The organism is Planococcus sp. MB-3u-03, from assembly GCF_002833405.1.
Classification (GTDB): domain Bacteria; phylum Bacillota; class Bacilli; order Bacillales_A; family Planococcaceae; genus Planococcus.
On record NZ_CP025123.1, the window covers coordinates 57,672 to 115,342 of the forward strand.

Below are 57,671 nucleotides of genomic sequence, written 5' to 3' on the forward strand. Positions count from 1 at the left end.
CGTGCCATATACCGTAACGCAAGTGATAAAAAGCGAATACATTCCGTAGAATTTGAAAGGAGGATATCTTAAGTGGAAGTAGTCTTGCGAATGGTCTTCATTGTTTTTATTGCTGTAAGCGGCATGGTGATGAATCATGATTTACAAACGAAGGCCCAAACACTTCATTATTTAAAAGAAGATTTAGAGATAGCGGCACATGATGCTGCTTTGGAAATCGTGGAGGAAGAATTGGCCAGTGGGAAGATCATTTTTGATCAGTCAAAAGCAATGACGACTTTTCGTAATAGCTTCGAGAAAAACTCCCGTTTATCCTCAACTGATTATGAAATAGTAGAAATGCATTTCTTCGATGAAGACACAGTAGAAGAGTTTCCTCAAGAGTTCTCAGCATCAAATGCCGATTTTTCAGAGGATATTGATTCTCCCACATTATTGGCATTTATTAAGACAAAACAGAATTCATATTATGCGAATAATGCCGATAAATCATTTGTACAGGTTGCAAGTTATTCTTATAAGCCAAATGGCGAAGTGATACAGCAACCAAGTATCGGTGATGTTGCGATGGGCGTACCAAACGCTCAAGGCTTTTCATGGCCCGTTCCATATACAAATCGAGTTACATCTGAATTTGGAATGAGAACAAACCCCTATACAGGCGTTTATAAGCTCCATGCCGGCATCGATATTGCAGATGGTGGAGTGCTAGACACGCCAGTAACGCCAGCGATGGAAGGCGAAGTCAAGTTTGCTGGATTTATTAACGGTTACGGCAATGTCGTTGTCATCAAGCACAGCGATGGAATCGAAACTCGATATGCTCATTTACATAGAATTCAGTCCGCAGCTGGTGATCAGGTAAGCCCCGGCAATGTCATTGGGACAGTCGGAAATACCGGAAATTCCACAGGCCCGCATTTGCATTTTGAGATTAGAATTGACGGAGTACCTTACGACCCGCTCCTTTTCTATGCAAATAGTCAGTATTATATGTGAAAAAACGTAAAAAATGTATACTTAGGCACATTTTTAATGTTATAATATAAGTAGATAACGTTATATTATCTATATTCAAAAGGGGGAAGTTATCATGAAAAAATCGATTAAATCAGGTGTGCTCACTTTAACGCTAGCTGCAAGTGGAGTTATGGCTCCAATTCAATCCAATGCAAATGAATTAGCGTGGGATTACAAATGTGAAGATGGCCAAGAGGTATATGAAGATGGCACGACACGCTATGTGTGTGAAGCTGAGCCAAATGACGATTGGAGACAAGCGAAAGAAATCCTAATGCCGGCATCCTATGCAGATAGCGAAAAAACGAAACGTGTTATTTCGCTGGTCGGAGTCGAAGAAAGTTTGAGCACAGTGGATTGGTGGAAAATCACGCTCCCTGATGAAAGAGGGAATATGTCATGGAAGACTCTTCAAGACACTGGAAGGGGCATGATTTATGTTTACGATGAACAGAAAGACGACGTTGTAGAGATCTTCGAGTACGAGCAAGAGCATGGAAAATATACAGGCAAGGAATTTTACTATGCGTCCTACTCTAAAACGAAAAATCCGAATTACATCGTAAATCTAGAATACAAAGCCAATCCTGCAGGAGATAACCCTCACGAACCCAATGATGTATTTGAACCACTGAACGATAACGTAGAATATGCGCTTGTCGAAACAAACAAATTAATTAAAACTACTTGGTCAAATGAATATGACCGCAGAGACATCTTTGGTATCAAAGCTACTTCTCAGGGACAGCTTAAAGCTGAAATTCATTACTCCGATTACGAGTTTGAGAAATGGACACATAGAGATGCTTATATCACCTATAGTATTGAGGCCGAAAAGCAGGATGGTACGTGGACAACTCTTTATTCAAAAGCGGTAGCGGGAATACCCGACCAAACTTTCACAATTGATTTAGAGGTGGACAATGAAGAGTTGACTGGCGTATATCTACTTAACTTACAAAACTCCGATTTCTATGACGAAAATTATGAATTCAAAATTTCATTCACTTCTAATGGAACAGATCCGGTAGAACCACCAACCGAGCCAGAACCACCAACTGACCCAGTAGACCCTCCAACTGACCCAGTCGAACCACCGGCTGAACCGGAAGAACCTGCTGACCCGCCTGCCGAGCCGGAAGAGCCTGTCGAGCAAACTATTGAGCGGTTTGGTGGAGATGACCGCTACCACACAAACAAATTGATGAATCAAGATGTTTCTGATGGATCGCTTGACCATGTAATTGTAGCGAGCGGAAGAAACTTCCCTGATGCTTTGGCTGGTGGGGCTTTAACTAACTCTAAAAACGGCACGATTGTACTTGTAAATGAACGTAAATCAGTAATGGATGCAGCAACAAAAGACATTGCTCGTATGCTGAAACCGGATGGAAAAGTCCTAATTCTAGGTTCAGATTCTGTTGTTTCCGAAAAAATGGTGGATAGCTTAAAAGGACATAAAATTTCAACACAACGAATTTACGGAGATACAAGAATCGAGACAGCAATCGAAGTGGCAAAAGAAGTGAATGCTGATCCATCTGAAATCTTTTTGGTCGATGGCTTTAACTTTGCTGATGCACTTTCCATTGCGCCAGTTTCCGCTAAACTTAACCAGCCGATTCTGATGACCAAGAAACAAGAGAAACTTCCAGATACTGTTCTTGCTTATCTCGAAGAGTCTAATATCGAAACGATTACTATCATCGGCGGAACATATGCAGTAGGTAGCCCAATTGAGGATTATCTAAAAGCAGAGGGCTACACTGTTAATCGGGTTAGTGGAAGTAAAAGAACAGAAACGAGCTTAGCTGTTGCGAAAGAATACTATCCTAATGTTTCAGCTGTCGGAATCGCTAATGGGTGGCAATTCCCTGACGCTTTATCCGGAAGCGCGTTCGCATATAGAAATGATATGCCGGTAATTCTTACGAGCGACAAAGAAATCTCCCCAGCTAACTTGAAGTGGATAAAAGAAAATAACAAATCCATTTATCTCATGGGCGGGACTCTTCCTTTGCCTAAATCGCTCGAAAGCGAGTTTTAAGAAGGTGGGAGGTACATGAAGAAATATTTCATCGGCTTTCTATCTGTAGTTATGGTGGTTATGCTGCTATTTGAGCCTTCAAAGGCTTCGGCAGAACGTGTCTATGGTAATGGAGCTAATTCTCCTTACGCAGACAACGCTGGTTCCAACAATTTTAAAGATCAGACAGTGTTGCCGCCTTTAAGTGATTCTTGGACGCTTGACCCTCGGCAAACATTTTATTCTAGGGTGCCGGTTGAGCAAGGTTTAGTAATCACTTCTTACCGGCTTCTAATGGGCTCTGGAAACGCTATTTATGGCGTTTCTAACCAAACTGGTGAAGTTTCTGACACGGAATATGAAGTAGGGAATCCTTTTTATCAGGCATTCCCTTCATCATATGGAAGTGTAACTTCGAACGCCAGAATCGCTGATGTGTATGGCGGCGAAGGTATCTTTTTTGGTACTAGTAGCGGTTTCATGGGCAGAATGAAAGGAATCGGATTAGATTCAACCGAGGCTCAACGAAGCTTTGTGTTTTCTCCAGCCAACGCAAACGGAACGAGTAAATATTACGGTGGTGCAATTCGTCATCATACTGCAACTGGTCAATATTCCGGTACACTGGTTCGGTTTGGAGAGGCATTTGCTTCCGATACAAAATTACACCATATGAATTCAGTTGATATGAAGCGGGATTGGTACTACGATTTGGACGAAGTTCCAAATTACGCTGCTGGTGATAAATACTCTGGGCTTATCTCATTGCCCTCACGATCCGATGGATTTATGGCATTCTCCGACAGTCCGGAAGGTAGAGGACACGGGTTAATTTGGAGCGACAGCAGTAAGTACGATAGAACGTTAGGCGAGTTTACTGTAAATGCCCCTGATACAAGAATTGAATATCGTTCAGGTATTCCTAAAGCGGGTGCATACGATGAAACGACTGGAACAATTGTTGCTGTCGATAGATCGGGACGAGTGTACTTCCATAGCAAAAATGGTGTAAATAAAGTTACGGATTTCACGAATCCTTGGCTATATGCCGGGGATAGTCAAACGAGAGGTTATGACTCAGTTGGTGGAGTTTTACTCCATGATGGCTCTGCTTTCATGTCAACCAAAGACAGTTCGAAAGGAGCGGGGTTGGGGACAATATCAAAAATAAATATTGCTAACCCTTCCATTTCTACAAAAACGACATATGTGCATGATGCAGCCATTACCACTCAACCAATTTTCCTTAGTGGAACACTCTATTTTGGCGATGAAAGAGGAAGAGTTTATGCCTTAGACCCAAAAACAATGAAGAAAATAAATTGGTATCGTCCCGATGAGAGTGCAACTTCAACTGAATACACTCAAGTGGGTTCAGGAGAAGAAGTGCTCACTTTGGTCGGGGCTGATAATCATCTGTTCGCGGGTACTGAAACTGCTTTAGAAGGATGGAAGGGCCGCCCTGACTATGTAATAGACGCGATTAGAGAAGTTGGTTACGGCGGAACATCATCTACCTTAAACAACAAACGATACAATTATTACAGTTCTAGTATTCCAGCAATTGATATCCGAGGTGACTTTATGAATATTGGTTCTTTTGATTACTCCGTCTATACAGACTTTGGCGGACAAAACGATCAAAAGGCAGGTATTCAAATGAAAAACCTCGATACAGGCCAGGATATATCCATTCCTTCTTCGCTGATTCGCACACCATTTTCTGTAGAAGACCACAAATATAGCACCGAACGAAAGAATGTTACAGAGTCTGAAAGACCTTATCTTTTCCAACTTCCTTCAACTGGAGTTGAAGGCCAGATGAATTTCCCTTTCACTCCGCAAGAGGAAGGGAAATATCAAGTTACATTCAGTGCTAACGTTGATGGTCTGCAGACAGAGTTTCTTCACTCGAACAACACGATGTCTTCAGAATTTGATGTTGTTGATATGAGAGTTCCAAGTATGCAAGCTGACAAAACTGAATACAAACCTGGTGAAACAATTACTTTCACAAACAGCAAATATCAAAAGGCATCCTATGAAAGTTATAGAGCAGAAATAATCGATTCGAGCGGAAATGTGGTGTATGAAGCAACCGATGCAATGTTTGCACCGACATTAACCACGCAGCTTAGTAGCAGCGGAGATTATCGATACAGAATTAGTATCCTTAACCGATACGGAGATACTCTTTCAAGTTCTTACAAACCGTTATCGATTCTTAACTCGCCGCCAGCCGCTGAAATCACTTATGATCCTGCGACAATCTATAACGATACGACAGTTGAGTTGTTTAGCAATGCGAGCGATTCAGATGGCGACGAATTGACTTATCAATGGTCATATCAGGAGCCGAGATCTAGAATTTGGGTTGATTTTTCGACAGAAGAAAATCCTGTGCGAGATTTCCCAATTAAAGGTTTGTGGCATCTTCGACTTATTGTTTCAGACCCTTATGCTTCGACAACAGTCACCAATGAATTTTGGGTTGTAAACAGAGCTCCTGTACCGGACTTTGAGTGGAATCCATCCACTATCTTCAAGGGGACGACAGTTGCTTTCGAAAATAAATCGAGCGATCTCGATAAAGATACACTTACTTATCAATGGGCTTATCAAGAGCCAGGAGCAACAACGTGGATAGACCTTTCAACAGCGGAAAATCCTTCTATGGCTTTAGATAAAAAGGGCAGCTGGAATGTGAGGCTCACAGCAAGCGATGGAGAAGAATCTAAATCAGTGACTAAGGTTTTGTCAGTTGATAATCGACCGCCAGTCGCAAACTTTGATTGGAATCCATCGACTATCTATAATGACACTTCAGTAACGTTCACGGATGCTTCAAGTGATGTAGATGGAGATACATTAACGCATCAATGGGCTTATCAAGAACCAGGCACATCTGATTGGGTTGAGTTTTCTTCTGAGAAATCCCCATCACAAGTCTTTAATAAAAAAGGGGACTGGAACATTCGGTTAACGGTATCTGACGGGGCGTTAGAACATTCAGTTACGAAATCGCTGACGGTTCAAAATAGACCGCCACTTGCGAGTTTCAATTGGAATCCAACGACAATCTTCAATAATACAAAAGTAGATTTTATCAACAACTCTTCGGATGTAGATGAAGACTCGCTTACTTATCAATGGGCTTACCAGGAACCTGAAAGCAGTTCATGGATCGACTTCTCAACAGCTGAACAGCCTTCTAGAGTTTTCGATAAGAAGGGACGTTGGAATATTCGATTGACCGTTTCTGATGGATCTTCGACTCATTCTGAAACGAAAGCATTGGATGTTGAAAACCGTGGTCCAAAAGCAGATTTCAATTGGAACCCTTCCACCATTTACAATGATACGAGCGTAACTTTTGAAGATGCTTCCACAGATCCGGACAACGATGATCTCAGCTACTCATGGGCTTATCAAGAGCCTGGAACATCTACCTGGACAGACTTCTCACAAATCGAGAATCCGAAGCAACTTTTCAAAAAGAAAGGCGATTTGAACATCCGGCTTATCGTTTCTGATGGAGCGGGAACTGATTCCATTATTAAATCGCTGACGGTCCAAAATAGACCGCCTGCAGCAGCCTTCTCTTGGAATCCAGAAACCATTCATATCGACACCTCTGTAACGTTTGAAAACACTTCGAATGATATTGATGGAGATGATCTAACATATGAGTGGGCTTATCAAGAACCTGGAACTACAACGTGGGTAGATTTCTCGAAAGAGATTGAGCCGGCACAAGTATTCGACAAAAAAGGACAGTGGAAGGTTCGGTTAACAGCAAATGACGGAGCGGCTTCTCATTCTACCGAAAAAGAAATCTCGGTAGGGAATAGACCACCCGTAACAGCTTTCACGTGGAATCCAACCACTGTTTACACAAACACCGAAGTAACATTCGGCAACACTTCTTCCGATCCGGATGAAGATGAACTCACGTACCAATGGGCTTATCAAAAGCCTGGAACAAATACATGGACCGACTTTTCCAAAGAGAAAACGCCGTCCCATGAATTTGATCAGATTGGAAAGTGGAATATTCGTCTCATTACTTCAGATGGAAGTGCCTCAACACCGTTGATCAAAGCTTTGACGGTTCTCAATACGCCGCCGGAGGTCACGTTAGCTTATGCGCCAGAAACGATTTATGAAGGCGATACGGTAACTCTTACAGCCAAGCCTACTGATTTGGATGGCGATGCTATGACAGTCGTTTTTGAAGAAAATAGAAACGGTGTTTGGCAAGAAATTCACAAAGTAGAGGATGTAGCTTCTGGTGATACGCTCAGACATGCTTTCGTAGCTGCTCCGCAGACGTATGATGTTCGTGTAAGAGCAATCGACAGCAACGATGGTGAAGGAACGGCCACTGTTAACTTCGAAGCCAGCCCCCTAGAAATAGAAGGGTTCGTGAATCATACAGCAGAATGGCAAGCTATCCATGATGAGGCAGGGCATACGCCAGAGCAGTTTTATGCAGGAGAGCGTTTCTTAACGGAAGCGGTCGTAACGGACCATCCGATAGAAAAAGTAACGGTAAGCTTCGCTGGAGAACAAATTACCGGCAATCTCTTGACGCTTTCTTCTCCAATGGAAGTACGGACACACCCTGTGTATGAAAAAGAAATATATGAGAAATTGACGGGGGATCCGGACGAACATTTGGCCCCTGGCATGGCATACTTTGTATTTGAAGCAGAATGGGAAAACGGAGTGGTTAAACAAACTAGGGTATCTATAAACATCGTGAGTGATGTATACGGAGCGTTTGACTTCTACCGATCGAATTAATAAAAGGCATTGCTAATAATTCATTAGCAATGCCTTTTTTCACTTTATTATCAGGTCATAGTGTGAGATGATGAAACAAGGAATATATTCCCTGTATAGATAGAAAAAGTAAATCTATAGGACTACTTATATTTCTTGATTTTATAGACTATAATAACTTATAAAACACCATCCGTCTTCTTGTTTCCCAAAATATTACATTGCTTGAAAGTAGGTTATCCTATGCAGACATATCAAATAGAAAAATACTTTTACACGCGGACAAAGAATATTGTGCCGACTGACAGTGGTGGGAAAGAGCTTTTCTTATTTGCTAGTCTGGTTATTGAAAAGAATCAGCCAATTGGAGATTCACGCCGCCAAAACGTTAAAACGGTCGTTTCTAAACTCTACGAAAACCCCGTCGAAGCCAGCCCCTCAATCTACTTGGAATTACCCAACGATACGATTCTCAAAGAAGTCACGCATAAACGCTTTACAATACTCGTAGATTTGGCCGAAACTGACGAGTATAGTTTTTTCCTGTTTCCTGAAAGCTAAAGAAGGAAACGAACGTTATTGCAGAACATCTCCAATATTGATAGAATTTGGTTATACCTATTTTTGATTCTATTATAATGTCGAGCGCCACCGCTCCGACGGAGATGAACTAACAAGCCTTTGGGCTGATTTGAACCATAGCATTTTTGCTGTGCGACCAATCAACCCAAAGGCTTTTTTTCGTTCAAAAATAGCGTAAAAAAAGCTTTAGGAAAGGGTGTAGAATATGAGTGCCAATTTGATTTCGGTACCAACTTACGTTTGTAGAGTAAAAGAGGCTGTTTTGTTTAAGGGGAGGTATTCTGATGCGATTTAAAGTAACTTGTTTCTTTAATGAAGCCACAGAACGACTATTTCAGATTTTAGAGAAAAAGCACTTTATGAGAACGCGCAGCAATACTCTTACATGGAGTCACAAGAAAAACTCTTTAGAAATTGTGCCCTTTTCAAGTCCAGGAAGAGAAACCAACGGCTATCGTTTTTATTATGAAGGATGCAGCGAAGTTTTCGAATTTGTTTTTAATAACCTCGCTGGAAAACTTGATCCCATGATCACCGGAGTTGAATGTACTATCTCTTCCAGTCTGAAACAGCAACAATTAATTCAGTTGGCCAAAGAGACACGCTACAGAGATTGTAGTATGCCCGGTCTTTACGAAATGGAAGGCGTGGGCATTGTCCTGTTAAAAAACGGAGAAGTAAATTTCCAAATGAGAAATCGTCGATTTACAATCGGCTCGCTACACGATTCGATTACCAAAATCAATCGAATTGCAGACCCATTGCTCGCCTTGTTGCCGGCAGCAGAGAAGAGAAACCGTAAAGAGAGAGCATTGGCTTAATTGCTTATCTATGAATAGATAAAGGGAGGAATTTTAGTGGGAAAATCAGTGAATATACAATTGAGCAAGTTCGAGACGCTTCAACTCTTTAATGACGGAGAACGAATCCATGTGATTCGTATAAACGAAAGCGGGGAATCAGCTTGCGGTAATTTATCTCAAGAGCAGATTAATGGTCTGATAGAGCTTCTGCAGCACTGTAATCACGAGAAGAAAGAGTATATGAATACACTTTGGGATAATGAAGAAATTGCAACATGTGAAGATTGTGGAGAGGAAGTAACTTGACTAGAAGTGGTAATAATAGAGTATCGACCAAAAGTCGATGCTCTTTTATTTTTGAGTACAATAAGGAGATAGAAATCTCTTGAATTTTCTTCAAATTGTTTTGATTCTTAACAATAGGTAGGCTATAATTTAACTATACTTATTTTTCTTTTTAATTTTGTCGAACGTTACACGTTCTGACGGTGATGACTCTAACAAGCCTCTGGGCTGATTTTGACACATAGCTTTTTGCTATGATGACTAATCATTCCAGGGGCTTTTTTGCGTTTTCTTTTAAAAGAAAAATAAGTGAAAAACCATTAGGAAAGGGTGTATTTTATGAACAACATTCAAAAAAGGGTGAAGCCGAATCCATTTACACTTGTCCAAAATTCGGTCGATTCCAAAGAGAAAAAAGGAGCATTTTCTTCATCAAAACTGAAAGATTGTAGCTTGCGGACTTTTCGAATGGAAATCAATACTTCTGACGGAAAAATCCGCCATTACGGACTTCGTTGTGACAATCAAGAGGATGCTCGTGAACAAGCAATTCAGATGGTAAATGATATGGCTTTCTCTTATGGAGATAATCGTATTATGTGGCGCTTAGCTGGAGATCGACACTGGAGCTTTCAGGGAGCGGTACACAAGAAAAAGAGCTTGCTTCAAAAAATCATGGAATATTTCTTTGTTCTTGATGATGAAGAGGAAGAAGCTCAATTTAACCACGGAAAGTAAATTTATTTAAAAGTGCATAAGTCCACATCTACGGAGTGGCTCACTGAGAGGGGAACATACCATGATAAATCGCGTAGTTTTAGTAGGAAGACTTACAAAAGATCCGGATCTTCGCTATACACCATCAGGCGTAGCCGTTGCACGTTTCACTTTGGCAGTCAATCGCAATTTCACAAAATCTGCTGGAGATAAAGAAGCAGATTTTATTAATGTGACCGTTTGGCGCAAACAAGCTGAGAATGCTGCAAACTTTCTTAAAAAAGGTCACCTTGCAGGTGTTGAAGGAAGAATTCAAACCGGCAGTTATGAAGGACAAGATGGGAAGCGAGTCTTCACTACAGAAGTTGTCGCGGACAGCGTTCAATTCCTGGAACCTCGCGGTAAATCGAGTCAGAGAGAATCGAATACAAATGGTGGGCAGTCAAATCAATCAAATCGTTCGCAAGAGCATTCCTATAGTGGAGCTAACAATGGTTCCTATAGCAATGGCAGCGGAAAATTTGAAGTCTCAGACGACGATCTGCCGTTTTGAGATTCTGACAACCATAAGAGTAAAAGGAGCAACTGCAGAAATGCGGTTTCTCCTTTTTTTATTTTCAAAAATCACCGTTCCAATAGGAACGAAGGGAGCTATTAACATGACAACTTTTTTAATGAGAAAAGAAATGGAACTAGGATGGACAGAAGTGGAGATTAAAAACGAAAAAGAATTGACGCGAGTGGTAGGAGAACGCCTGCAAGAGTATGAACTCCCAATGGGTCTTCAATTGATCTATTCTGAACAAGCCCAATTTGATGGAACTCCCGAGACATTTAGTGCAGCCATTGTCGAAGATGATGGAGATTCACAACCATTTTTCAAAACTGTTCTTTTGGCAGCTGTCGGCAAAAATAAGAGCTTAAAGCCTTTGAGTGCTGAACAAGTGAAGTGGCTTAATAGCCATTCTGAACTTGTGCAAACGCCGGCCGGCCAATTGGTTATGAAGATCAATCCGTTTTTGGTGGAAGAAATTGCACCTGTAAAAACAGAAGCTCAGTTTCTTGCTAGACAACCACAAGATCCAGGATTCGAGTTGGTGTCGTTGCCTTCACTCAAAGAAAAGCAGATTTATGTAGATGGGAATATAGAGTACATCGAATTGCCGAATGGCATTGATTTGGGTGTAAACGACGAGTTTCTGTTTATCTCTTCACCTGATACGTTGAATCTTTGTTTGATACAAAAGAGTGGAAGAACACAAAAGATATTCGGATCCGTTTATTTCGCAGCAACGAATGAGAAAGGCGAAACGACTTCCTTATCCGCTGAAAAAATGAAATGGATTCAAGACAGAACGGAACTAGTAGTCAGCGGCGAAGGTAAACTCTTTATGGTTTTTGACCCTTATGAAATTGTGATTAAGCCAGAAAAGGGGGCCTTCGAATGAGCTATCTACAAGGGTTTCTAACCATCCGACCAGGAGCGATGACATTCAATGACTGGCCACTTCCGACTCTTGAAAGACGAGAGTTTTTTGTGGATGGCCATTTGGAGCGATTGGAGTTGGCCGAGGGTATCGATATCTGGATTAACGAAAAACAGTATGAAAAAGCCAGCGTGGACAATCTTAGCCTGGTTATTCAAAACGGAGAGAAAAAGCGTCTGATTTTTGGTAATGCGTTTTTTGCAACGACCGACAAACTTGGGAATTGTATCAGCATGAGCAATGAACAAGTGGATTGGTTACGTGCGCATTTACTGACCAGCGTAAAAAATGAAGCGGAATTCTACAAGATTATAGACGTGAATGCCGCTCCAAGATCAAATGTGGGGGTGAGGTCATGAGTCGCTTTCTTGCTAAAGTAACTAACGACAATCAGTGGACTGAAGTTACCCTGCAAAACGAGCATGAGATGAACGTCTTTGTCGGCGGTCGAGCAGATGTCATTCCGTTGTCGATGGGAATCGATTTGCACTTGAATGATGGTTTGATCACTGAACTGGAGAATCTTCCACTCAACTTGTTTTTGAGCTTTGACGATGATGTACATCCTGTTTATGGGAATGTGTTTGTTGCGGGCCGAGATGAATGTGGAGATCCGATTCCTCTAACCCGAGAGCAGAAAAAACATTTGGATGCTACTTTTCATGTCATGACGATGCCGAGTGGGTTAAAAATCATGCACCTACATCCTGGAGGATTTCATTGCAAAATGATTGAACCGCTCCGGATACTTGGCGAAGCTTTGGGAGAATCTATATAAAAAATAAATGAGCTTCACATGGCTACCGAGCGCTAATGTGAACAAGAGAGGACTAATGACTATGAGCCAAATTGGAAATAAACTAAAAGCGGGATTTTTTGCTACACCGACACGACAAGGGGAATACCTGCGGCAGCTGTTGAGCTTTACGACTGATACAGCCGTTTTAGATCCTACTTGTGGGGAAGGAAAGATTCTTCAACAACTAGCAGAAGATCGTACTGAAAGAGATTTCACAGTGAAAACGTATGGCGTGGAGTTGGATAAGCGGAGAGCCCAAATTGCTGCAGAGCACTTAGATGTAGCGGTAGAGGCACCAATCGAATCAATGGTCATTTCCAATGATGCTTTTGGCTTCGTTTTTCTGAACCCTCCATATGATCACACAATGGTCGGCTATGGCGATGAACAGTCCGAGCGGAAAGAATATACGGAATTGGTTCGAGGAACGCGTTATTTGGCCCCAGGCGGCGTTGTAATGTACATCATTCCATCGTATCGTTTCAGTGATAAAAAAATAGCTAGGTTTCTATCTTCGAACTTTGAAGAATCCCATTTGACGCGATTTACGGACCAAGATTATCCGGATTTTCGCCAATGTATCTTCATTGGCCGCAAAAAGAAAGAAACACGAAAGGCCATCAACAAAGAAATGTTCGAGCATCTTACCGCTTGCTCGAGCGAAGACTTTGTAATGGACCAGGTAACGACAGTTGAGCAACTTGCCGCAAAGATTGAACCGCTGCAAGTTCCAGCTGCTAAGCCGGTAGTGGCAACCTTTTATTCGAGAATTGAAAAGAAAAGTGAATTCATTTCAATGATCAAAGGCAATAAAGGGTTTGCTGCTTTCCAGGAAAGAACCAAGCCAAAAAAACTAACCATTGGCGGTGAACCGATTATCAATATCGCTCAAGGACAGATGGCCCTGTTGCTTGCGTCTGGAGCGGTTAATGGTCTAATTGGCACTGGCGATGATCTTCACGCTGTACAGGGCATGGAGAAGGTTTCTAAAGTGATTACCGAGGAATCGACTGAACATACGAATATTACCAAGTCGAGGACTAAACGGGAGGTATCAGTTAAAATCATAACGCCACAAGGCGTAGTGAAAAAACTGGTCTAATGAGTCAACTATCAATAATTATAGAAGAGCGGCGTCTACGTTGCTCTTTTATTTTAGCTTTGTTGGACAACCCAAATAATTTATGGCTCAATTAGTGATGAGAAGAAAGTCGAGGTGGCCTTAAAAATGGAAATAAGAGAAAAAACAAAAAAAATCCTCCAGAGAACGCAATGGTATCATGGAACAACAAAAGATGGATTCAAAAAAATAATGAGCCAAGGTGTTAAATTTGATGTTGGATTGGGAAGTGAATTAGACTTTGGTCCAGGCTTTTACTTAGCGCCCGAACATCAAATGGCCGAAAACTTCATTACCAACCAGATCAATGTCTTGAAAAAAGAGGGGACGGAAGAGTTCTTATCTTCTGATCAGTTAGAACCGGTGATAATCGAATTCGGCTTTACACCCTATCACTATTGGGAAAATGGAGAGTTAAAGGTTCTCGATAAATTCGATCGTGAATTCGCTTCTTTTGTTACAGAAAACCGAATACGCGCCTTGGAGGGATTAGTTCACGATTATCCTTTAGTGTACGGCGTTATGAGCGACACCATACCGACTTTACTAGTTTCACAATTTAGGGATGGGGAATTAAGTAAAGAAGAGGTTATAACTGAAATCCAAAAAACTCGTAATAGCAAAAGACAAGTATCTATTCATAGGCAAGAAATTTGTGATATACTTACAATGACAAACGCCTATGAAGTAGACGGAGGAAAGGAGTTAGATATTAATGATTACCGCAACGATAAATGACCGCGAGCGCTTAGCGAAAGATTTGGAAGATTCCCTGGTGTATTTTGCACATCGACAAAAGAAGTCTCTTACAAGAGAAGAAGCAGCTAAAATTTCTCAGCGGGTAATGGCTAATGTTGATATCGAAAACTCTGCCTTTGCACACAAAGGGCCTTCATGGCTTGCAAGAGAAATTGTAAGTAACCTTAAATAATCAATAAAAAAGCGGGCAGATTTATGCCTGCTTTTTTTTGTGGATTAAAGTATTTCAATGAAATAATGGAGGGACAGGTATGTTATCTGAAGAAAATGCAATGCTTTTAGAAAAGATGGAGAAATACCAAGAGAATAATAGATACCGTGATAAGTTTTATAAAGGTTTCAATTTCAATAAAATACCTGAGACATTGGAAAGTATCTATATTTTATATGATAAAGAAGACATAGTTTTATATGTGGGTGAGTCTGCTAGGACGAATGGTCGTTTGAAGGCTCATTTGAATCAACATAATAACTGGGATAATGTTGTAATAACCAAGATAAAGGTAATTCCTTTCACTAAAAAGACCTTGAAAAAAGAAAGATGTATGGTAGAAAAAATGTTTATAAATCTGTTGAACCCTGTAGGAAATGAAATTAATCGAAATAGAAACACAAGGGATGATGAAGTTATTGAGCTGAAAAGGCTAAACAATCCTTACGAAGTTAACAACCTTGAAAAAGATGAACTCGAATTATATTAGTTCATGAAGAAGCGTCACAGAGAGTGTGTAATTTTGTAAGATTGTTTTCTTCAACAGCTTTGATATAATAAACTCATACATTTTCTTTTGATTTATTTTTGCAAACCTTTTAGGTTTCGCAGGTGACGACTTTATTTAAGCCTCTGGGCTGATTTGATTCATAGCTTTTTAGCTGTGTTGACCAATCACCCCAGGGGCTTTTTTGCGTTTCTGCAGACTTTTTAGGTGCCGCATTCGTAGATCGGAGGAAAGTATATTGAATAATTCTATTAGAAGGAGAGATGAAGTTATGAATGAAGGAAACTACTCAGTGTATTATCGTGCGAGAACCAATGATTATATTATTGTCGCCTTTGATGATGAAAAGGACGGAAAAAGAAACTAGACCTACTTGTTAAAGGTTATTCGACTTTGACGAAAACTTCTTCTTATGAAGATGCCGAAAATTTCATCATGGAATATCTCTATCAAAAGATGACGACTTTCAGCATTCAAAGAGGCTATTAAGTAGTTACAGAGAGACAGGAGAGAAAAATATGGTTGAGAAAACAAGCGAATGGTATTGGGTTTTCTATAAAGAATCCACAAATCACTATATCGTATTAGCCGATCAAGACATTGACCACGATAATCGTTGGATTTTACACCGTGACGATTATGAAGTCCTTACAGATTGTTGCCGCTCCCGAGAACAAGCGGAGAGGTATGGTAAAGAATACGGTTATCAGAGACTAAAGTACAAAACCCCGCCTATTTCATTGAGAGAGGCATGCGAATTTGTAAATACTCATCATCGGCACCACATTTCCCCGCAAGGTCATAAATTTTCTATCGCTTTATACGATGGAGATATTGTGATTGGCGTAATCATTGCGGGTAGGCCGGTTTCGCGTATGCAAGATAATGGTCTGACTCTTGAAGTCACTCGTTGCTGTGTCAAAGAAGTCTACAAAAACGGAATCACTAAGCTCTATGCAGCCGTTTACCGAGTAGCACAGGCAATGGGTTATGAAAGAATCATTACCTACACCTTAGAAAACGAATCGGGAACGTCGATGAAGGCAGCGAACTTTAAACGCAAACATATCAGTAAAGGCGGTTCCTGGAATTCTCCAAGCCGTCAGAGAGAAAATAAGCATCCGCTTGAAGCGAAGTATCTGTGGGAATTACAGATCAGCTAAAAGTGAGGTGCTTTTTTTATTAAATCTAAAGGAGAGATTAGCTATGTATTCACTATTTGAATTTCTAGATGCAATTGAGGGAGAAAAAGTTAAAAAAGAACAACCTAAGAATGTCATTTTCCAAGAACATTCAAAAACGACATTCCACCCGGACCTTGCTGATTGGCAGGCGGTCGAGTATATGCCTGGATTGCAGCAATGCGAAGTGATCGGATTGATACCAGCGGACTTGTTGTCACCAACGGAAGGGAAGTATTCAAGCCTTACTCCGGAGAAGCGACAGGAGCGGGTAGAAATATGGTCAACTTACGTTCGGGCCATTAGCAATGCCATTCCAAAGAGAGACATTAAGACACATTGGATAAATGCATGTGGGCGACTAAGTGAAGCTCGTATAAGCCAAACTCCAATCCGGTTAAAGATTTCCGATTGTATGAACGAACGGTTTGTTGAAATGGAAGTCATCGAATACCTGTCTTCAGAGAAGAGAGGTGATTCCAATGATTAAAATTCTCGAACTGTTCGGTGGCATTGGCGCTCCAAGAAAAGCATTAATCAATATGGGGATCGACCATAAGGCAATTGATTACGTGGAAATAGATGAAAAGGCAGTACGAGCTTACAACGCATTGTATGACCCGCGATATAAGCCGCAGACTGTGGTGAATTACAATCTAATGCCAGATGTACTGATTCACGGATCTCCGTGTCAGGACTTCAGCAGAGCAGGAATACGACTAGGCGGAAATGGGGAAGACAAAACGCGTTCTTCGCTAATGTGGGAGACATTGAAAATTATCGAGAATATGGGGAATTGGAAGCCGCGCTATGTGATTTGGGAAAACGTGAAGGGTGTATTAGATAAAGACATGATTCACTCCTTCAATAAGTACCTCATACGTATGAGAGAGCTCGGCTATACGAATAGCTTTGAAGTCTTAAATGCGATGGACTTTGGGATTCCTCAAAAAAGAGAACGTGTATTTACTATTTCGATACTCGGCAGCGGTTGTTTTGATTTCTCCAAATTGAAAAAGAAACCCGCTCCGGATATTAAGAACTTCCTGGAATCTAAAGTAATAGGCGATCAGTATAAAATTTCTGTCCCGTCTATGATGAACAGAATCCGTGAGTTTGCTACAGAGGATATGAATTATCGATTCCTCGATGTAATTGATACGCATTGTTGGACCATTAGCACAAGACAAGATCGTTGCCCAAACGCCGGCATCATTAAAAACGATGATGGTCCGTACCGCTATTTAACGGAGCGGGAATGCTGGCGTCTGATGGGCTTTGGTGATGATGATTTCGACAATGTGTTGAAAGAGTATCCAATGAAGCCAGGGAAGCGAAATGCAACTTTATATAAACTAGCCGGCAACAGCATCGTCGTGAACGTTTTAGAGGCCATATTTGACGTTCTGTTAAACGAGCAGCATAAGGAACCGTTCTTTGCCTTTGAGCCGCATGAGCAGTTGCAATTGGTGTAATAGGGAGATATTAAAACGATTGGGGAGAAAAGATGATGAAAAATGAAGAGTTAATTCGAGAGTATCGTGAAACCAGTAAATTGATGAAAGAGTTAGCTGCTAGTGGAAACCTGGAAGAGAGAAATCTATATGTCCCTCGAATGACTGAGCTCTCTAACCAAATAGATTGGGGATATAGAAAAGGAGATTTAGTAGAACGAAAAACCGGTCGAGGTTGGGAGGAAGATGTCATTCAGGAAGTAAGAGGATCGGAAATTCATTTCCGGACTATGATTCTTCCACCAGCAATGATTCGAAGACCTATAAAAAATCAGAAAACGATTATCGAGATGACATTCGAACAAATTAGTCTATTTTCATAAACTTTAAAAAAGGGTTTGCTTTTTAGCAAAGCCTTTTTTTAATGCACAAAGGTCGTATTGAGACTAATAGACATTTAACTATAAATAATAAGTAAATGTATAGGGGGATATAGACCCAATAGACCTTTTCTTTGGGACATTTTTTGATATATCTTGTAGACAGAGTAAATAAATAGTATTTAAATTGATAAATGCCCAATTATTTGAAATTTCGTGATATTATCGAAATGGGGGTCTTAGTGTGAAAGATGGAGCATTACTAAAATATCATCGAAAAAGGGGCTAAATCAAGAGCAGGTCCTTTGAGGGCATCGTTTCGACTTCCTATTATTCAAAAATTGAAAATGATCTAGTCGAACCTGCACCAGAAACATATAATCTCTTGTTCGAAAAGTTAGGTTAGAAAGAACCAATGCAGAGATAGAAAATCGAAAGTTTATAAAATTATTAATGGATTGGGAAAAGCCATTACTATTTAATAATCTCGAAGAGGCAACTTTGATAAAAGAAAAGCTCGAAAATTTACTTATTAAAGTCATAGAAGTAGACCTCCTATTAGAATATCAAGTTAAATTAGTACGATTTTGTATTATTGCCAAGCAGTTGTCAGACATAAAAAACTCATTATAGTTTTAGCTGAATTAACTGAAAATTTAATTTGAGAACTTTTTTCTATTACAAGCATTTGGGGAACTTTTCTATGCTACGGGAGACTACACAGAGCAGATGAACACCTAGCAATTTCTGTATCGTTGTATAATTCCAATCATTTTCCAATTAGAGAAGGCCGATACCCATTACTTATATAGCTTAGTGTTGTCTAATCTCAGAAATGATTATAATAACTTAAGCTTTGCAGAATCTTCTTTGGCGGTTTTAGAGATCATTACCGATTGGAAAGCTGTGCTCAAAGCACACATTCAAATTGGTATTGGAAATAGTCGGCTCTTAAATACCGATGTCGCCTTAAAAGCATTACAATCTTGCTAAGAACCTTTCTTAAAGAAAGGCAAGATTATAAGATACTCGGAATTATTGAACACAACATCGCTAGTTTACTCCATCGGCGAGAAATAGGAGCTGCCATTAAACATTGAAAATTAGTCTTGACTATAAGAAAAAGTTCTATGACTCAAGTTACTTTACTACACTGATTCTTCTTATAACCTACAATTATGAACAAAATGAAATATCAGCATGCAAAAGTGGATTGAGGAGGTATCATTTTATTGAACAAAGTTGAAGCATCAAAATACAAGAGTTAGAAATTGAATTTTATAGACAGTTTATATTAGATAACGATTCTGACTGGGAACTTTTTGCACTAAAACATTTTTGTTTTCTAAAGAAAATAAAAATGGAATCACCTAACCACTTACTCTAAAATCATTGGTAATTATTTTAATAAGAAGATGCTGTACAAAAATCTGCTTTATATTTTCAAGAAGCGATAATAGGTCATGAAAATATTCATGTTCGATAAAAAAGTAGCGAAAGAAGGGAATATTATGAAAAATTCTTGTTCTACTATTAATGACTTTTTATATCAGCAGTTCTATGTCTACAGGTGCAGATTCACAAGCACAGCATGGTGCCCCACATGATGTTGGTGTTCCTTTATTAGATGAAGAAAATCCACCAGCAAACTAAGAGGTCCATAAAATGGAAAAATCAGTGAAATAATGAAACTATGGGACTTCTGAAAAGGGGGTCTTTTTAGTATAAAATAAAGCTCCTTAGATGTCAGACTTGCACAAGTCCCCAAAATAAGGCTATTAAGGTGCTAATATTTAACTTTAATTTCACAATACAAGGATTCAGAATATTATGTACAATTGGAGTGTACAAAAATAAGGAGGTTTATTGATGAAAAGTTTTATCTATATTCACGTTTGCTTTGGTTTTCGGGTTCATTTTCCAATTATGACAAGTGCGGCTAGCCAAAGCGAACCCGTAACCAAGAATTCTACAAACGACTTGGTAGTTTTGGATGACAGTTACATTTCAAAGTTGACGAAGAGACAGGTATTTACTTCCCGAAAAATAATCTCTACCAATAAAGATGCTAATGGACGGAAGTACAAAACAAAACCTATTGATGATTTTGAAATGACAGATACAGAAATTATCGTTGATGGAGATGTTATCGCAACATTCCTCAGCACTTCAAAAGGTTCTTCAAAGGAATCGATGTTTACTACTCAAGATGTGTGGAAGCTATAACACAATTACTACGATAAGTAGATCTATTGTGGAATATAATAAATTTATTATGTATCATCCTGACTTTTCAACTTGGAGAAGTTAGCGGATACTACTTCTCAAATGGTTCAGTTTCGGTTTCGGTTTCAGTAGGCGGTACTTACGGTAATATTGGTTTATCGTATTCTCCGGCAGGTAGCGGATACTACGTTAACACTAAAAATTCCTATACTCCATCACGTCCATACATTCAAGCTGATATTCAAAAGCACTATTATAAAGTCACAACGAAGTCATGTACAGGCCGTGTTATCGATACTAACTATAGAACAAAGTATTATGGGTAAATGATGAAATCAAAATCTCATATAGATAAATAAGATAAGAATGCAGGGGTGTAAAACTCCTTGCATTTTGTTTCTTTATAAAGTAAATTTCAGGTAAGTTAACTTTTCTTAATTTTACAATAAAAGAAATTTTAACAAATTGAAGGAGGATTTGTGTTATGCGACCATTACATGTTCTTGCACTTCTTTTAGTCTCTATTATTTTGCAGGATGTAGCAGTCAAAGAAGTAATCCGGGTTGGAGAGCCGACAGTTGAAGATACCGATAACGAACAAGAGGTAGTAATTAAAGGTCACGAGATTACAAATGAAATTACTGATGAAAGTAATATCGAAGAAGTTAAGAAAGTTGTTGACCAAATAGATAGTATAGAGCGTCCAGATCGTACGTTGTCTGAACCGCCAGAAACTTTTTTTGAACTTTATGAATCTGACAATTCAGTATCTGTCTTCCAGTATTATTTGTGGATGCAACCAGATGGTGGGGCTATCTTGATGGATAGTAGCGAAAATTTTTTTGAAGCGGATGAAGAAAATACCGCGACTTTAAAAGAGGCATTAGAATAAGTGAACCTTAAAAGCACATTGCAACTTATATTTTTTTTGCTATAATAAAATCATATTAGCGACACATCGGTGTCCGCTGGATTGAACCACCCAAGCTCTTTGGAGCATTTTTCCCTTTAGGGAGAAGTGTCTTCAAGGAGCTTTTTTTATTTTGAAAGGAGAGGTTAAGAGATGGAAAAGAAACCAGCTGATTATGTATGTGCAGTAAAAGTAGGGGAAAAAGAATTTGGGTATGTTTTAGTTCAAGAGGCGAATGAGCCTAAAATAGAAGTCATTGTGATTGATCACGAATCAGAATGGGTTCGCACGCTCGGAGAAGCCGATTGTCTAAAGGGGGCGGGCAGCATTCTTTCGACTGCTTTGGCAGAAGGTTTTGAGTTGAAGGGCATTGTTCACCAAGCAGCTCAATAACCGCTCCCGCCGGTAAAAACGTATGGTATTGTCAAAACTTTTACGCTATACTTAGCTTATAACTTTTCTCTTCTTTTAATTTTGTCGAACGTATTCACGTTCCGACGGTGACGACATAAACAAAGCCTCTGGGCTGATTTGAACCATAGTATCTTTTACTATGCTGACTAATCAACCTAGGGGCTTTTTTGCGTTCTCACAAAGAGAGAGGTAAAAAATCTTTAGGAAAGGGTGTATTAAATGGCGAAAAAAGGGTTCGTAAAAAAATCTGCCGATGAAAAGAAACAGGAGGTCGACCACCTACTCAGTCTTTTAGACAATGGTGTAAAGAGCTTCGAGGCTAATCCAGAAAAATTTAAAGCTTTATTGAAGATGCAAGCGATGTTTCGCAGCTACACATTCCGAAACACGATGCTGATCCAAGCCCAAATGCCGAATGCTTCTTATGTTGCGAGCTTCAAGCATTGGAAAACACTCGGTCGCAGCGTTCGAAAAGGTGAAAAATCTCTTCGTGTACTAGCGCCGCGTTTTAAAAAGGAGAAAGATGAAATCACTGGTCTTGAGGAACAAAAACTAATCGGCTATATGAGCTGTCCTGTTTTTGATATTTCTCAAACAGAGGGCGAACCACTGCCAATTGACGATGTACGCTTGAAACTTGAAGGCGAATCGGATGAAGCAGAAATTATTTTTGCCTGGGTTAAGCTGTTGGCTGAAGAAGATGATTGTAGTGTGGAGGTTGCGTTTGCGAATGGTGCAAATGGCTATTACAGACCATCCTCCCATCAAATCGTCATCGATCCAAAACTAACAGTGAACCACAAAGCGAAAACGATGGTACACGAATATGTTCACTCTCAATTGCATCGCAATGATAACTCGACACAAGAAGAGCGGGAATGCGTTGCAGAAGGTGTAGCGTTTATCGTTTGTTCCTACTTTGGATTAGACACTTCTGATTATTCATTTGAGTATGTAAATGGATGGTCCGGAGATGGCGGAAAATCCTTAATGAAGTACGGAACCATCATGCAAAAAGCAGCATCTGCTATTATTGCGGATATTGAACGGATCGCCACAAGCCTTCCGACTCCAGCTGCAGAGACAAAAGAACTTCAAAATCAAGCATCTTAATTAGATGAGAGACACAGCCGATTGACTGAAATGTTGCCGACAAAGCAACCAACCAGCCAATCGGTATTTTTTATTTCAGGGAGGAAACTATCAATGAAGAATACCTATCGTTTAGAGAGTGATGAAAACCCAAAGCTATTAGAAATCTATGTGAATCAAGCGTGGCATCAAGTATTTTGCTACGCATTGGCATTTGAGAAAGTAGAGGGTTATGGAAGAGAAGACAAAATACTATTTACGATCGTTAGTGGCAGTGATTCAGCATTACAATCACTTAAAGCAGCAATCGACATTGGCACCAGAAGCGGTATTCGATTCGGATATGGTGAAAAAACATCTATCGGTTTTGAATTTAAAGGCGAAAAATCTTTAGCTTCTGAAAAAGGGAAGTACACCAAGTTTCCAATGACCCTTAGCCAAAATAGAAAAGCACTCGCTATCGTTCACGAATCCGTATTAAACAATTCCGAGTATGTCCTGGCATTCAATAATAATCCGGTTTCTGAGGTTTCACAGTTGCTCGGCGGTTCCACTTTCGGTCTACATATCTTACCTGAATGGGAACAGCCGGTTTTAGATGAACTGATGCTTCAAAAGCATCTGGTCAAGCATGACATTTATTACGACGAGAGACTATTTGAAGATGGTTTATCTCTTCTCTCCATCAACTTAGAAGAAGAAGCAGCCGACCGTTTTATTGAGCGAATGATTAAGGAAAGGCGTTTACAGTTTCCGGAGAGCGGAAGTGGTGAGAAGGTCAAGGATATTGCGGATCTAACCGGTTATCTCATGGAATACAATGAGCCGATGGTCCAGAAACTTTCCGACCGATTTAAACCTACCCACAATCCGATACACGACCCTGTATTACCGAGTACACTGACTTATCCTCGGGAACTGTTTCCAGTCCAGGGGCACAGCGTTACAGCCGTGGCCAAGCGACTACAGAAGCAAAAAGCCGTGGTAATTCAAGGAGAGATGTCTACAGGGAAGTCCTCAATGATGACTGCCATTGCTGATGCTTATCATTCTCTTAAAGGGAAAAAAGGCTACCATGCAGCGTTGATGTGTCCACCTTCTTTAACGAAGAAGTGGCCGCTTGAGATAAAAGAAATCCTGCCCGATGCTGAAGTTCACGTTATTGAAAAGAGTGCTGACTTAATACGCTATCACCGAGACTGGTTGAGAAACGGACAAAAGAAACCTACCAAGCCTACTTTCTTTATCATTTCGTTTACGACTATGCGTGGCGATGCAAGAACGGTACCAGCTGTCACGCACCGGAAGAAGCCGAAATTGATGGAAGAGGGCGCGAATGCCGAGTCGGGTTATTTCTGTAATTCTTGCGGGCTTCCTCACCAAGTCGTTGAAGATGAGCAAACGCACATCAACGAAGACGGCTATGAAGAAGTGACTAAGATTACACATAACATGGAAAGCAGTGATTTTGGCACTTCCAGACGACTTAATAACGGGGCTTCACCAGCAAATGCATTTTGCTACCATTGCGGTGATTCTTTGTGGTCGAAGAAAGTGGTAACTCGATATAACGGATTTAAAGAGTGGACTTCTCATGAGAAAAAAATTCTTCATGCCGTCCAGCAAAATAATCCGAATTATATCAATCACCTTCAAGCGACTCAGCAGAAACCTGGATCCGCTACTGGAATGCCAAGACGAATTGCTGCTATTGAATATATTCGACGGAAAATGAACAATTTCTTTAATATTTCACTAGTCGATGAAGTTCATGAACTGAAGGGTGGAATGACTGCGCAAGGAAATGCTTTAGGATCCCTGTCGCAAGCATCCAAAAAGATTGTCGCCGGTACCGGAACTTTATTCGGTGGAAAAGCAGAAGATGTCTATTTTTTGCTCTGGCGTATGTTCCCGAACGATATGGCTTCGAGTGGATTCTCTTATGAAGAGGTAACAAAATTCAATGAAGAGTATGGAAACATCGAAGAGACAACTTATGCTTCAAAAGGTGAATCGAGTGAGTACAGCAATACTAATTCACGTGGCGGTGATCGGCGCTCAACTAAAAAAGTGGTTCCTGGTATTTCCCCTTTCATTTACGGACAGTTTCTAATTCAAAATGTAATCAATGTCCGTTTAAAAGATGTATGGCCGGATCCGGTTGATTTGGTAGATACGCCGACTATTTTTGTCCCAATGACAGAGGAAATGAAATCTCATTATGATGAAATGATTTGGAGCTTTGAGCACGCTATAGATTCTTGGGATAACGGAAATCAGCTTTACATGCGAATGACGGATTATGGCATTGCCTATCCTGATAATCCATTTAATTTTCCGGATGCAGTGGCTAAGAATATCGAGGGTGAAAGAGAGCTCATATGGGAAGCTCGTCACTTAGATCCGTCCATTACCTTGCCCAAAGAAGCGAAGCTACAAGAAATCATTCAATCAGAAATGGCAGAAGGACGTAAATCGATTGTTTATGTCAAAGACACAGGTTCTTCAGTAGCTGAGCGTGATGTACGTCCTCGACTTCAGCAAAAACTAGAAGAAATCGGTGCGAAGGTGTTTGTGTTAGATACCTCATCGACTAAAACAAATAATCGATCAGACTATCTCAAGAAGAAAATTGAGAAAGAAGGATATGACGTTTGCATTGTTTCTCAGGAGCTTGTGAAAGTCGGGTTAGATTTACTGTGTACACCAACGCTTATTTACTATCAATTCAGCTGGTCGCTCTTCACAATCAACCAGTCAGCGAAGCGGGCATGGCGAATCGGACAAGAACAAGAGTGTCGTTTGTTCTACCTTGCTTATGAAGACTGCTATCAAGAAACAATGGCGGAACTCATTGCCAAAAAAAATCGCGCTACGGCGGCTATCAATGGAGACGTTTCATCCGACGGCCTAAGCGCGATGCTCGGAGACGAAGGAGACCTTCAAACGATGCTCATTCAGTCAGTTAAGAAGGGCGGAACAGCATTAAAAGGTTCTGCAGAGGAATGGATCAACCAAACTTCGGATCGGGCTCGAGAACTTCTTGCGAGTATTGGTAAAAAGAAAAAGGCTGCGCCTATTGAACAATTCAAGCAATGGGTAAATTTCGAGATTGAAGGCGAAACTACTAAAGCTGCTCTCATTCGAGGCGCTGCAGAGTACCTGGGCTTTATTGAGCAAGATTTGATTCCAGGCTTTTCTCTACAAAATGGCCAACTAAATGTTGATCTAGAAGAGGGGACCGGACTGGATAGAGCTTTCTTTGGAGATGGAGCAATTCTTTTCCATTTGTCGAAACCAATGAAAGCGGCTCAGTCAGTGGCTGAAGAAAAAGAGAAGAAAGAAGTCGTTCCTACTGCACCAATCGTGTTAACGACGCATGAAACAAAAACAAAGAGAGCGAAGAAGAAGGTTGCAGAAGGCCAATGGGCATTCGACCTCTTCGGATAAATCAATTTTGGGAGGAATATCAAATGGTTTTACACATAGTTTTATTGACAAGTTGTTGTTTGCTCTTGCTTTTGGAGACTGTTCTTACAGAGCACGCTAAATGGGTGAAAACTTTTGAACAGGCTGAAATTGCTTCAAAACAAGAGCTTACCGAGGAAGATATTAAGAAAGGGTGGGGCTTTAACCAGCCAACGGTTTTAATGCCGGTGGCCGCTCCTGCTATCCCGAAAGCGGAAACTTCACCTATCTACGAAGAATCTCAATTGACTGCTGAGCACGAAAGTTTCTTTGATTCTTTAGCTTCGTTATCCGAGCCAGCGCCTGCTGCTTCTAATGAAGATAATGTGATTCCATTCATAGAAACTGCACCACCAACACATGAAAATGAGATGGAAGCAGAGGAATATGTATCGTGGGATCAAGTAGTTGCTGAATCAGAACATACACAAACTGATTCGAAGAAAGAAGCAATCCAAGAATCTGAGTTTTTGACTATGGAGGATTGGAAAGAAGAACCAATGCCGGTTAGCATGAGCACGCAATTGTCCGCAAAAGCGAGCCATAAAATCGGTGAAGGATATGTTGGAGAGCAGCTATGGGTTGTGGAAGTCGTTGGTTATGAGCAGAGCTATATCCATGTTAGCGACGGAGAATCTAGAGCATGGCTAAACTTACGTAAATTGGGCAAGGCAAATAAAGGGGATATCCTTTCATTGCTAGTGGAGAGAGACGAAAGTGACCAGCTTTATGTAATGAAAGTCGATGTTCTTCAGCAAAAATCAAATGATTTCGCTTTGGAAATCGAGGAAGAGTTGGATTATCAACACACAGAATATTACGAAGCAATTTGATAGATTCATACGGAGAAGATCTGCACTAAGTAGGTCTTTGTTCCGTGTGTTATATAAGAGTTAAGGCTAAAGACCTTTTAAAAATCCTATAATTTATTTTTAATTCAAGATAAATTATCAAATATTTAGAAAATATTTACTTTTTAACAGCTTTGCAATAATAAAAATATCAAAATATTACACCTAAAATTTGAAAGATTTAGGTATTTGCACAGAGCCACAAACAAGATATTTGTGGTTTTGTGGAAAAACTTAAAATTTTCTCATATAAAAGTTTCATTTTTGGATAAAAATGCTTATGCCATTGTAATCCAAATAGACTAACTTTACTATTAATTATAGGAATATCAGGAGGGATTGGATGATGGAAAACAAACTACGAAAAGATGATTGGACCAATGATACACTAACTACCCTTATTCAAGGAATGCGTGAAGAGGGATTAGTTTTTAAGGAGATAACACTCCAATATAGAACAAAAACCAAAAATGTCTTCATAAATGCTACTGGTCGTGAATCAATGAAAGCTTCCGAGAATTACTTCAGCAAAGTGGAAGAACAGTTGATCCGTACATACAATATAATCTTCAAACGTTTTATCAATTTCGCTCAATGCCAGGTGGATATGACGCTGCAAGTAAACGAGCACGGAGAATTTGATTTTGAAAACATGCAGATGGCAATGCATATGGATATCCCAAGTTCTCGAAATGCAGAAGAAGCTTTACGCCGTCCGCTTAGGCACTTTTTGCCCTTCCTAGAAAATGTGACTTATTTAGAAGCGACTGGCCACAAGTTTGAATTAAAAGCCCTTCATTGTGCGCTGGAACTTTCAGAAGAGGACTTTGCGATCGTTTTAGAAGATCCGTCAATCATTCATCCTAAAGCAAGATTGGATTGGCTCTCATTCGGCTCTCTATTATTTATGAAAGCAAAGGAATCATATAGCTTTAATCAAAAAATTCCTTGTTTTTCCGGTGAACTCCTTTGGGATAATAAGGACGTAACAATCAAACACACCATTAAGAGGTTGGAAAAATGAAAAAGGTATACGGATTCTTAGCTTCGTTGCTGTTAATCCTTTTAGTGCAACCGCTCTCCAGCGTAAGCGCAATGTCTAAATTACCTTCTCCGCCAAACGGAAAGTCGATAGAATCATCCGACTCATTTTTGGATAATATCTACTCCGACGTTGGCGGTCTAGGAACACCTTTATATGGATGGGCGATTGATCTATTTACCATTTTGTTTGTTGTCGGTACGCTTGTAATGATCTTATCAATCGCCTTTAAAAATGGACAATGGCAAAAATACGCTCAGGGGACGATGTTAACCTCCTTCGTGATTCTCCTTTTAATGCGTGGGCTTCCGATTATTATGCTTTCCATGAATACTACGGAAGACATTGATTTACTCTTTACTGCAGGCGTTGCTTTCTTGAGTGCTACGACCATCATGATGGCTGTAATGAGCGTTGGCATAAGCGCAGACTTCAAGTTTAACTATCATCTGATCGAGCATCCTAAATATAATAGATGGTCCAAGAACCTATTCTACGTAGCAATATTGATGACGTTCCTGGCCGTACTGGTCCCATGGTTTTTCCCTCAAGTGTAAAAAATCACTCACAATCATACTTTTCTCTGATATAATAGAGAGACAATTTAAACCAAAGGGCGCACCCCTCCAAAAACCGATTACGTTCGGTTTGGAGGGGTGCGCTTTTTTTTAGGAGAGATGAGATGGAAATTCACGTTATCGGAAAAACGGACAATAAAAAGAAACGATTAAAAGTGCTGCTGTCGGAGCACTACCCTCAACATTGCATCGTTAATCAAGAAACTGTTTCAGTATTAAATGACGATGCTCACCGGCAAAACATAGCACTTCTCGTGATTCTTCTAAATGAAGAAAATACCGAGACTGTTGAGCAGCTTCTCCAAATCGAGAAGTTAGATATCCCAATCCTCTTCGTGGAAGAAGAAGAAACCCACGCGCGAGAAAGGTTATTAAATGGATCATTGGTCAAAGGTTACATCCGGCGTAACGCTCCGTTAGAAAAAATTAAAAGCGCAATGAACCTTGTTCTGGATGGCGGTATATACAAAGAACCTACCAGCTTACACAGGAAGAATGAACAAGTATCAAATCACAAAGAGCTTGAGTTGGAGTGGACCATCCTTTCTATGCATTCAAAAGGATTTAGCTTCGAAGAAATGAGCGAAGTGGTAGATCTCTCTATTGATGAAATCGAGACAAAACTCAATCAAATCAAAAACAATTGTCGTTCCTGCCCATCATCAACCACAAGTTAGGAACGTGAAAAGAAATAGATAAATTTAGTTGATTATAAATATAACGTTATATTATTAATTTATAAAAAAAAAGGACGTGTTGATGATGAAAAAGCACTTTGTTTATCGTGGGCGGTAGCCAAGAACAGACATTCATGAAGATTGGAAAAAGCAAAATTGCAACATTTTATTTCATCCAGGAAAAGTACGGAATGGCGGAGTGAAGAACGCTTTTCGCAAATCCGTAAAAAACGCGGATTGTGTTGTCGTTTTATGTGATGCACTCATGCACGAAACTATGTATCAAGTTAAGGATCTGTGTAAAGAATACGATACAAAAGTCGTTTTCCATACAAACGGATTCGGTGCTTCAGGAGCCATTGCTGCAGGATTGGGTAAACTGGGAGCAGCTTAAGTTAGGAGGAGACATTTTGCGTGAAGTATATAAGTCACGATCAGTAATATCGACAATTGTAATATCCATCGCTATAGCCGGAATTGCTATGTACTGGCAAACTTCAACTTCTGTCATGGAACAAGCACCAGCAATTGAAGCAAATATTATAGCGCTTTTCTAGGAGGCTAATTATGAGTAAGACTTTGAGCAAAGAATGCATTGGTTGTGGCAGACAATTCATCGTTTTAAATATTGATGATACCAACGTTAATTTCTGTACAGAACAATGTAGGGAATCACACAGCATTTTAGAAGAAAACAGGAAAAACAGGGAGGGATAAAAATGCACTCTGCTCTTGTATCAGGAAATCAGATTGTTTCGGCTGAAGCTTATGATGAATCAATTCATGGTATTGAAATTCGCTGCATGGATCAGAAATGTAAAGTTCCAGTCTTTTTTGTTCGCGGCACCGCCAGTTTAAATGCTCATTTTAAAACTAGCGGAAAGGGGGCTTCTGTTCATAAGGATTACTGTGGGTTTGCTAAACCATTATCATTTCAAGACACAGTTTCTAAAGTGGGTGAGTACCAGGAAAGTATCCTCGAAAACAATACCCGCCAAATTGTGATTCGCTTAAGCATGAATGATATTGATCCTGACTACGAGAAAAAGACAATTGAGCGCAATCCACTCGACAAAGAGAAGAAAAAGCCCGAACCAGTTGAAGAATCACTGAAGGTTAGCAAAGTGACTCCATCTTCAATAAGTTCATTGAAAGCGGTAAAAAAACTGTTCACAACTGTCAGTCCTGATATCTTAGCCGGCATCATGCTTTCGGTTAAAGGACAAAAAATCCCCATATCGAATTTAATTCAAAGTTATTCTGAAGCGCATGAAGCTTTATGGAGCGGGAAGGCGGAGGAAGTCCCTTATTTCGTTCACGGTTGTATTGAGCGGGTCGTAAGGCGAGATCGAGTATGGTATATCAGTTTAAGCAAGACCGACAAAGGCTATTTCTCCCTTATTGTTTTTGATCGACACTTTAACCATTTCACTTATAAAGACTCGGAGCTCATCGGTAAGGAAGTTTTGGCCTATGGCTACCTTCAAAAGAACGATTACCACAAAGATAAAAAGTCTACTGAAATGGTCATTAAATCGAATCAGTATATCGAATTTCTCTAAAGAGGTGTTTCGATGCAAATAGAATACACCAACGTCAAAGATTACTTATTCTTCCTAATAGAAAAATACGAACCTAATCATTATGAATCGATCTCAGCCCTATGCCTATTGGAACAGGCAATGCCTGGAACCTCTATAAACCGTCTTTTAACTTTGGTAGTTGCGTTTTTTGAACAAAGCTTATCATCTACTTCTCCATTATTAAGGGCGGCATCTGAATTATTAGAACAGTCATACAAACTGGAGGCCGCAGGAATTTTGCAGCACAGAATTTGATTTTGATAAGGAGATCTATTTTAATGAAAACTTTACTCACCAGGTTTTTCAAGCCCCCTAAAACTTCATTGGTCGAAATCGCAGAATCTACTGAAATCTCGCAAAGCAGCTCGTTTATTGAAGAATTTCAAATAGAAATCAACTCGTTTTTCAGAGACCTTCAGAATTAAAGGCTTATTGGAACCGCTAAGCGAAGCATCGATCGAGAGGTTTTAGACGAAATTTTATATAACGCGATGGAACTGCAGATGAAACTTACAAAACAATCGCTTCTTACTGAAGAACAATCTCACAAAGATTTTGTTACAGCCGTGAGTTGGCATATTGCCGACTCTATAGTGGATATCCCTTATAAAAATCCGAAAGATCCAGCGGTTTGGAAGAAAAATACCAAAGAAAACCAGATAGTCTTCATTAAATACTTTTATCTTTCCAAAAGCTTTTGAAGAAATCTTACAAACATACAATGGATTTCCGGAACCATTACAATTCCATTCATACAAGGATTATCTAGAGTATAAACTCATTATCTCTTAAACCTATCGCTTGAAATGTTGAAAAGGAGGGCTTATATGCAGCCGCTGGAAAGAGTCTACGTTAGAACCCGCGATTTTGAAGGCCGAGCAACCGTGCTCCATATTATTCAAAATGAATTTTATCCTGTCCAGGTTGAACTAGACAAACCCGATGAAGATGGCCACCGTATTAAACGAGTCGCTTTTCATGAAATCATCAAAGAGACGACTAGCTATAAACCCAGTCTTTCAACACCTGTCATAGAATCTAAGAGACCTGAAATGCAGCAGCAGATGACCTTTTTCGACTTGCTATAAATAGATTCGTTCATGGAAGGGAGAATATTATGATTGAAATGACGCCTCACGAAATGAATATAATACGCATGCAAATGGCCTTCGCGAAAGATAAAATAGTTAGCGATTATAAAGAGCGAAATAAAGACGATAGGTTCTCTAAAAAAGTCATTAACGACTACCAAAGGATTCTCGACAAATTGGGAAAGATAGAGCCTAAATGAAGGTTTTCGATACTAAAAGGAAAAAGATTCTTATCGTTGCTATATTCGCTTTATTACTCACAGGATGTACCGTACCTACAGCTGAACCGGACAATGCTCCGATAAAATCAGAATCAAGCAAGGAGCAAGTAAACGAAGAGGACATTACGGGTGTTATTAGTAGTTTAGCTGACGGAGATACATATAATGTTGTCATCTCAAAGGATAGAAAAGTGAGGGATGGTGTTCAGCTAACTGCCGGCGAAGAAATTGCAGTTCGATTGCTTCTGGTGGATACTCCAGAGAGTGTCGGTGAGAAAGCGGGTATGCCTTATGCTAATGAAGCAAGTTCTTATGCGAAAGGTTTGCTCATAGGAAAAACGGTTACGCTAGAATTTGATGAGGGTGACCTAAAGGACAAATATGATAGGTACTTAGCATATGTATATCTGGATGGAAAGCGAGTACAGGATTATCTGCTGGAGAACGGCTATGCGATGGTCCACTATGTGTACGAACCAAACACTCGATACTTGTCCGAATTGCAGGCTATTGAAAATACCGCTAGCAAACAATCAATAGGAATCTGGTCGCTGGAAGGTTACGCAGTTCCAGGGGAAGGTTTTAACGAAGTAGGTTTGGGGCCCGACTTAAAAGTTATAGGAGAAGATATAAAAAATAAAGCACAGGAAACTGCCGACGACTTCCTTGGTGAAACGGTTGATTCATTGTTTGATTCTTTCGATAGCCAGTAATAAATTATTAAGTAAATCGAATAAGAGGTGAACCCATATGGACTATATCTTTTGGACTCAGGTTTTCTTGTTTACCATCATTACGCTGGAACTCATGCTTAGATTAGCTGCTCCATTCATCATGCCGGTAGGCACAACTTCATTTAGCGAACAACTTCATATTATCTTTATATTTCGGGCGATGATTACCACTTATATAGCGTTGAATTTGGAATCCATTTCCAATAAAATAGCGGCACTCTTACCTGAACAAATGGCTATTGACGTAACAACTTATCCAATCTGGTTACTCCCATTACTGGCCTATAGCGTATACGCTATAACAGTTCAGTCGAAGGAAAAGAAGAAAACTACTTCGTAGAGTTACTTCAAAAAAAGGAGATTCTAATCGAATTGAGGGGGAGGGGGGAGAAGGAAATGAAAAACAGAATATATAAGCCTGACAAAATAATAGCTAGGGAAGTCCTTAAAGATATAGGCATGGACGAAACTATAGTAGAAAACATGTCTGACGAAGAATGCGAGAAGGAATTAACGGAAATATATAAGGCAGAGTAGCTGAGTCAAACCAAAGGAGAACTTAAAATGTCTATTAGCATGTTTCTTTTCAACATAATAATCTTGGTACTTTTACCTCTCGTGATGGAAAGTGCTCTAAAAAAAGTCAAAGAGAATTCGATTCGTCATATCAAACGAATATATTGGGTTTACATGTTTCCAACTTTTGTAGCTGCAGCGACACTTACTTTATTATTATTGATTCCAGGAGTCATCTCAAACTTTGATCAACTGATTGAAGTTCAAAAAAAAGTAATTTCCTTATTTCTGCTTAGCGTCCTTCTTTTCGTTGGAGCGGTCGAAGGATCACGCATCAATAAAAGCCTATCTGTTGAAAAAAAGGTAAATCGATAAAAAACGCCTTTATACTTGTTATGGTGTTTTCAATAAATCAAATTATATATTTATAAAACCCTGCAGCTTTAAGCTCCAGGGTTTTTACATATATTCATACTTATTTATACCTATTGGACTTCATTGATCTTCGCCCACTCCATTCAGGAATTACATTTCTTCTTCGCCTCTTTCTACTTGCTCTTTTGCCATCAGTTCTTCGTCGTTCTTGATAATAGCTTCAACTTCTCTCACGGATACCTGTTCTTTAATGAAGTATTGTATAACTTCGATATTCGACATTCCCTCCCAGGCATCTGGATTCGAATGGCAATGACGATAAAATTCCCCTATTTCATTTAAATATAATGCAGCAACCTTATCTCCAATTAAGAAGTCTCCTTCTTTTCGGCAAAACTGATTGATTCCAAAGTGCTGGATATTAAATGTTTTGTTGTGTTTACATGAAGATCCAAACCTCCAAAATGGGCCAATTCCTTGTAATCAACACCTTTATATTCAATTTCAAGCATATTTCCTTTGCGATCATGCCCTTCAATATTGCATTCGATTTCTCCAAGTTCAATCCTCCTATTTTTCTAACTTCTGTCAGTTTAATAATAGAGGTATAAAAAGGATTTACAATAATAGTTGGAATGACTTTATTTAATGAAGGTCAAATAGAAAATCTGTATGATGTCATCGGTAATGTTAATAAGCAGAATATTGAGGTACTATATTTGTATATGAGTTTTGAAAAGGAGTGGTTTTATGTATCCGGAATATGATCCACACAATCCTGAATTATTAGAGTCGTTTGTTTGCTTTGCAGACATTCTAGGTTTTTCTGAATATATAAGAAGTACGCCAAAAGAAGAGCAGGCACAAGTCCTTTAGATTTGCATTCCCAGCTTAGTGATTGTTATACAGAAATCAAGAAACTAAATGCATCAGCAAACTTTAAAGCTTTTACCGATAATATTGTGCTAGCTTACCCTCGTTATGAAGACGGGGAAGGGCAGCTCGGAAATATCATAACCAGTATAAGTGAATTTCAACTCAACATGACTCTGAATGGGTATTTTGTGCGAGGAGGAACATCATTAGGTGATTATTACGGTGATGATACTTTCGCCTTTGGCCCAGCGCTTTTAGAGGCTCATGACTTAGAAAGTATTTACGCGATTCATCCACGCATTGCTATAAGCAACACGGTGGCTGCTTTAATGGGCGTATACATAAAACAGTTTTATGGAGGAAGTCATGCCCCACAATCAGAACAATTACTCTTGGACTTAGAAGATAATATCTATTTTATAAATTACCTTTATTATATAGAAGACCTTTTTATGATGGCTTACCTGTAGCTAAATATCTTGATATGGTCATGACACATAAAGAGAAAATTGAAGCCGCGCTTGAAAAGTACTCTGATGACCCAAAAATCGAGAGCAAATATAGTTGGGTAGCTAAATACCATAACCATTATTGCGATGTTTATTTACCGTCCAAAAGAAGGTGCAAGATTTAAATATCGGAAATTATAAAATATCATCTCTTTCAAGCGGAAATTTTATTAGCTTATATTCCGCATTAAGAACTGGACTAATGAAGTAAATGATAGAAAAACCAGGTGCATGAGCTCCTGGTTTTTAGATTTATAAATTTACCTTCAGTAGCTGTTTGCTAAATAGTTGGCCTTTTTCTTCGGCGAAATGGTCAACACTTGTAGAAGTCCCAACTTCATTTCTCTCTAAATGTAAATTAAAGTGTTCTCCTAGTTCAGTACGTACCGGCGAATCGATGCTTTGCGAAATAATAATTATACGAAGTCCACCATTGACGAAATCTGACAAATACTCAGTTATTTTATCGCTTTTGCATTAAAAATGAAAATTCATCAATCACCAGAAAATCAATAGCATTTTCCTTCAAGAAATCCATGTTAAAATCTCTAAGCTCAAGGTTATATAGATTTTCCATGTGGGTTCCTAATATGAGCGAATATAGTTCATCACGGGGCTCAATAAAGCGACAAAGTTTTGTGAGAAATCTTGTATTAAAAGATCCGCTGCAAAGGTAGTTTTTCCGGAAGCTACATTCCCTGTGATTGTTAGAACCGGAAACTTATTTATCAAGAATTGGACCAAGTTGAAAGAGGTCTCTTTCGCTAAGTTTAATTCACTGTTTTTCTTCATAACAACCTCCCCGGGGCGATTAATTACAAAATCAAGATGATCTCCTGAGTTTAGTTTTAACATATCACGAACGGTTTTAGGTAAAGTTACTTGCCCCTTACTTGTTAGCTTAGCAGTGATTCTATCAATAACAAAAACCTCCTTACTTTTTCCTTACATATAAATTGTAAGGGAAAAGTAAGGATTCTACAAGTAAAATTATTGAATTAAAATAAACACTTGTAATCATAAAGTCTTTTATTTGAACGAAAAACAGTCAAAGCAAACGGGGTTGAAGCAAATAAAAGAAAAAACATTTCTCCGATCTATTTAGAGAAACTCCTCTAATGCGTCCGGCGCCCACTGGTTCACTGCATTTTTCTCCCGCTCGAATACTTTTTCCAAATAAATCATCGTGGTTTCCATTTTTTCATGGCCAAGTGATCGCATGATATCGAACAAATCCGCTCCGCCTAATCTAGATGTGATCGCAAAAGCATGACGGAATACATGGGGAGTGAGTTTCACTTCGATACCTTCAAGCTCGGTTTCAATTTTCTTCAACTCTTTCGTCATATAAGCAATTAAGTAGGAAGGGGAAAATGCCGTCCCACGACTCGTCGTGAATAAAGGGGCATCGGATTCAGAATCGCCCAGGGCAGGAAGGCCGCGCGCATACCGGTACATCCGTATGCTATCATACGCCTTCTGCTTCAACGGAATCTGCCGCTTCTTGTTGCCTTTTCCGATGACATCTAAATAGTACCCCCCATGGATTCGATCTTTTTTTACATCGGTCACCTTCAATTTGCAGAATTCCTCGTTTCGCATCCCCGTAGCCGTCAGAACCAGGACAATACTGAACATGACCGGATGGTTGATGTTCTGGAATGCTCGCAGCACTTTCACCACATCTTGCGGTCCCAAGTCACGATCCGGCCGGTCGTCTTTCCGGACAGAAGCAATACGCAGCCCATCGGCAATGTTGTCCTGGATATAACCGATCCGGTACAGGTAGCGGAAAAAGGATTTCAAGACCGTCGTCTTTCTGGAAATAGTCGCTGGGCTGTATGGGCCCCGCTCCAAAACATATGGGCTCTCGGTCATTAACCACTCCTGGTATCGGCGCAGGTGACGCGATTCTAACGACTTGAAAAGGGATTGCCCACGGATTTCATCAATATCGACGTCTATGGCCTCTGTGTGGGACAGGATAGCGGCAATAAACTGCCGGATTTCGCTTTCGTACTCTTTTTTGGTTCGCATCGATCGATCGTTCTCTTTGTTTGCATGTTTCTGCTCGTGGATATACCAGGCGAGAATCTCCAAATCATTAAAATCGGCAAATGGATTTTCCTTCGCTTTTTCGGCCGCATCTTTTTTCTGCTGAAGCTGCATCATCGAGACTTCCGATATTTCCATTACTGCATGTGATTCCTGTTTGCTGATTTCCTGCAAAATGCTCACCACTTTCTCCATTTCCTTATTTTAGAATCCGTTAAAACAAAAGTATATTTATTACCTATTTTACCCTTATCAATAACTAACCACAACAAACAGTCCCTTTGTTGTGGTTTATTTAAGTTATAAAAGATAAATATTATTTATTTTACCAAACAACAAGTCTACTTTTAAATTAAGTATGTTATGATCAATTTGTAAATAAATCACTTATATTCTTTAAAATGGGATTCGTTTTATCAATGATGATTAACAAATTCTAACTAACGAGGATTTTCAAGAAATCAAAAGTTTACGCATATCTAAGGAGGAAAAATGAAATATACATCATACTTCAAAAACTTACCTTTAAGTCTGCAAAAAGATATAACTGCTTATAGCACAGGAAATATAAGTAATCTACAAAGAATAAAAACAGAAAATAATCGCTCAGTAATATACGAGCTAGCAGGGCATAATGTGATTTTAAAAGTCATGTTAGATAAGGGTAGAAATGACTATGATATTGATGCGCTTATCGATTTAGAAGACATAGATTATTTCCCTAAGCTATACGCATACAAAGAAAAGAGTACCTCTTCATGGAAAAGCACGAGGAATGAGTTTACCTGAGTTTATAGAATCGGGTGCTACTGATCAGGAATAAAAATTGTCTTAACTTCACTTTTAAAAGCTTTAGATACAATGCTGGATAGGAATCGAATAGACTGGGATCTTAAGCTTGAACACTTTACTGGGATAAAGAAAATGAACACCTCACTTGGATTGATTTAGGCTTGTGAAAAATCGATGCCCTTATATCCATCAAAAGAGGAAAATATAATTAATTTTAAAATTTTTCGAAAATGAATTAAGTTATTATAACATTGAAATTTAATTCAAGATCTAAGAAAAGCTAATGGATTATAAGGACCTTATATAGGTGACAATATTATATAGAAGAAACTCAATTTTCTCATGAAAAGTTCTAGTCCTTATCTATCGAAAAGAATGCTTTAAGTGGTGAGTAACTTAATAAGTCACCTACAGCCTAGTAACTTACTATTTAGAAAAAGAACTTTTATCTTTGCCGATTTCTTTAAACTAAACAACAAAAGTGACAAGTAGAGTTTATTTTTCAGTGTCGCTACGAAGCATTAAATGTTCTGACAAAGTAGACTTCAAGACTAAAAAAGGGGAAATAATAGTGACTAATTTTGATTCGAATAATAACCACGGAAACAACTGGGAGTTCAATAAATTTCCGGAATTTTTATCGGACACACATAAAGATCTTTTTAAATTCGTTATTGATCAGTTGAACAGCTCGCAACAAAAAAGCAATGAGTATTTAGCCGTAGCATTTATCGCTACTAGCGATAGCGAGTTGTATGAAAAAATGCGTCCGTATTTTGGTTCGAATGGTTTCAAATCATTTGATATGTTCGAAGAAGTTGATTTCAGTAGTGGCTATCGTAAAATCGCTCGCGCAGCCGGCAACTTATTTGGCCAAGACTATGAAATATCCCTTGCCGATTTGTCTAATTCTCTAGACCATAACTTGTTCAACACGTTGCTACAGGCGATGAAAGTACGAAAATACGGAGTGAACAATACATGATAGAAGGATATACCCCCCAAGAAGCAGCAGACCTCTTAGGCTTCACAGTACCGACTATATATGCGTATGAGAAAAAGAGAATTCTAAGACGTATAGAAGATCCGCATCGTTTGAAAGGAACCACTTTATTCGTAAAAGAGGATATAGACATTCTAGCTGAGGAAAAAAAGAAATTGGACAATATGGGCATAACTATCTCAGAACTAGCAAGAAAAGCCGGAGTATTTAGTTCTAATATAAGAGAAGCGATTAGAACGATGAATCTACAAGTTCCTATGATTCCCAGTAATCCTCACTCATCTAGAATGCGTTTTGCCATAACTCCTGAATATGAAGAGAAGATTTTGTCTTATTTAAACCAACAAAAAACAAGGCGAGCTAAGAAAAATCATTTATATGTTCCATCTTTTGATATTGCACTACATCAACGGTTTTTGATTGCTGGTGAACAGAAGCTTCGCTTAAAGACAGACCGAAAGGAAAGGGTGGGCTTTGAACTGGAAAATGGCTCCTTTATTCCCTATATCCAAGCCATTAGAGCTTTCGACATTGAGCCACTATATCGTATTCATCGAAAGAAAAATGAAGCACAGAGCGGGTTTACAGATATTGTTGTTCCAACAGGTAAGAAAGCTTTCTATGAGATACTGGACTTCCTCTACAGCAATTGTGGAGTAGAAAATTTCAATGCAGATATAGATACAGACCACTTTGTAGCATCAATTCGAAATGCGGAGTACCGAACGACCCAAACTAATCAGGAAACTTTAGAACTCGTCCAACAGTACATTACTAATGGAAAACTTGAAATGCGTGATGGTTGTTGGGTTTTTTGTAGAACCGAGAAAAGTGTTCAAGTCCATATGACACCTGAAGACTACCTTTTATTTAAGCAGGTAGCCAAACATGATAATATATCTTTAAAAAATTGGATTGAAAACGCACTTGCCGAGAAAGCGAATGAGCTTAGAAGCACATAATAACTAAACCAGGAACGGAGGAAAATCTGTGGCGAAGATTTTATATCTAATTCGATGCACAGTCTGTAAGAGACGCATTAAGAATAATGAATCTTATACTTTTTGGGAGAAAGAACATTATTGCAAGACATGCTTTGATGCCTACATGGAAATTATCGACCCCCAAAATTTTTTAAGCAAAGAAATTAAGAATGGCGATGAATAAAAAATGAAAATGCTAATATATGTATAAAGGATGGTATAAATTGAAGAGTACAGGTATCGTAAGAAGAGTAGATCAACTGGGAAGAATCGTTATTCCCAAAGAACTTCGCAAAATCACTAATATGGATATCGGCGCACCAGTTGAAATCTTTATGGATGGAGATTTCATTAACTTGAGAAGATATCAAACTACTCGTGCTTGCGTGATCACTGGGGAAATGTCTGAATTGAACAAAGAATTTGCACCTGGGTTGGTTCTAAGCCCTCAAGGCGCAGATATCTTGTTTAATCGGTTAGAAAAAGAGAGGAAGGATGCTTAGTAATGAATAAAACGGAGTATTTTAGGCAGGGGATAATCACTCCATCTGTAAAGGAGTATAGAAAGTTCCTTGAGACTAATCTAAATATCGTGATTATTGCTGTAAATATGTTTAAAGATGATTGCATTCTGCTAACTTATAAAGAACAATAATTTAATTATGCGTCTCAAATGCATTTTTCATCCGGTATGCAGAAAAAGATCAATGCTCGCTGGCGCTCATGGTCAGACAACCAGAATTATTGGGTTAGCTTCAATACCTTACGGTAGCAGGTCGTGAAGAAAGTGATTGAGGGAGAACTAGTTTAGTTCTCCCTCATTTTTCTCTATTAATTCAGACAAAATAACCAGCAGATTCTAGACAAATTTAGGCTTCATTAAAAGTCAGGCCACCGCACTTCAAGAAGGATAGATATTCTGTTAAAACAGTAGAGGAATGTCAGAACCTAAGGCATTACTTCTTACTGGATTTATTCGATTTCACTTATTCTACATCAAATCACACAATGAAATCTGCATTCATCTCAACTTTAAAACAAAGGGAAAACTAAAAAAAGAGCAGCAAAGCCACTCTTTTCTAAAAATATCTATTCAGCAATTGTGCCAATTAATTGTAGATCATTAATGTTTTACCTTTGTATTGCTTTTATTCCTTCCTCCATAATTTTTTTACCTGCTTCTTTATGTTTGATACTAATAGCAATTCCTCCAAAGACCACAACTGTACCCATTGCGCCGAATGCCAATTTTCCTAACCAATCTCTTTGTTTGTCTGATTCTTTTTCTATCCTGTCATATACTTCAGATAGTTCTTCCCGAATCTTTTCTATTAATTCTGGGTCCTTTTCAGTTTCGTATCTTTTATTTAATGCATCAATTCTTTTTTCAAAGGATTTTATAACATCTTTTCCTAAACTTTGCGATGCTAAATCACTCAATGTCTTCATCATGGTAGGTAGTGCACCTGTAAGGTATTTATAATACTCTTTAATCAAAGTTTCATCTAATACATTATCAGCTGTAATTGCTGAAGAGGGAAGAAGTTCTAATATTTTTATATCGGACTTGGTTGGATTTTTCGGGTTGCTAATTCCTTCTTTTTAGAAATTCTTTGAATCCATCTTCCATTAAGACACACTCCATTCTTAAATTTTTATCTCTTTTAGCAATTTTGCTGAACATTAACTTTTCTTATCATGTAACTATTTAAATCAACATGCAAGTAAGCCATGAATTAACAACTACATTAGAAACATCAAAAGAGATGCTTACTGTTTTAATGATTTTCCATATAATATTTGCAAGCCTCAATCATTTCTGTCAATGGGTTCATGCTGTTTAATTCCCTCCATGGAAGATTAACTTTCCTACTATCCACTACAGCTTTTCCTTTATATGATTCTTCATGGTTAGCCATTGTAATTTCCCAATTCCACGTTTCAGACCATGTCCCACTACCGAAAGGTTTATTTTTCAATTTCTACTAATATAACCTCTGTATTAAAATTCTATGTTCCACTTTTTCTCCCCTCTATAGATTCATCCTTCAGAAAAGAATAAACACCTTTTGCTTCTAAAAGCATTATACATCAATCAAAATCGTCATTTCAAGATTGTTGAAGGTGAATAGATAAAAGTAACAGAAAGCTATGAGAACTGATGTATTGAGAATGCGAGTACTTATCATTAGCAATGATAAGTGCCTAATGCAAGTCTCATTTGGAATTATCTACAATTTGGAAGCTCTTTTAATTAATATGCTGTATTGTTTATATAAGGAAATAATTTTAATGTAATTGGGAGATAGTATGTCGAAGATAATACATAATGAAGACTCTAGAGTTAAAATACCTGTACTTCTTCATTTTTAAGACTAGGTTATCATTACCAAACAAAAAGGCGTATATCGATAAGAGAAATAATATTTTGTTGATGTTTTAAAAGTCTATAAGAAATTAATAAGATAGAATATGAAGATAGTATTTTAGACAATTTAATAAAAGATAGCAGAGTTAACAGATAACTCTATTGATAAGGGTAAAGCTTTTATGAAAGAATTACTAGGTATCACAGTATCAAATTAATTGATCTCGAGACACCAGAAAACAACGATTTCAGAGTAGTTTCAGAACTTTCTTATCAGAAGGGCATAGTTTCTCCATTTAGACCCGACATTACGATACTAATCAATGGAATACCTATGGGGTTTTGGAAGTGAAAAACCTAACAATCCGCGAGGGATACCAGAAGAATTTAGTAGAATGAAAGCTAGAATGGCGATTTCAGATTTCAAGCATTTTTCAATCAAATGCAAATTTTAGGTTTTCAAATAACATGTCATATAACGACAATGAAAAGTTAAACTACAAGGAAGCTTTACACTACTCCAAACGGAGAGAAAACATCTTTTAATAACTTCAGAGAAGAGAAAGAAATTGGTATCTCCGAATATATAAGTGAATCCGACATAGTAACAGTACTCTCTGATAATAACGTTTTAGCAATCAAAGACACTCCAGAGTTTCAAACTAACCTAAGGGTCAATTCGAAGCAAATCGATTTGCTACATCATTGTTTTCAAACAGAGAATTATTTTTGATTAAATATGGAATTGTTTTTAGATTCTCCTAGAGATGGATTCGACAAGCATATTATGCGTTATCCTCAGTTTTTGCTATCTTAAAATGTTGGAAGATCTTGAGAGGTATGAAAAGAGGGGTGTTATGGCATACACAGGGCTCAGGGAAAACAGCATTGTCTTACTTTGCCAGTAATGTTCTAAGAGACTATTATTCTAAAAACGTTGTAACAAAATTCTTTTTATAGTAGATCGATTAGATCTTCTTAATCAAGCATCTGTTGAATTTGCAAGTCGAGGCATGTCAATTGCTAATATTAATACAAGAGAAGACTTTACTAGAAACATTAAATCGTCAGTTATAACTTCTTCAGGAACTCCTGGAGGAAGTTATAAGGAGACCATGAATGTAGTGAATATCCAGAAGTTTTCGGATGATTCTACAGTTGATAACGAGATCGATCAAAATATCCAACGAATCTATTTTTAGATGAAGTCCATAGAGGTTACAAGCCAAGTGGCACTTTTCTAGCTAACTTGATTGGGTCCGATCCAGACGCATTATTCATTGGTTTAACGGGAACTCCTATTCTTAAAGAAAAGTTTAAGACTACAGATTTATTTAATGGCTATATCCATAAATACTATTACAATAAATCAATTGCAGATGGATATACTTTGAAAATAAAAAGAAAATATCTCTACTCAATTTAGGAGTAATGTAAAAGAGTTATTAAAAATAGAAGAAAACAAGAAAATTCCAAGCAAAAGTGGCAAGTAATTTCTAAAGCACCTGAGTTTGTCGAACATTTTGTAATTACATTGTTGAAGATTTTCTGCAGTTTAAAAAGTACACCAAAAATTCCTCAGTCGGATTTATGATTGTTTCTTCCTCCTCAGAACAAGCAAGAAGAATCCAAGAATGGTTTACAAACGAAGGAGTATTAAAACAGCATTAATTTTATATGATGAAGAGAATAATAAAAAGAACAAGAAGATTTCCGAGGTACAAAGAACAAAAATACCGGAGCTATAGAAAGTAAGTACGATGGCGTTATTGTTTTAACATGCTTTAACTGGTTTTGATGCTCCACGATTAAAAAGCGTCTATATCTTATGAGAGAAATTAAGGAACATAGTCTTTTACAAACACTATCTAGAGTTAATAGACCGTATGAGGGGTTGGATTATGGCTATGTAGTGGATTTCGTAGATATTACCGAAGAATATGAAACGAACCGAAGATATCTTGAAGAAATTAGAGCCGATTTGCAGTTGGATGCAGATTTGGGAATCGAAGATATATTTGTAGATACTGAAGAAATTAAAAGAAATTAAGATTAATTGAAAATCAACTTTTGTTTTACAGTTTTGATAACCTTGAAGAGTTCACTGGTCAAATAGAACATTTAGAAGAAAACCTTAAGAGAAGTGAAAGGTTTTTAGGTGAATACAAAGATTGTTATAATGAATTAAGAATAGGCCATGTGGACGTTTCTGACATTCCTATCGAACGCATCAGCAAAGCCTACATAGAGGTTTCCAATCGAGTTAATCTAAAAGTCTTAGAGCGTATGATTGACCGGGAGATGATCAAGTTGCTGATTTTGATTTGTCAGGATTGTTTATTGAGTTTCTCAAAGGCTTAACAATAGATATAGATTTTACAACAGAGAACGATGTATTAGATAGAGTAAATAATATTCAAAACGCATTTTCTGCAAATACAGACAAAAAGATACCAACTATATAAAAATTCGTGAAAAGTATCAGGATTTGTTGAAACGGTTTAAAGACCATACTAAGACTGTTGCTGAAGTAAAAGAAATATTAATGGAAATGGAAGCATTAACAAATGAGCTACTGATATTAAATTCAAAAGATAATGTTATGACAAGTAAGTACAAAGGCGAATTAGCTTATATGAGAGTTCATAAGAGATTATCCACTTCCTATAGTGGAAAATTAAATGACATAGAGATATTTAAAATAATGAGAGTTGATAACTGAAATTGAAGAAATAGGTGGACGTATGCATAAGCCAAACCTTAAAGCGATTGAAAGAGATTTGAGAAGGCCTATCAGTATCGCTTTTAAGAAATTTGAAATAGCTCTTGATCCTAAAGAAATAGACCATATATTAGGCCAACTTATTGAAGAAAGATTTATGGGAGGCGCAACAATATAGTTTAGTAACAGGACAGGTCGCTCTCAATAGACAGCGACTTTTTGTTGTTTTAAAGGCAACATAAATTAACTATAATAAGTAATTAATTTAGTCTTTCTGAGAAGGTTCTTTGCTTAAATCTTTCAAGATAAGACTAGCAACGTAATTGCTAATAGAACGATTATTATTTTCGGCTTTTATTTCTAACTGATTTTAACATTTTTAGGTATAGTAACTTGTATTCTAATATTTTGATTAGAAATAGACATTCTTCTCACCTCTTTTTAGTATATAATATTAAATGTGGAGATGTAAAGTGTGGTCAAAGTGACGTAACTGTGTTATAGTTTTATCGTTAAGAGAATTGGGAGGTAACACCATGAGTCCAGAAGAATATATGGGAAAATAAAATTTATGATTGATGATTTGAAAGCCATGAGTACAGATCTTGGGCTTAGCAATACAGGTGATGAATATAAAATTATTGCCGAATTATTTACTTATAAATTTCTAAACGACAAGCTTTTATACGATTTTGAAAATCGGGATGATAAAATGAAAGCTTTGATATATTTGTTGATTTTGCTGATTCTAATACGGCAAAATGAAAGAAGAACACTTGATTGATAGTCTATATCAAAAACAAAATAAACCAAACTTCCACCAAATACTAGATAAAGCACTTGTAGAAATAAGTGACATGAATAAAGATGTTTACGCTATTGAAACAATTTCAGGCAAAAACAGAATTTGTTTGAACCATTAGCTTCATATATACGAGACGAAAACAAAGAGAATGAACTTGCCAAGAGAGCAATTAATATTTTATCCAGACATAAATTTACTGGTATCTACAGTGGGGATTTGATTATTTTTCTAGTATTTTGAATACTTGATTAAAGATTACAATAAGGATTCAGGAAAATATGCTGAATACTTTACTCCAAGTTTCGCTGGAAATATAATGGCTGATATTTTATTTAATGACACACCTGTAACAAATGTATCCGTTTATGACCCAGCAGCAGGTTCAGGTACTTTGCTTTTGTCTATGGCAAATAAAATTGGAACTAATAATTGTACAATATATTCAGGATATCTCGCAAAATCTACTCAGTTTTACGGATTAATTTAATATTAAATAAATTAGCTCATTCTCTTAATTATGTAATTGAAGGAATACTTTAATTAAACCTGCACATCGTTATTCGACAGATAAATTGCAGAAGTTCGATTTTATCGTAAGCAATCCACCTTTTAATATGGATTTTAGTTCTATTGTAGAAATCTTAAAAGCTGATCCATTCAATCGATTCTTTGCAGGCGTTCCTAATGTACCGAACAAAAGAAAGAAAGTATGGCAATTTACCAAATGTTTTACAACATATTATGTCTTCACTTTCTGAAAAGGAAAAGCTGCTATTGTAGTTCCTACTGGTTTTGTTTCAGCAGCAAATGGAATACCATTGAAGATACGAAAGAAATGATTGATGAAAACATGTTGCGTGCCGTTGTACATATGCCTGCAAATATCTTTGCTACTACAGGCACATCAGTTAGCATCTTGTTCCTCGATAAAACAAAAGAGATGAAGAAGATGTGATGCTTCTAGATGCTTCCAATTTAGGTACGAAGACAAAGTTGAATGATGGACAACGCACATTATTATCTCCTACAGAAATTGCACATATAATTGATACAACAAAAATCGGATTGAAATTCCAGACTTTTCTAAAGTGGTGTCTAGGGATTTAATAGAAGAGAATAGTTATTCAATTCAAGCTGGTCAATATGTAGATTTAAAAGAAGAAGAAGTAAGGGTAGATGTAGATAAGGAGCTATTTTTGTTAAAACAAAGATTAAAAAGTCCTTAGAAGAATCGAAACATATTGATGAAATTTTAAATCTATTTGAGGTGAAATAAATGCAAGAAATTGCGTTAGGAGAAATTTGTACGGTCATAACAGATGGAGCACATTACAGTCCTCCAACTGTTATAAAAAGGACAACCTATTGCTTCTGTTAAAGATATGACAGATTACGGTATTAACCTATCTAGTTGTCGTTTGATATCGAAAAGACCAATTTGAAATTTTTTCAGAATCGGGTTGTAAACCTGAAATAGGAGATGTATTAATCGCTAAAGATGGAAGTTATTTGAAAAGGTTTTGTTGTGAAAGATAGTGCAGATTATGTGTTACTGTCTTCAGTAGGTATTTTCCGTCCAGATACTGAAAAGTAAATTCTTATTTTTGAAATACTACTTTTTAAATGAAGAATTTCGAAATCATGTAACTCGAGGGTACGTCACTGGAACGGCATTAAAAGAATTGTTTTAGATGCATTTAAGAGAATCAAAATTCACCTTCCTTCTTTGAGTGAACAAAATAAAATTGTTAGTCTAATTCGTCCATTCGATGAAAAATTAGAATTAATTTAGAATTGATTAAACAACTTGAGGAATATGCTGATGTTCTTTTCTATAAATGGTTTGTTGATTTCAATTTTCCGGGTTTAGATTAAAAAACCTTACAGAGACAATGAAGGAAAATGACTGAATTAGGTAAAAAGTAAATTCAAAGGGTTGGGAATTAGGAATTGAAAGATTTAGGGAAATTGTAGGTGGCGCCACTCCATCGACTAGTAATCCTGAAAACTTTACAAAGTCCGGTATTCCTTGGATTACACAAAAGATTTGTCTTTGGACAAATCTGTATATATTCTAGAGGGTTAACTGATATCACAGAATTAGGTTATAAAAGTTCAAGTACCAAAATAATGCCGATTGGTTCTGTACTATTTACTTCCCGAGCTCCTATCGGTTACGTTGCAATTGCCGCTGAAGAGGTTTCAACGAATCAAGGTTTTAAATCAATTGTTCCTTTGAAAACAGTACCAAGCGAGTTTCTTTATCTCTTATTGAAAAGGTTGGTGCCAATAATTGAAAGAAATGCAGGTGGTACAACATTCAAAGAAATTTCTACTAGTGGTATCTCGAAGATAAAGATTATAAAACCTTCCGAACTAATTTTAAAGAAATTTGAAAAGAAGTAAAACCAATATTTCGGAAGATAAAATCTGCAGAAAAGAAAATAAATTGCTTAAAGAAAAAAGATTTATTAATACATCAACTAGTTAGATGCAAACCTTAAACAATTTTCTGCTATTAAAAATACAAAAAGCGTCTACCTTAGTAGACGCTTATTATGTATTAAATTAAACCCGAACAAAGTGTACCTATAAATTCCGGCACTCCTTCCCCGTACAAACCGTAAAGGTTTATTTTCCTTGACATTAATATACAATACTTCAGTTCAGTTGGTCAACAATTTTGCTGAAAAATGTATATGCACTTACTAAACCCAGGTTTTGTTGATAAAATCTTTATTTCTTTTATTCTTTCCATAAGTTCAAGTAAATCTTGATTTGATTCTTTTGATACCTTCACTAATGATGTAATTTTCATAAAATATAAAACTGCTACCAGATCATGAATTTTACGGTTTTCAGTTTATGATTTCTCATAGTACTTGAGATTGAAGAAATTTCTAATACATAATCAGAAATTACTTTTGTAGCTCTGTCAGCTCTATTTTCAGCAATATCCATTAAAATAGCTTGATTATGGGCAGCCGCATTATGAATATTCTTTACATGCTTTATCACTTTAGCAAGATTCAAAAATAATCATCATTTTAGTGATCTTATAAGTATAAAATTCTATAAAGCGAACGAAAATTCCAAATTGCATAGTTTCCAGTAGCACCCATATTGGAGGATCTTTTTAGATACCGTTTATATAATTTTTCATTATAGTGAGTTTTCGCTGCACTTCCAGGCATGCAATCATCAGCAGTTAAATTTTCATGTTTGAAAATCTATCTACAATATCATAGCCGTCAAGCTGTGTATTGTCGGTAATATCCTTCAATATTTTACTTTTAATGTATGTTCAATATCAAGACACATATGCAATAAGATATATCTCAACCGCATATCGATTGTTGATAGGTCATACAAATATGAAAATTCAAGATTGTTGTATTTACCAACTGAATTTTCGAGAAATTCCTCTTATAAAAGTTAATTTATAATAGTAGTTAGTATGTTGTAAAATGTTTTTGCATCCTCTTCATTAATGCCATTAAACTTAATGCCTTTTGCTTTCATATGAGTCATTAATTCTTCGTATGTATTTTTACTTTAAGTGTTCTATTCAGTGTAATGTTAATCCCCTAGGACACATTTCTTATTTAGTATATATCAATCGAATATCGTTATGCATAATCCTATTATTATTAAAAAAGGGGGTATTTTGAAAAGTTCTTTCTATTATAATAGCTTTGCTGGCTCTTCTTCGAGTGCTTTTACCAATTTATAAAAGCTAGTCTTTTTAACTCCGGCTTCTTGCATGGCTTCCACTGCAGTTAGTTCTCTAGCTTTCCATTTTCTATAAACCTCTTTAAATTCTTCTGAAACAAGAACAGGCGTCCTGCCAAACTGAATGCCATTTTGTAGCGCCAAGTCGATTCCTTCACGCTGCCGTTTTCGGATGCGTTCCCGTTCCTCTTCTGCCATCCAAGAAAGAATCTGCAAAACCAAGTCGGCAATAAAAGTTCCCATACTGTCTTTGTATTGCGTCGTATCCAGTAACGGCATATCCAACACCACAATATCGGCTTCAATGTTTTTCGTGAGATCATTCCATTCCTGGAGGATTTCCTCTTTGTTCCGGCCGAACCGATCCAAGGAGTGGATATACAAAATGTCGCCCTTCCGAATAACTCGTTTCAATAATTGATAGTTCGCTCGTTCGAAGTTCTTTCCACTTTGTTTGTCTAAATATATATCTCGTCCATTGATGCCCATTTTTTTCATGGCTTCCAATTGACGTCCTTCATTTTGATCTTTGCTGCTGACACGTATGTATCCAAATTTGCGATGTTCCATAATTCACCTCTATAAACGATTCTTTTCTCTCATTATACCTGAAAACCGTTCGTAAAAGTGTATGTAAATTCGCGAACGTTCGTAAAGTGTTTTTATACGTTTACGAACGTCTTTTCAGGTCATTTTCGGCTGTTTCCAAAGCGTTCGTAAAAGTGTACTTTTACGAACGCTTTTAATAAAGAACAACTTATACTAAGCATCTGAACTGAATTCCAAACGGTAGACACTTAAAATGTATTTGATATTGGGGGTTCTGTTCAGATAATCTAGTGTATAGCTCCTTTCAAATGTTAAGAATACTAATTATATTCACACAGCATACTTAGTGCTGATCTTTCAATATTTTTCCTTTAATGTCATCAAATATTCTAACATTTTTTTAAACTGAATATTTGGTATTTAATTAAACTCAAAGAAGACATTTATAAATAGGCTTTAATTTATTTGCAATTTTACTGGTTGCTCACTGTAATCAGACAACCGTGTCACTGCAGGTGATAAAATGGTTCTTCCGCAATTTTGGTGAAGTTTGTCGTAGGCGCCTTTGGAGAGTTTAATTCGTTTTTTTAAAAGAATATTAGTGAGTGTGATATCAAACTTTTAGACGAAGTAGATCAAAATTAGCTCGGCCATACATCTGTCGTTTGATTACTTTGATTCGATTTACAGGGCCTTCGATCAACCCATTACTCCATTGATAAACTATGGCATTCTGAACTGCCTGCCAATCCGACCGCAAATAATGTTCAAACTGGTTCAGCTCCTTGATTCCAGTTTTTTTGTGCGTTCGATCCAGGCTGCCAACGCATCCGATTCTCTTTGGATGCGCATAATCTGCTGAAACTGGTCGAGGAGTAGCTGTAATTCTCTTAGCTCCACATTCTTTTTTTAGAAGCAAGTCGATTGCATGCTTCTCCTGCCCTTCGGGCAGCTTTGACCACAAGTAACTGTGGAGCTTCTGCCTTGGCACCTTATGGATTTTCTGACTTTGTTCGTTGTTACCTTGGTGTTTCTGTAACTTATGGAGGTAGTCTTTCAATCTCGAAAATGATTTTTGGTAGCCCTTTTTCTGTAGTACTTCAAAAATACGTTTTCGTGAAACATCTTGCTTTACTAAAGAAACAATAAGCGAATAATACGGATCGGCGCTATGGGTTCGATTCCGTTGTATCTGAGGCGGCCTTTCCATACTCACATATCGAGATACGGTTTTATGGTTAAGCGAGAATATTCGGCAGAGGTCTGCTATTCGTACACCCTTCCGCTATTGGTGCTGCACTTGTTGGATGAGCTGCCACTTCTTTTCTTCGCTTTCTGTCAATATCTTATCGTAGGATTTAGGAGAAGACTCTGTCGTGGTGCTTTCTTTCCAACTGATTCCCAAAGGGAATTTTCGTTTCAGGAACTAATCGATGCGTTTATTAAGGTTATGAAACAAGTGCCACCTGTCGGTTACTTGGATCGCCTTCGGCACTCCTGTCGAAAGGGCTTTTGCGTATTCCGTCGAGCCATTCCTTGACGAAACTCGAAATGGAAGGATGTTTCTTCAACCAATTACTGACCACTTTTTCTTTCCGACTTTCCAACAACTCAATTGGCCGTTTCTGTTCAAGATCGCAAATAATGGTTCCGTATCTCATACCTCGTTTCAAGGCCCAGTCATCCAGTCCAATCACACGTGGCTCTGCTATGGCGGGCAGTTGTTTGGCATCTCCACTAAGTGGGATCACGTATTTCGAAGAGATACAACTCGCTGCTTCAGCACTAAGAGAAAAAGTGAGCTGCCGAAAGAAAGCAGCTAACCGCAAGGTTTTTCAATCATAGGCGTTCAACCATTCCGGCCGTCGCTCTGTAAAGATACGCTGGTGGCAGTCGGACTGGTGATAGAAGAATTTGCGAGCTCTTACATGCAGGGAAACAGGCATTGAATGAAGCGGTGTATCCTTGAGTGTCCGCCAATATCGGCTGTGAATCCGGCAGGAAATATGGCGGCACGCCGGACAACGGCTCCCATGCTGAACAGATTCCATATAGAAATGAAAGGCATCATTAGAAACAGAAACGTGCAAGACGGTCCAAGTTGGGTAGAAGAACTGCAGATTCATGGTTTAACGCCCCCTTAAGAATTTTTACTACTATAATTCCCAAAAAGAGGCTTCACCAAAATTGCGGAAGAACCAAAATTAAACCGCCGTTGACAAAATTCAATTTCTTAAAAAAATTTTTAAGCTATAAAATTAATTTTAAAAAGGGAAAAAATGTAATTAACTTGACGGTATTTATTTTTATTGTATAATTAATTAATTGGCAGAAAACATAAAATTTTGTATCATTTTATTCAATTTTTAAAATAATACTTTGAACTAAAACTAATTTAAAACATAAGAAAAATAGAAAAGGATGATTATAATGAAAAATTTGAGTTAGGAAAATTTTGTGTCTCCCATAAAACCGAATAAATTAAAGAAGAGTAGCGAATTTTTATCTTATTTAAATGAAAGAAATTTAGACGATTTATTAATTGTTAATTCATTTGAAGAGGGGAAAAGTTTAATTGAATCTCTAAGGTTGCTTGGTTTTAAGGTTAATTTTTTTTGTTGTTATAGGTCTTCTGATGTGCAAAAAAAAATATGGAAATTATTATAGAAAGTTCTTTAAAACTTAAAAGATTCCGCAACAATAACTCACAAGTGATAGCTTTTACTAGAAAAGTATTATACAAGTACTATCAATATTTAAAATAGTACTTGAGCTCTTTGTCAATAATTTTGATGAAGGAAATTTTCTCAAAGATCGGTTTAAAATTCAGATAGTATAGCAAAGTGTATAATAATTTTCGTCAAGGTCAAAATATTTTTGTAGAGATGTCACATGATGATTTTGTGAGGGATTTTTCTATCAATCAATTTACCATTATTTTCATCATTAGATTATATACCCTGAGCACGCTATAATAGTTGATGGAGAAAACATGATGGAGATACCGCTTTTAAGTTTTTATTGTTTAAAAGTGGGATATTATAATTTTAATGTTCTCTTATAATTCATAGGTGAAAATATTTTATATGATAAACCAAAATTTTTATCAAATCTTCAGTTAGGTTTATGACCTAATAATACATGAGGTTTTCCGACTATAACTTAGATTAAGACTTCAAAATTACTCTAATGGTGAGAATTTAATAGAAGTGATATTAGTAGATGAATTCTGTAATTATACCTGTCTTAGAAAAGTCGATATAATTAAGTTTGACAGTGAAGACGATGAAAAGGAGTTATGGTGGCTAAGGAGATTATTACTGATTTAAAACTGATTTATCAATTTATTTATATCATAAAGAAACGCATTTATGGGATACTTTCTTAATGATTAGCCTGTTAAACAAGTACATATGAAATTTATTTAGACACCATATTAGTACCCTTATGAGACTATATTATATACATCGATTAAGTAGGGAATGCTAATTTTGATCTTACTTAAGATTCGTTAAATTTTTATAAATATTGAATGGAGGAAAAGTGAAATCCATATTACAAACTATGCCATACCCTGATGAGTATACTCTGGTTTTAATTAAACCAGATGGAGTAGAAAAGGAAGCAATTAATTATGTAATTAAGTCTATAGAAGAGCTAGACTTAAAATCATTCAAAAAGGTATTTGCAATTAACACCAAAAGTAGTTAGAGAAATCTTATTCATTCTATTGATAGATTCACAAAATATATGTCTCGCTCTAAAGTATTTGCTATTCTAGTGTATGAAACAATGCTTTCACAAATTAAGAGTATAAAGCCAATAATAAGAAAAATGAACAGTGTAGAAGTTGAGAATATTCTACATTCACCTGAATCAGGCAACGAATACGACATGCAAATGCGAAATTTTTCCGGAACTTAATATGGAGATTACAATAATTTTGCTGATATGTTTGTAAAGAAAATTTATCAACTGATTACAATGAGTTTGAAATAAAGCTTAAAAATCTGTCAAAGTACAAGCGAAAGTACTCAGCTTTATTATACCTTCAGATATTTATAATGAAATTCAAAAACTTTTAAAATTTATAAATAGTAATAATAAGTTAAAACCCTTTTTATTAGAATGGAGTATGAAGTTTTTCAAAGAGTATAATTATAAAATACTAGGTTACTTTTATTGGAAACAATTGTAGAAGATATAGATGAGCATAATGAAGACCTTTATATTGACCCTAAAGATGTCATTAATTTAATTAACAAAATGGTGGTACTTTTTCTATCAGCAACTACTCATCTTTTAATTATCAGATAATTACTTTGATGAATTATGGGATAGTGGCCTCAAAGGTGCCATCGTGTCCATCCAAGATATACGTTAAAGGAGACAGACTTTTGAGAGAAGAGACTAAGGGTAAAGGAAAATGTATGAGTGGAGGAAGTGGCGGTATATCAACACCTGGTAGATATGGTATCTCCTACGAAATTTTCATGAGTTATTCGCAATAGGAAATAATATTGATAATAATGCCGAATGGATACTAGGATGAACTAGTTTCAAAGAGACTAAATAAACGATATTGCAGAAATTAAAATCACTTAATTTTTACTTTCTGATGTACTTGGTTTCAAGGTTATCTTACTAATCACTTAGACATTTATATCAACTAGGTTATCTTGACTTTAGGCATAGAACATTTTTCCTTGTTTATAGTTGTTGTGTTCACTATGTTATACAGGAATTGAAAAGGATCTTTCTTTGTGTTGTGTGCACTCGAGTCTTGTAGTTTCCATTTAATACGAATAATATTTACCGAAAATTATAATAGTATTATTTTAACGAAAAACTAGGGGTTCAGTATGAATATTGTACTCATTTTGCCTGAAAAGCATATCAATCATTTGTTCACGGAGAAGTGTGGGAGAAGATATAGATTCATTAGGTATAAAAAGCTATTGAAAGTTTAGAGGGGTATAATTGTGAAATTCTGACTTCTAACATAATTAATTATTTGAATGGTATAAACAGGTTAGAGGAAAAACTTTCTGTTGCAATACATTTTGATTGGCCATCTGTCTTGATAGAGAAATGTAAAACATATTGTTTTTCAGCAATATTATGAAGATGTATATTACAACGAGTTGGACAGATTTTAAAACTTTGATTTAGTAATCACTAATAGCTATAATATTTCAAAAAGCATAAGGATATTTTGTATTTTCCTTTAGCAGTAGATACTGAGTTATTCTCTGTAGGAAAAATTGAATCACTAAAATCAGATGTAGTTTTTATAGGGAATACGAAAATGCGTGATGACGAATCTTATGAACAGTATTTAAAGCCAGCCACAAAATTCGATTTAAAATTTATGGTAATGGATGGGATAAAGAAGCCTTCAACTTTACAAACCATATTATGAAGGTATTATCAGTATAGAAGAGAATGGTAAAGGTCTACCAGTCTACTAATATAGTTTTATGTATACACAATAAAGCTTATATAGAAAATATGGCCTTATAACTAATAGGTTTTCCAAGCATTATCAACGGGGAAGGTATTAGTTTCAGACTTTCATCCTGCTATGATCGAGATGTTTCCTAATGAAAAGGGGTCATTTATACAAAAGGACATGAACACGGAACAAATCCTAGAGGAACTACTAAATGATCCGGAAAAAGAATGAAAATTGCTCAACAGGGTAGAAATGAGGTTTTGAAAAATCATACTTGGTTGAACCGATTGGATCCAGTATTTAAAAATCAGTAGACAATAAAGTCTTTAATTTAATGTATTGACTGGATTTTATTTTAGAAATTCAAAATCATTATACTAGATATAAATTTGTCAAATATACTTTTAAAATTTCCTTTGTACTCAAATTTTATGTAAAACAATTTAACATATTCAGTCTTCTATAGCCTTTCCATTAAGCTATCATTTAACTAAGATAATATATGCTTTCCTTAATAATATGACAAACATTTTAAATAATACAAATGATAAAGTACTTCGGTTCCATTATTTAAATGAATTCCTGTTGAAAATTAAGGTTCTTCTAAAAGTTCATTATTATTAAATTTCATATGGTCTGAAAGAAAAGAAAAGCCGAAATTTATCCGGCTACGGTAGTGACTCCTTAAAGTTAGAATTTTATTTATGCAGATAATTGGCTGGCATGCATCCGGTATTGGACCGGGCTCATGCCGGCCAATTTTTGTTTGATGCGTTCGTTGTTATAATAGTTTATGTATTGTACGATCCGCTGTTTTAATTCTTTGTAGCATACCAATGCTTATCCGTAATACATTTCCTGCTTCAAGAGGCCAAAGAAGTTTTCCATGGCCACATTATCGGCACAGGTTCCTTTTTGGGACATGCTTTGGAAGATCCGTTGCCCCTTCAATGCCTTCACCCACTTACGGTGCTGGTATTGCCATCACTGATCGGAATGGATAGTTGTCCGGTAGACCGCCTGCTTCTCGATAATCGGCAGGACCTGATGCAGCGATTCCAGAACGAAGTCGAGGGTCGGCCGTTTTGCCGTGCTTACCCCGATGATTTCGCCGTTGTAGAGATCCATGATCGGACTTAAATAAAGCTTTTCTTCTCCCGTGCACTTGAACTCCGTGACGTCGGTCGTCAATTTCTGAAGGCGTGCGGCGTGGAAAACCTGAGGTTCATCTGGTTTTTGGCGATGGTTCCAACTTTTCCTCTGTAAGATTTATAATGCAATTTATGGATGAATTTTCCTCATGTGAGATTCAACTCGTTCATGATGCGCTGCACTTTCTTGTGGTTGATGACAAGGCCAATCGCCTGTAACGCCAGGCGGATCCGGCGGTATCCGTAACGGCCTTCGTGCTTCTCAAACAATTCCAGGATCAGGTTTTTCCACTCCTAGTCGGGGTCTTCCGAGTTGAACCGTTGCCGGTGGTAATGGTAGGTCGCTTCCGTAACACCAACGATCTTCAGCACATCCTTTAATCGAAATCCTTCTTTGTGGAGTTCGAACGCCAGTGCTGCTTGTGCTTTTCGAGGAAGACATCCGGATTCTCCTGGAAAGCTTTTAACTTTTTTAAATACGCAACTTCTAAATGGAGAAGCTCATTCTCACGTTCGAGTTGTTCTTCCCGGGAAAAGGCCCTTTCAAGCTTGCCCGCAGTCGGTTTCGGTTTTTTAGACATGGAGGGCCGTCCTTTCGCTCGTTTTTCCAGGCCTTTTATCCCTTCCGTCAAAAACTTTTGGTTCCAATTCGTAATGAATGTCGGATTGTTCATCTCAAATTGGATCGCTGTGTCTTGGTAAGAAGCACCTGTTTGTTTCATAAAGTGTAATACATCCACCTTGAATTGAACAGAATACACCTGTTTCGTCTGCTT

68 protein-coding genes and 2 pseudogenes (2 of these 70 cut by a window edge) are annotated in these 57,671 nt (G+C 37.6%); 57 read left to right on the plus strand and 13 right to left on the minus strand.

The genetic code is table 11. From position 1 onward, the window contains the following. From CW734_RS00265 to CW734_RS00450, 39 genes are all read left to right on the plus strand, one after another. Positions 1-49, plus strand: partial view of a hypothetical protein gene (locus CW734_RS00265; protein WP_101188984.1) — the 3' end only. 350 nt of this gene lie to the left of the window's left edge; the window shows 49 of its 399 coding nt (coding positions 351-399); its start codon lies beyond the left edge, outside the window; its stop codon occupies positions 47-49. A 23-nt stretch (positions 50-72) separates the two neighbouring features. Further along, positions 73-999, plus strand: coding sequence for a M23 family metallopeptidase (locus CW734_RS00270; RefSeq protein WP_219621350.1), 927 nt, complete (start codon positions 73-75; stop codon positions 997-999). 94 nt (positions 1,000-1,093) lie between these two features. Then, positions 1,094-3,067, plus strand: coding sequence for a cell wall-binding repeat-containing protein (locus tag CW734_RS00275; protein WP_101188985.1), 1,974 nt, complete (start codon positions 1,094-1,096; stop codon positions 3,065-3,067). Positions 3,068-3,082: 15 nt separating this feature from the next. Continuing rightward, the gene (locus CW734_RS00280) at positions 3,083-7,852 is read left to right on the plus strand and encodes a PKD domain-containing protein (protein ID WP_101188986.1); all 4,770 of its coding nucleotides are present in this window, start codon (positions 3,083-3,085) and stop codon (positions 7,850-7,852) included. Positions 7,853-8,074: 222 nt separating this feature from the next. Then, positions 8,075-8,392, plus strand: coding sequence for a hypothetical protein (locus tag CW734_RS00285; RefSeq protein WP_101188987.1), 318 nt, complete (start codon positions 8,075-8,077; stop codon positions 8,390-8,392). Between the two features lie 305 nt (positions 8,393-8,697). Beyond that, entirely contained in the window at positions 8,698-9,234 is a 537-nt protein-coding gene (locus CW734_RS00290) for a hypothetical protein (RefSeq protein ID WP_101188988.1), read from the plus strand. Between the two features lie 36 nt (positions 9,235-9,270). After that, on the plus strand, positions 9,271-9,522 hold the full coding sequence (locus tag CW734_RS00295) for a hypothetical protein (RefSeq protein ID WP_101188989.1): 252 nt from the start codon (positions 9,271-9,273) through the stop codon (positions 9,520-9,522). Between the two features lie 318 nt (positions 9,523-9,840). Continuing rightward, positions 9,841-10,239: a DUF6018 family natural product bioysynthesis protein gene (locus tag CW734_RS00300; protein ID WP_101188990.1), complete on the plus strand. Its 399-nt coding sequence runs from the start codon at positions 9,841-9,843 to the stop codon at positions 10,237-10,239. 61 nt (positions 10,240-10,300) lie between these two features. Beyond that, entirely contained in the window at positions 10,301-10,771 is a 471-nt protein-coding gene (gene ssb / locus CW734_RS00305; RefSeq protein WP_101188991.1) for a single-stranded DNA-binding protein, read from the plus strand. Beyond that, positions 10,698-11,666 carry a DUF3846 domain-containing protein gene (locus CW734_RS00310; RefSeq protein WP_157824093.1) on the plus strand — a complete coding sequence of 323 codons (969 nt, stop codon included), beginning with the start codon at positions 10,698-10,700 and terminating at the stop codon, positions 11,664-11,666. The genes ssb and CW734_RS00310 overlap by 74 nt, the downstream gene beginning before the upstream one ends. Then, positions 11,663-12,064, plus strand: coding sequence for a hypothetical protein (locus CW734_RS00315; protein ID WP_101188993.1), 402 nt, complete (start codon positions 11,663-11,665; stop codon positions 12,062-12,064). The genes CW734_RS00310 and CW734_RS00315 overlap by 4 nt, the downstream gene beginning before the upstream one ends. Further along, positions 12,061-12,483: a DUF3846 domain-containing protein gene (locus CW734_RS00320; protein WP_101188994.1), complete on the plus strand. Its 423-nt coding sequence runs from the start codon at positions 12,061-12,063 to the stop codon at positions 12,481-12,483. The genes CW734_RS00315 and CW734_RS00320 overlap by 4 nt, the downstream gene beginning before the upstream one ends. Before the next feature lie 61 nt (positions 12,484-12,544). Then, a complete protein-coding gene (locus CW734_RS00325; protein ID WP_219621351.1) occupies positions 12,545-13,606 on the plus strand; it encodes a DUF6094 domain-containing protein in 1,062 nt (353 codons plus the stop codon). A gap of 126 nt (positions 13,607-13,732) precedes the next feature. Continuing rightward, positions 13,733-14,362: a DUF3990 domain-containing protein gene (locus tag CW734_RS00330; protein WP_101188995.1), complete on the plus strand. Its 630-nt coding sequence runs from the start codon at positions 13,733-13,735 to the stop codon at positions 14,360-14,362. Beyond that, a complete protein-coding gene (locus CW734_RS00335; RefSeq protein ID WP_101188996.1) occupies positions 14,340-14,555 on the plus strand; it encodes a hypothetical protein in 216 nt (71 codons plus the stop codon). The genes CW734_RS00330 and CW734_RS00335 overlap by 23 nt, the downstream gene beginning before the upstream one ends. Before the next feature lie 79 nt (positions 14,556-14,634). After that, the gene (locus CW734_RS00340; RefSeq protein WP_101188997.1) at positions 14,635-15,084 is read left to right on the plus strand and encodes a GIY-YIG nuclease family protein; all 450 of its coding nucleotides are present in this window, start codon (positions 14,635-14,637) and stop codon (positions 15,082-15,084) included. A 536-nt stretch (positions 15,085-15,620) separates the two neighbouring features. Next, positions 15,621-16,265 carry an XF1762 family protein gene (locus tag CW734_RS00345; protein WP_232786987.1) on the plus strand — a complete coding sequence of 215 codons (645 nt, stop codon included), beginning with the start codon at positions 15,621-15,623 and terminating at the stop codon, positions 16,263-16,265. A 43-nt stretch (positions 16,266-16,308) separates the two neighbouring features. Beyond that, positions 16,309-16,773 carry a hypothetical protein gene (locus CW734_RS00350; RefSeq protein ID WP_101188998.1) on the plus strand — a complete coding sequence of 155 codons (465 nt, stop codon included), beginning with the start codon at positions 16,309-16,311 and terminating at the stop codon, positions 16,771-16,773. Next, entirely contained in the window at positions 16,766-17,758 is a 993-nt protein-coding gene (locus tag CW734_RS00355; RefSeq protein WP_101188999.1) for a DNA cytosine methyltransferase, read from the plus strand. The genes CW734_RS00350 and CW734_RS00355 overlap by 8 nt, the downstream gene beginning before the upstream one ends. A gap of 35 nt (positions 17,759-17,793) precedes the next feature. Next, positions 17,794-18,120: a hypothetical protein gene (locus tag CW734_RS00360; protein ID WP_101189000.1), complete on the plus strand. Its 327-nt coding sequence runs from the start codon at positions 17,794-17,796 to the stop codon at positions 18,118-18,120. A 1,866-nt stretch (positions 18,121-19,986) separates the two neighbouring features. Further along, positions 19,987-20,343, plus strand: coding sequence for a hypothetical protein (locus tag CW734_RS00370; RefSeq protein ID WP_101189002.1), 357 nt, complete (start codon positions 19,987-19,989; stop codon positions 20,341-20,343). 484 nt (positions 20,344-20,827) lie between these two features. Further along, on the plus strand, positions 20,828-21,235 hold the full coding sequence (locus CW734_RS00375) for a hypothetical protein (protein ID WP_101189003.1): 408 nt from the start codon (positions 20,828-20,830) through the stop codon (positions 21,233-21,235). Positions 21,236-21,406: 171 nt separating this feature from the next. Further along, positions 21,407-21,646 (plus strand): hypothetical protein, encoded by a 240-nt coding sequence (locus CW734_RS00380; RefSeq protein ID WP_101189004.1) that lies wholly within the window; start codon positions 21,407-21,409, stop codon positions 21,644-21,646. A 240-nt stretch (positions 21,647-21,886) separates the two neighbouring features. Beyond that, positions 21,887-22,780: an ArdC-like ssDNA-binding domain-containing protein gene (locus tag CW734_RS00385; RefSeq protein WP_101189005.1), complete on the plus strand. Its 894-nt coding sequence runs from the start codon at positions 21,887-21,889 to the stop codon at positions 22,778-22,780. Positions 22,781-22,873: 93 nt separating this feature from the next. After that, the gene (locus CW734_RS00390; protein WP_101189006.1) at positions 22,874-26,209 is read left to right on the plus strand and encodes a helicase-related protein; all 3,336 of its coding nucleotides are present in this window, start codon (positions 22,874-22,876) and stop codon (positions 26,207-26,209) included. A gap of 23 nt (positions 26,210-26,232) precedes the next feature. Then, positions 26,233-27,060, plus strand: a complete 828-nt coding sequence (locus CW734_RS00395) for a hypothetical protein (RefSeq protein ID WP_101805039.1) — start codon at positions 26,233-26,235, stop codon at positions 27,058-27,060. 361 nt (positions 27,061-27,421) lie between these two features. Further along, positions 27,422-28,102 carry a hypothetical protein gene (locus tag CW734_RS00400; protein WP_101189008.1) on the plus strand — a complete coding sequence of 227 codons (681 nt, stop codon included), beginning with the start codon at positions 27,422-27,424 and terminating at the stop codon, positions 28,100-28,102. Beyond that, entirely contained in the window at positions 28,099-28,677 is a 579-nt protein-coding gene (locus tag CW734_RS00405; RefSeq protein WP_101189009.1) for a hypothetical protein, read from the plus strand. Before CW734_RS00400 ends, CW734_RS00405 begins: the two co-directional genes overlap by 4 nt. A 125-nt stretch (positions 28,678-28,802) precedes the next feature. Then, positions 28,803-29,375 (plus strand): response regulator transcription factor, encoded by a 573-nt coding sequence (locus CW734_RS00410; RefSeq protein WP_101189010.1) that lies wholly within the window; start codon positions 28,803-28,805, stop codon positions 29,373-29,375. Positions 29,376-29,538: 163 nt separating this feature from the next. Next, the gene (locus CW734_RS00415) at positions 29,539-29,769 is read left to right on the plus strand and encodes a DUF2325 domain-containing protein (RefSeq protein ID WP_232786992.1); all 231 of its coding nucleotides are present in this window, start codon (positions 29,539-29,541) and stop codon (positions 29,767-29,769) included. Between the two features lie 16 nt (positions 29,770-29,785). Continuing rightward, positions 29,786-29,932 carry a hypothetical protein gene (locus CW734_RS18120; RefSeq protein WP_157824094.1) on the plus strand — a complete coding sequence of 49 codons (147 nt, stop codon included), beginning with the start codon at positions 29,786-29,788 and terminating at the stop codon, positions 29,930-29,932. Between the two features lie 162 nt (positions 29,933-30,094). Beyond that, positions 30,095-30,937 carry a hypothetical protein gene (locus tag CW734_RS00420; RefSeq protein WP_101189011.1) on the plus strand — a complete coding sequence of 281 codons (843 nt, stop codon included), beginning with the start codon at positions 30,095-30,097 and terminating at the stop codon, positions 30,935-30,937. 12 nt (positions 30,938-30,949) lie between these two features. After that, positions 30,950-31,213, plus strand: coding sequence for a hypothetical protein (locus CW734_RS00425; protein WP_101189012.1), 264 nt, complete (start codon positions 30,950-30,952; stop codon positions 31,211-31,213). Positions 31,214-31,461: 248 nt separating this feature from the next. Then, on the plus strand, positions 31,462-31,659 hold the full coding sequence (locus CW734_RS00430; RefSeq protein ID WP_157824095.1) for a hypothetical protein: 198 nt from the start codon (positions 31,462-31,464) through the stop codon (positions 31,657-31,659). A gap of 126 nt (positions 31,660-31,785) precedes the next feature. Then, a complete protein-coding gene (locus tag CW734_RS00435; protein ID WP_101189014.1) occupies positions 31,786-32,046 on the plus strand; it encodes a hypothetical protein in 261 nt (86 codons plus the stop codon). A 199-nt stretch (positions 32,047-32,245) separates the two neighbouring features. After that, positions 32,246-32,983, plus strand: a complete 738-nt coding sequence (locus tag CW734_RS00440) for a thermonuclease family protein (protein WP_101189015.1) — start codon at positions 32,246-32,248, stop codon at positions 32,981-32,983. Between the two features lie 37 nt (positions 32,984-33,020). After that, positions 33,021-33,344, plus strand: coding sequence for a hypothetical protein (locus tag CW734_RS00445; RefSeq protein WP_101189016.1), 324 nt, complete (start codon positions 33,021-33,023; stop codon positions 33,342-33,344). Positions 33,345-33,400: 56 nt separating this feature from the next. Then, positions 33,401-33,541 carry a hypothetical protein gene (locus tag CW734_RS18125; RefSeq protein ID WP_157824096.1) on the plus strand — a complete coding sequence of 47 codons (141 nt, stop codon included), beginning with the start codon at positions 33,401-33,403 and terminating at the stop codon, positions 33,539-33,541. A gap of 27 nt (positions 33,542-33,568) precedes the next feature. Beyond that, entirely contained in the window at positions 33,569-33,895 is a 327-nt protein-coding gene (locus tag CW734_RS00450; protein WP_101189017.1) for a hypothetical protein, read from the plus strand. A 150-nt stretch (positions 33,896-34,045) separates the two neighbouring features. On the opposite strand, the gene CW734_RS19305 is transcribed toward CW734_RS00450, so the two are convergent. Next, positions 34,046-34,177 carry a hypothetical protein gene (locus CW734_RS19305; RefSeq protein WP_269801442.1) on the minus strand — a complete coding sequence of 44 codons (132 nt, stop codon included), beginning with the start codon at positions 34,175-34,177 and terminating at the stop codon, positions 34,046-34,048. Between the two features lie 468 nt (positions 34,178-34,645). Here CW734_RS19305 and CW734_RS19310 point away from each other — a divergent pair, with 468 nt between their 5' ends. Continuing rightward, the gene (locus CW734_RS19310; RefSeq protein ID WP_269801443.1) at positions 34,646-34,771 is read left to right on the plus strand and encodes a hypothetical protein; all 126 of its coding nucleotides are present in this window, start codon (positions 34,646-34,648) and stop codon (positions 34,769-34,771) included. Positions 34,772-34,773: 2 nt separating this feature from the next. Further along, positions 34,774-35,241, plus strand: coding sequence for a hypothetical protein (locus CW734_RS00455; protein WP_101189018.1), 468 nt, complete (start codon positions 34,774-34,776; stop codon positions 35,239-35,241). A 624-nt stretch (positions 35,242-35,865) separates the two neighbouring features. Here CW734_RS00455 and CW734_RS00460 read toward each other — a convergent pair. Together CW734_RS00460 and CW734_RS00465 are read right to left on the minus strand one after the other, a co-directional pair. Continuing rightward, positions 35,866-36,201, minus strand: a complete 336-nt coding sequence (locus CW734_RS00460) for an AbrB/MazE/SpoVT family DNA-binding domain-containing protein (RefSeq protein ID WP_101189019.1) — start codon at positions 36,199-36,201, stop codon at positions 35,866-35,868. A 180-nt stretch (positions 36,202-36,381) separates the two neighbouring features. Next, positions 36,382-37,521: a tyrosine-type recombinase/integrase gene (locus CW734_RS00465; protein ID WP_232786989.1), complete on the minus strand. Its 1,140-nt coding sequence runs from the start codon at positions 37,519-37,521 to the stop codon at positions 36,382-36,384. A 306-nt stretch (positions 37,522-37,827) separates the two neighbouring features. Between CW734_RS00465 and CW734_RS00470 the strand changes: the two genes are divergently transcribed. From CW734_RS00470 to CW734_RS00485, 4 genes are all read left to right on the plus strand, one after another. Then, positions 37,828-38,124: a hypothetical protein gene (locus CW734_RS00470; protein ID WP_101189021.1), complete on the plus strand. Its 297-nt coding sequence runs from the start codon at positions 37,828-37,830 to the stop codon at positions 38,122-38,124. Between the two features lie 574 nt (positions 38,125-38,698). Continuing rightward, positions 38,699-39,112: a hypothetical protein gene (locus CW734_RS00475; protein WP_101189022.1), complete on the plus strand. Its 414-nt coding sequence runs from the start codon at positions 38,699-38,701 to the stop codon at positions 39,110-39,112. Continuing rightward, positions 39,109-40,092: a helix-turn-helix domain-containing protein gene (locus CW734_RS00480; protein ID WP_101189023.1), complete on the plus strand. Its 984-nt coding sequence runs from the start codon at positions 39,109-39,111 to the stop codon at positions 40,090-40,092. Before CW734_RS00475 ends, CW734_RS00480 begins: the two co-directional genes overlap by 4 nt. A 245-nt stretch (positions 40,093-40,337) precedes the next feature. Continuing rightward, the gene (locus CW734_RS00485; protein ID WP_180956239.1) at positions 40,338-40,616 is read left to right on the plus strand and encodes an AbrB/MazE/SpoVT family DNA-binding domain-containing protein; all 279 of its coding nucleotides are present in this window, start codon (positions 40,338-40,340) and stop codon (positions 40,614-40,616) included. Between the two features lie 628 nt (positions 40,617-41,244). On the opposite strand, the gene CW734_RS00495 is transcribed toward CW734_RS00485, so the two are convergent. After that, complete coding sequence (locus CW734_RS00495) at positions 41,245-41,565, minus strand: hypothetical protein (RefSeq protein ID WP_101189026.1); 321 nt, start codon at positions 41,563-41,565, stop codon at positions 41,245-41,247. Positions 41,566-42,689: 1,124 nt separating this feature from the next. Between CW734_RS00495 and CW734_RS19805 the strand changes: the two genes are divergently transcribed. The 12 genes and pseudogenes from CW734_RS19805 (at position 42,690) to CW734_RS00535 (ending at position 48,414) form a co-directional block, all read left to right on the plus strand. Further along, positions 42,690-42,833 (plus strand): type I restriction endonuclease, encoded by a 144-nt coding sequence (locus CW734_RS19805; RefSeq protein ID WP_442956938.1) that lies wholly within the window; start codon positions 42,690-42,692, stop codon positions 42,831-42,833. A gap of 458 nt (positions 42,834-43,291) precedes the next feature. After that, positions 43,292-43,441: a hypothetical protein gene (locus tag CW734_RS19810; protein WP_442956939.1), complete on the plus strand. Its 150-nt coding sequence runs from the start codon at positions 43,292-43,294 to the stop codon at positions 43,439-43,441. Between the two features lie 244 nt (positions 43,442-43,685). Next, a pseudogene (locus CW734_RS19815) lies at positions 43,686-43,907 on the plus strand (hypothetical protein); the annotation flags it as partial. 402 nt (positions 43,908-44,309) lie between these two features. Then, positions 44,310-44,531, plus strand: coding sequence for a hypothetical protein (locus CW734_RS18140; RefSeq protein WP_157824098.1), 222 nt, complete (start codon positions 44,310-44,312; stop codon positions 44,529-44,531). Positions 44,532-44,969: 438 nt separating this feature from the next. Continuing rightward, on the plus strand, positions 44,970-45,203 hold the full coding sequence (locus CW734_RS00510) for a hypothetical protein (protein ID WP_101189028.1): 234 nt from the start codon (positions 44,970-44,972) through the stop codon (positions 45,201-45,203). Beyond that, positions 45,193-45,381: a hypothetical protein gene (locus tag CW734_RS18145; protein WP_157824099.1), complete on the plus strand. Its 189-nt coding sequence runs from the start codon at positions 45,193-45,195 to the stop codon at positions 45,379-45,381. Before CW734_RS00510 ends, CW734_RS18145 begins: the two co-directional genes overlap by 11 nt. A 393-nt stretch (positions 45,382-45,774) precedes the next feature. Beyond that, positions 45,775-45,987 (plus strand): hypothetical protein, encoded by a 213-nt coding sequence (locus tag CW734_RS00515; RefSeq protein ID WP_101189029.1) that lies wholly within the window; start codon positions 45,775-45,777, stop codon positions 45,985-45,987. Between the two features lie 265 nt (positions 45,988-46,252). Further along, on the plus strand, positions 46,253-46,495 hold the full coding sequence (locus CW734_RS19315) for an N-6 DNA methylase (RefSeq protein WP_101189030.1): 243 nt from the start codon (positions 46,253-46,255) through the stop codon (positions 46,493-46,495). Between the two features lie 52 nt (positions 46,496-46,547). Beyond that, positions 46,548-46,766, plus strand: a complete 219-nt coding sequence (locus CW734_RS19820) for an N-6 DNA methylase (protein WP_157824103.1) — start codon at positions 46,548-46,550, stop codon at positions 46,764-46,766. A gap of 77 nt (positions 46,767-46,843) precedes the next feature. Beyond that, the gene (locus CW734_RS19825) at positions 46,844-46,963 is read left to right on the plus strand and encodes an N-6 DNA methylase (RefSeq protein WP_157824100.1); all 120 of its coding nucleotides are present in this window, start codon (positions 46,844-46,846) and stop codon (positions 46,961-46,963) included. A gap of 726 nt (positions 46,964-47,689) precedes the next feature. Beyond that, a complete protein-coding gene (locus CW734_RS19830; RefSeq protein WP_442956940.1) occupies positions 47,690-47,800 on the plus strand; it encodes a restriction endonuclease subunit S in 111 nt (36 codons plus the stop codon). A gap of 182 nt (positions 47,801-47,982) precedes the next feature. Beyond that, positions 47,983-48,414 (plus strand): restriction endonuclease subunit S, encoded by a 432-nt coding sequence (locus CW734_RS00535; RefSeq protein WP_232786990.1) that lies wholly within the window; start codon positions 47,983-47,985, stop codon positions 48,412-48,414. Positions 48,415-49,287: 873 nt separating this feature from the next. Here CW734_RS00535 and CW734_RS19835 read toward each other — a convergent pair. From CW734_RS19835 to CW734_RS00585, 9 genes and pseudogenes are all read right to left on the minus strand, one after another. Beyond that, a pseudogene (locus CW734_RS19835) lies at positions 49,288-49,416 on the minus strand (Abi family protein); the annotation flags it as partial. 276 nt (positions 49,417-49,692) lie between these two features. Continuing rightward, on the minus strand, positions 49,693-50,310 hold the full coding sequence (locus CW734_RS00550; RefSeq protein WP_101189034.1) for a recombinase family protein: 618 nt from the start codon (positions 50,308-50,310) through the stop codon (positions 49,693-49,695). 592 nt (positions 50,311-50,902) lie between these two features. Continuing rightward, positions 50,903-51,499: a transposase gene (locus CW734_RS19320; protein WP_101189035.1), complete on the minus strand. Its 597-nt coding sequence runs from the start codon at positions 51,497-51,499 to the stop codon at positions 50,903-50,905. A gap of 238 nt (positions 51,500-51,737) precedes the next feature. Further along, positions 51,738-51,986: a transposase gene (locus CW734_RS00560; protein WP_101189036.1), complete on the minus strand. Its 249-nt coding sequence runs from the start codon at positions 51,984-51,986 to the stop codon at positions 51,738-51,740. 138 nt (positions 51,987-52,124) lie between these two features. After that, the gene (locus CW734_RS19840; protein WP_101189037.1) at positions 52,125-52,415 is read right to left on the minus strand and encodes a transposase family protein; all 291 of its coding nucleotides are present in this window, start codon (positions 52,413-52,415) and stop codon (positions 52,125-52,127) included. Positions 52,416-56,446: 4,031 nt separating this feature from the next. After that, positions 56,447-56,581: an IS3 family transposase gene (locus CW734_RS19845; protein WP_101189039.1), complete on the minus strand. Its 135-nt coding sequence runs from the start codon at positions 56,579-56,581 to the stop codon at positions 56,447-56,449. Positions 56,582-56,728: 147 nt separating this feature from the next. Further along, a complete protein-coding gene (locus CW734_RS18160) occupies positions 56,729-56,935 on the minus strand; it encodes a DDE-type integrase/transposase/recombinase (RefSeq protein WP_145990581.1) in 207 nt (68 codons plus the stop codon). A 107-nt stretch (positions 56,936-57,042) separates the two neighbouring features. Beyond that, positions 57,043-57,177: an IS3 family transposase gene (locus tag CW734_RS00580; RefSeq protein ID WP_101189040.1), complete on the minus strand. Its 135-nt coding sequence runs from the start codon at positions 57,175-57,177 to the stop codon at positions 57,043-57,045. A gap of 95 nt (positions 57,178-57,272) precedes the next feature. Next, positions 57,273-57,671, minus strand: partial view of a helix-turn-helix domain-containing protein gene (locus tag CW734_RS00585; RefSeq protein WP_101189041.1) — the 3' portion only. The gene runs 165 nt beyond the window's last position; only the last 399 of its 564 coding nucleotides appear in the window; its start codon lies off the right edge, out of view; its stop codon occupies positions 57,273-57,275.

What these genes read in the sequence shown, in the direction of transcription:
- CW734_RS00275 (WP_101188985.1), top strand. Translation starts at nt 1,094, where the DNA reads ATGAAAAAATCGATTAAATCAGGTGTGCTCACTTTAACGCTAGCTGCA.
- CW734_RS00280 (WP_101188986.1), top strand. Translation starts at nt 3,083, where the DNA reads ATGAAGAAATATTTCATCGGCTTTCTATCTGTAGTTATGGTGGTTATG.
- CW734_RS00285 (WP_101188987.1), top strand. Translation starts at nt 8,075, where the DNA reads ATGCAGACATATCAAATAGAAAAATACTTTTACACGCGGACAAAGAAT.
- CW734_RS00290 (WP_101188988.1), top strand. Translation starts at nt 8,698, where the DNA reads ATGCGATTTAAAGTAACTTGTTTCTTTAATGAAGCCACAGAACGACTA.
- CW734_RS00300 (WP_101188990.1), top strand. Translation starts at nt 9,841, where the DNA reads ATGAACAACATTCAAAAAAGGGTGAAGCCGAATCCATTTACACTTGTC.
- ssb (WP_101188991.1), top strand. Translation starts at nt 10,301, where the DNA reads ATGATAAATCGCGTAGTTTTAGTAGGAAGACTTACAAAAGATCCGGAT.
- CW734_RS00315 (WP_101188993.1), top strand. Translation starts at nt 11,663, where the DNA reads ATGAGCTATCTACAAGGGTTTCTAACCATCCGACCAGGAGCGATGACA.
- CW734_RS00320 (WP_101188994.1), top strand. Translation starts at nt 12,061, where the DNA reads ATGAGTCGCTTTCTTGCTAAAGTAACTAACGACAATCAGTGGACTGAA.
- CW734_RS00325 (WP_219621351.1), top strand. Translation starts at nt 12,545, where the DNA reads ATGAGCCAAATTGGAAATAAACTAAAAGCGGGATTTTTTGCTACACCG.
- CW734_RS00330 (WP_101188995.1), top strand. Translation starts at nt 13,733, where the DNA reads ATGGAAATAAGAGAAAAAACAAAAAAAATCCTCCAGAGAACGCAATGG.
- CW734_RS00335 (WP_101188996.1), top strand. Translation starts at nt 14,340, where the DNA reads ATGATTACCGCAACGATAAATGACCGCGAGCGCTTAGCGAAAGATTTG.
- CW734_RS00340 (WP_101188997.1), top strand. Translation starts at nt 14,635, where the DNA reads ATGTTATCTGAAGAAAATGCAATGCTTTTAGAAAAGATGGAGAAATAC.
- CW734_RS00345 (WP_232786987.1), top strand. Translation starts at nt 15,621, where the DNA reads ATGGTTGAGAAAACAAGCGAATGGTATTGGGTTTTCTATAAAGAATCC.
- CW734_RS00350 (WP_101188998.1), top strand. Translation starts at nt 16,309, where the DNA reads ATGTATTCACTATTTGAATTTCTAGATGCAATTGAGGGAGAAAAAGTT.
- CW734_RS00355 (WP_101188999.1), top strand. Translation starts at nt 16,766, where the DNA reads ATGATTAAAATTCTCGAACTGTTCGGTGGCATTGGCGCTCCAAGAAAA.
- CW734_RS00360 (WP_101189000.1), top strand. Translation starts at nt 17,794, where the DNA reads ATGAAAAATGAAGAGTTAATTCGAGAGTATCGTGAAACCAGTAAATTG.
- CW734_RS00370 (WP_101189002.1), top strand. Translation starts at nt 19,987, where the DNA reads ATGAAAAGTTTTATCTATATTCACGTTTGCTTTGGTTTTCGGGTTCAT.
- CW734_RS00375 (WP_101189003.1), top strand. Translation starts at nt 20,828, where the DNA reads ATGCGACCATTACATGTTCTTGCACTTCTTTTAGTCTCTATTATTTTG.
- CW734_RS00380 (WP_101189004.1), top strand. Translation starts at nt 21,407, where the DNA reads ATGGAAAAGAAACCAGCTGATTATGTATGTGCAGTAAAAGTAGGGGAA.
- CW734_RS00385 (WP_101189005.1), top strand. Translation starts at nt 21,887, where the DNA reads ATGGCGAAAAAAGGGTTCGTAAAAAAATCTGCCGATGAAAAGAAACAG.
- CW734_RS00390 (WP_101189006.1), top strand. Translation starts at nt 22,874, where the DNA reads ATGAAGAATACCTATCGTTTAGAGAGTGATGAAAACCCAAAGCTATTA.
- CW734_RS00395 (WP_101805039.1), top strand. Translation starts at nt 26,233, where the DNA reads ATGGTTTTACACATAGTTTTATTGACAAGTTGTTGTTTGCTCTTGCTT.
- CW734_RS00400 (WP_101189008.1), top strand. Translation starts at nt 27,422, where the DNA reads ATGATGGAAAACAAACTACGAAAAGATGATTGGACCAATGATACACTA.
- CW734_RS00405 (WP_101189009.1), top strand. Translation starts at nt 28,099, where the DNA reads ATGAAAAAGGTATACGGATTCTTAGCTTCGTTGCTGTTAATCCTTTTA.
- CW734_RS00410 (WP_101189010.1), top strand. Translation starts at nt 28,803, where the DNA reads ATGGAAATTCACGTTATCGGAAAAACGGACAATAAAAAGAAACGATTA.
- CW734_RS00420 (WP_101189011.1), top strand. Translation starts at nt 30,095, where the DNA reads ATGCACTCTGCTCTTGTATCAGGAAATCAGATTGTTTCGGCTGAAGCT.
- CW734_RS00425 (WP_101189012.1), top strand. Translation starts at nt 30,950, where the DNA reads ATGCAAATAGAATACACCAACGTCAAAGATTACTTATTCTTCCTAATA.
- CW734_RS00430 (WP_157824095.1), top strand. Translation starts at nt 31,462, where the DNA reads ATGAAACTTACAAAACAATCGCTTCTTACTGAAGAACAATCTCACAAA.
- CW734_RS00435 (WP_101189014.1), top strand. Translation starts at nt 31,786, where the DNA reads ATGCAGCCGCTGGAAAGAGTCTACGTTAGAACCCGCGATTTTGAAGGC.
- CW734_RS00440 (WP_101189015.1), top strand. Translation starts at nt 32,246, where the DNA reads ATGAAGGTTTTCGATACTAAAAGGAAAAAGATTCTTATCGTTGCTATA.
- CW734_RS00445 (WP_101189016.1), top strand. Translation starts at nt 33,021, where the DNA reads ATGGACTATATCTTTTGGACTCAGGTTTTCTTGTTTACCATCATTACG.
- CW734_RS18125 (WP_157824096.1), top strand. Translation starts at nt 33,401, where the DNA reads ATGAAAAACAGAATATATAAGCCTGACAAAATAATAGCTAGGGAAGTC.
- CW734_RS00450 (WP_101189017.1), top strand. Translation starts at nt 33,569, where the DNA reads ATGTCTATTAGCATGTTTCTTTTCAACATAATAATCTTGGTACTTTTA.
- CW734_RS19305 (WP_269801442.1), bottom strand. Translation starts at nt 34,177, where the DNA reads ATGTCGAATATCGAAGTTATACAATACTTCATTAAAGAACAGGTATCC.
- CW734_RS19310 (WP_269801443.1), top strand. Translation starts at nt 34,646, where the DNA reads ATGTATCCGGAATATGATCCACACAATCCTGAATTATTAGAGTCGTTT.
- CW734_RS00470 (WP_101189021.1), top strand. Translation starts at nt 37,828, where the DNA reads ATGAAATATACATCATACTTCAAAAACTTACCTTTAAGTCTGCAAAAA.
- CW734_RS00480 (WP_101189023.1), top strand. Translation starts at nt 39,109, where the DNA reads ATGATAGAAGGATATACCCCCCAAGAAGCAGCAGACCTCTTAGGCTTC.
- CW734_RS00495 (WP_101189026.1), bottom strand. Translation starts at nt 41,565, where the DNA reads ATGATGAAGACATTGAGTGATTTAGCATCGCAAAGTTTAGGAAAAGAT.
- CW734_RS18140 (WP_157824098.1), top strand. Translation starts at nt 44,310, where the DNA reads ATGAGAGAAATTAAGGAACATAGTCTTTTACAAACACTATCTAGAGTT.
- CW734_RS00515 (WP_101189029.1), top strand. Translation starts at nt 45,775, where the DNA reads ATGATTGATGATTTGAAAGCCATGAGTACAGATCTTGGGCTTAGCAAT.
- CW734_RS19825 (WP_157824100.1), top strand. Translation starts at nt 46,844, where the DNA reads ATGATTGATGAAAACATGTTGCGTGCCGTTGTACATATGCCTGCAAAT.
- CW734_RS00550 (WP_101189034.1), bottom strand. Translation starts at nt 50,310, where the DNA reads ATGGAACATCGCAAATTTGGATACATACGTGTCAGCAGCAAAGATCAA.
- CW734_RS19320 (WP_101189035.1), bottom strand. Translation starts at nt 51,499, where the DNA reads ATGGAAAGGCCGCCTCAGATACAACGGAATCGAACCCATAGCGCCGAT.
- CW734_RS19840 (WP_101189037.1), bottom strand. Translation starts at nt 52,415, where the DNA reads ATGAATCTGCAGTTCTTCTACCCAACTTGGACCGTCTTGCACGTTTCT.